Genomic DNA, 52,081 nt, shown 5'->3' on the forward strand with positions numbered 1-52,081 from the left:
CGACGGCCTGCAGTCGCTCTCGCCAGGGCGGCCCGGCCGAACCGCAGCGCCGCCCCGTCGCCCCGGCATCGCAGCTTGAACTCGGCGCCCCGGCATCGGACGTCGCCAACGGCTGCGGAGCCCGCCGGATGACCGCCACCGTCGCTGCGGCGTACGCCCGGCAGCCCGAACTTCGCTGTGCGCAGCGCGACTTCGGAACCGCCGCGACGGCCTGCAGTCGCTCTCGCCAGGGCGGCCCGGCCGAACCGCAGCGCCGCCCCGTCGCCCCGGCATCGCAGCTTGAACTCGGCGCCCCGGCACCGGACTTCGCCAACGGCTGCGGAGCCCGCCGGATGACCGCCACCGCCGCTGCGGCGTACGCCCGGCAGCTCAAACGCGGCCGCGCGCAGCGCGACTTCGGCACCCCGGCACCCGACCCCGCCGACCCCGCTGACGCCCTCGGAGCCCGCCGCGTGACCGTGACCGCCGTCGCCGCCACCCCGCCGCACGCCCCGTCGGCGGAACTCGGCTGCGCGCAGCGCGACTTCGGCGCTGCCGCCCTGACCTTGGAGCTCGCCGCATGACCCCGCCCGACACCGCCATCGCTGCCCCGGCCCGGGCCTACACCCGGCGGATCTCGCAGATCGAGCGCGGCTATCTGAACGCCAACGCCACCGGCACCCCGCAGCTGATCCAGATGGTGATCGAGGGCGAGGGCCGCATCGACCCGGGGCAACTCGCCGACGCGGTGCGGGAGTCCACCGCCGCCAACCCCGGCCTCGCGGTTCGCCGCAAGGGCCCGAACTGGCGGGCCGCGGACGCCCTCCCGCCGATCACCGAGTTGCCCGCCGATGCGGGGTTCGACCACCCGTTCTTCCATCGCGACCTGGACGTGGTGGCCGGGCCGGTGTGCGAACTGGGCCTCGCCAACGGGCCGGTGACCACCCGGCTGGTGGTGCGCGCCAGCCACATCGTCACCGACGGTCGCGGCCTGCGGTACTGGATCGAGGACCTGTTCCGCGCGCTGCGCGGCGAGCCCCTGGTCGGCGCGGACTCCACCGTCGACGACACGCACTTCCGCACCGCCGCCGCCCCCGTCCCGGCCGCCCCCGTCCCGGCCCGGGTGGAGGGAGGCCCCGCGATCCTCGGACAGGGGCCCGCCGACGGGACAGCCCTCTGGCTGCGCCGCTCGGTCGCGGCAACGCCGTCCGCCGCCACTGCCCGGATTGGCGCCGCGGTGTCGCGCCTGCTGGCCGCCGGCTCCGGCCGCCTGATCATCCCGGTGGACCTTCGCCGGCACGACCGCGAGGTGCGCTCCACCGCCAACCTGACCTCCCAGCTGGTGCTCGATCTGCACCGCGAGGACCGCTGGAACCGGCTGCACAGCCAGCTGCTCGCCGCCATGCTCCGCAAACGCGAAGTCGCCGCCCTGGAACGGGACTTCCTGCGCAACAACCCGTTCGCGAACTCGCTGCGGGAGGCCCAGGAGCTGGACGGTACGCGCTTCCCGTGCACCGCGATCCTCACCGACCACGGGCGGATCGACACCGAGCTGTACCGCACCGCGCAGTTCCGGCCCACCGAGTACTTCACGCTGCCGATGCTCGTCCCGTACGCCGAGATGTTCCTGAGCACCTGCCAGCTCGACGGCCGTACCGAACTCACGCTGTCCTGCCGCAACCGGCCCGACGCCCGCCCGGCCGCCGAGGCCGTCCTCGACGAGGTCGAACGCGCCCTGCTCGCCGCCGACTGACCCGTTCACCCCTCCTCCCCGCCGATGAAGGACCTGCGAAGATGCCCACCAAGCAGCCCCCCCGCACCACGGTGAACGCGGTCAAGGGCAAGGCCCGCCGCAAGCCGGGCCCGGAGCGCAAGCCCGCCGCCACCTCCGAGAAGCCCACCGCAACCGCCCAGCCCACAGAGCCCGCGCAGCCCACCGAGACCGCACCGCCGGCCGAGGAGACCGCCGCGGTCGCCGTGGCCGAGCCCGAGACGCCGGCCACCCCCGAGCAGGACAAGAAGGCCGATGCCCCGCCGGCCCAGGAGGGCCCGTCCAAGGCCGCGCTGATCACCATGGCGGCCGCCATCGCCGGCGGGTTCATCGCGCTGCTGGACACCACCATCGTCAACGTCTCCATGCAGGAGACCACCGCCCGCTTCGGTGGCATCAACCAGGTGCAGTGGGTGGTGACGGCCTACCTGCTGGCGCTGGCGGCGACCATGCCCGCCACCGGCTGGCTGGCCACCCGGTTCGGCACCAAGCGGGTGTTCGCCGCGGCCACGGCACTGTTCGCGCTGGGTTCGCTGGGCTGCGCCGCCGCCCAGTCGCTGGACCAGCTGATCGCGGCCCGCGGCCTGTCCGGCGCGGCGGCCGGCATCCTGACGCCGGCCTCGACGATCCTGCTGACCCGTGGCGTGCCGCGCGAGCACCTGGCCAAGGTCCAGGGCCTGAACGGTTCGGTGATGCTGATCAGTCCGCTGCTCGGCCCGACCATCGGCGGTCTGCTGGTCGCCTGGGGCGGCTGGTCGGCGGTGTACGTGGTGAACATTCCGTTCTGCGCGATCCTGCTGGCCGTCACGGTGCGCTGGGTCCGCAAGGACGCCCCGCCGGCCGGCAGCGCCAAGCCGCTGGACCTGGTGGGCCTGGTCTCCTCGGCGACCGCCACCGTCTGCCTGGTGCTGGCCATCCACGCGTACGCCGAGCGCGGCGCCGAGGCGAGCGCCGCGCTGCTGGTGCCGCTCGGCCTGGCGGTGGTCGGCGCGGTGGTGTTCGTGGTGCGCGAGCTGAAGGCGAAGTTCCCGCTGCTCGACCTGCGGCTGTTCCGCATCCCGGTGTACGCGACCGCGGTGGTGAACATCTTCTGCCTGGGCTTCGTCCTGTACTCGCCGATGATGCTGATCCCGCTGTACTTCGAGGACGCCCGCGGCGAGTCCGCGGTGACCACCGGCCTGCTGATGTCCGTCGGCGGTCTGGGCGTGGTGACCGCCGCCTGGCTGTCCCGGGTGCTGCTGCGGAAGATCGGCGGTGGTGCGACCGTGCTGATCGGCATCTGCCTGACGATGATCGCCACCGTCCCGATGACCGGCCTGACCGCCACCACCTCGTACCCGCTGATCTGCGGCAGCCTGGTGATCCGCGGCCTGGGCACCGGCCTGACCATCGTGCCGACCATGACCCGGGCGTTCCAGTCGATCCGTCAGGAGTCCATCCCGGATGCCTCCGCGCAGCTCAACCTGACCCAGCGGATCGGCGGCGCGCTGGCCATCGCGGTGGTCACCGTGGTGCTCACCGACTCCGCCCGCAGCCACCACGGCATGGTGCCCGCCGCGTTCGCGCACTCCTTCGGCTGGCTGCTCGGGGTGTACGGCGTGACGCTGCTGCCCGCGCTGGCGCTCCTCCTCGCGGACCGCTGGGAGAAGAAGCGCCAGCCGGCGGCCTGACCGAACGCCGACGAACGCCCGCGGTCAGCGCGTGGCGGGGAGCCAGCCGTCCTGAACGGCGTGCACCCCGGCCTCGAACCGGCTGCGGGCGTCCAGGCGTTCCATCAGGTTGGCGGCGAACCGGCGGGCGGTGCGGGGGGAGACGCCCATCCGCTTGGCGATCGCCTCGTCGGTGTGGCCCTGGGAGAGCATCTTCAGCACCGCCAGCTCGTGCGGCGGCATCTCGTTCTCGTCGCACTTGGGCGCGTCCCCGACCGGGATCGCACTCGCCCACACGCCCTCGAACAGCGCGCACAGCGCGGCCACCGTGCCCGCGCCGCGCAGCACCACGGCGCCGGCCCGGGCGTCCTCGGTGTCGATCGGCAGGACGGCCTGCTGCCGGTCGAAGATGATCATGCGGATGGGGAGTTCGGGCACCGTACGCACCTGGCCGCCCTGCAGGTTCAGCCAGGTGACGTGGTCCAGGGTGGGCCGGTGGTTGCGGACGCTGTCCAGGTAGACGGTGCGCATCTGCACCCCGCGCTCCAGCAGCGCCGCGTTCGGCTGCCGGCTGGCCCGCAGGTCCTCCTCGGTGTGGGCGCCGCCGGGGGCGAAGGTCGCCACCTCATGGCGTACCGACCCGGCCAGTTCGGCCAGCCGCTCGCGGATCATCTCCGGCCCGGCCAGCTGCTCGGACGCGGCGTCGGTGGCGGTCGGCCGGAACGCCGAGCACTCCGCGATCAGCTGGGCCGCCGCGGCCCGGGATGCCTCCACCCGCAACTGCTGGGCGGCCAACTCGGCCTGCTGGCGGGCCAGCAGCACCTCCATCGCGGTCTCCGGGCCGACCGCCCGGAACCCGATGCCCTCCCGTGCGGACGGCTGGATCAGGGCCAGTTCGCTGAGCCGGTCGAGTCCGGTGCGTACCCTGCCCTCGGTGAGGCACAGGGCGGCGGCCAGCGCGGCGACCCCGGCCTGTGGGTCGGCGAGCATTCGTCGATAGATGGACTCGGCCTCCGCATCGAGCCCCAATATGTCCAGCATGGATCGTCCCCGTTTCGATCAGCGCCAGTAAGGTTTACATCATTTCCTGAGCTTACTGACACGGGGCAACCACACCTTGACGCCAAGATTCCGGAAACATGACCGGACAACGGTGTCCCGGACACGGCCCGCGGAGTGTTCGGAACCCGCCTGGTCTCAGGCTGTCACCAGCAGTTGACGGTCCGTCGGCGCCGCCGGTGCGCCGACCCCGTCCGGCGGCTCGGGCAGCAGCCGCGAGCAGTCCCGCACCAGGCTGTGGAACGAGAACAGCGCCGCCGCCTCCTGCCGGATCAGGTTGTTCTCGTACAGCGCGTCCAGGCAGCACTCCACCTCGTCCGCGCTCAGCCCGGTCACCGCCGCCGCCCGGTCCACGTCGAACGACCCGGCGGGCTGACGGCTCATCAAGCAGCTGAACCGCTGCTGCGCCCGGTCCAGGTACTGGTAGGACGCGCGCAGCAGTGCCATCAGGTCGCGGTCCCCGGTGCGCAGGCAGCGCGCCCGCCGCTCCGGGTCGGCCAGCCGCTCCACCAGGTCGGCCACCGACCACGCCGGACGGTCCCGCAGCCGGGTCGCGGCGATCCGCACCGCCAGCGGCAGGTAGCCGCACAGCGCCGCCGCCTCCGCCGCCCGGACCGGCTCGCGCGCCACCCGCCACTCCCCGGCCACCCGGGCGAACAGCTCCACCGCGTCACCCGGCGGCAGCACGTCCAGCGGCAGCGCCACCGAGCCGTCCAGGGCGCTCAGCTTGCGCCGGCTGGTCACCAGCACCAGGGTCTCCCCGGCGCCGGGCAGCAGCGGGCGCACCTGCGCGCTCTCCGCGGCGTCGTCCAGCACCAGCAGGCAGCGCCGGCCGGCCAGCCGGGAGCGCCACAGCGCGGAGCGTTCCTCCAGCGAGGCCGGGATCCGCTCCGGCGGCACGCCGTCCGCGCGCAGCAGTGCGGCCAGCGCCTGGGCGGGCGGCACCGGCGGCCTGGACTCGTCGAAGCCGTCCAGCGCGGCGAAGAACTGGCCGTCGGGGAAGTCGGCGGTCACCCGGTGCGCCAGGCGTACCGCGAGGGTGGTCTTGCCGACGCCGCCCATGCCGTCGATCGACAGCATCAGCGGAGCCCCGGCCGCCCGCCGGGCCACCGCCTCCTGGAGCAGTGCCAACTCGCCGGTCCGGCCGGTGAAGTCCGACAGGTCGTGCGGCAGGCAGTTCGGCCGCTGCCCGGGAGCGGGCTCGCTGCCGGCGGAGGGCCGCGCCGTCACCGGTTCGGCGATCGGGCCGGGGGCGTCGTGCATGCCGGGCGCGTCGGCGAGGATCTCCGCCTGCAGCGCCCGCAGTTGGGGGCTCGGCTCCAGGCCGAGTTCGTCCGCCAGGAAGCGGCGGCCCTCGTCGTAGACCGCGAGCGCGTGCGCCTGCCGGCCGCTGCGGCACAGCGCCGTCATCAGGCTCCGGCGCAGCGAGTCGCGCAGCGGGTACTCGGCCAGCAGTGCCGTCAACTCGCCCACCAGCGAGGAGGTTTCACCGCTCTTCAGGCGCAGCGCCATCAGGTCCTCGACCGCGGTCAGCCGCTGTTCGTTCAGCTTCACGGCCGCGCTGGTCACGGCCGGGCAGTGGATGCCCGCGAACGCCTCGCCGCGCCACAGGTCCACCGCGGACTGGAGCAGCCGGATCGCCTCCGGGAACCGCCCGTCCCGTTCGGCGGCCCGGGCCTCGCGGACCTTGCGGGTGAAGCGGTGCGCGTCCACCGCGTCCTCGGGTGCGGCCAGCCGGTACCCGACGTCCACCGTCACCAACCGGTGCTCGCCGGCGGCCAGCACCCGTCTCAGGTCGCGGATGGCGTTGTGCACCTGCGGTCTGGCCGACGGCGGCGGGTCCTCCCACAGCTCGTCCACCAGGAAGTCCATCGGTACCACCCGGCCGGCGTTCAGGAGCAACAGCGCCAGGAGTCTCTGCTGCCGCATGCCCCGGACGTCCACCAGGACGCCGCCCTGACGCGTCTCCAGCGCGCCCAGGACCAGGTATTCCATCGTCTTCACCCCCGTGAATGCGATCGGTCGGATGTGGTGATCGGTGTCCTGCGCGGGCTCAGCGGCCCCAGGTGACGTCGCTCTCGGTGACACCCATGTCCGGGGTGGCCGTCGAGGTCGGCACGACATGGTCGGCACCGGCACCGTCGGCGACATTTCCGGCGTATTCCACCGACGCCGCCGAAATGGCCAGTGCGGCGAAAGCGGCGACCGAGAAAGCGACCAACTTGGAGACGCGGGTGACCAGCACGGAATTCTCCTCGAAAATGGTGGGGATTCCTCCGGGATCAGTTCCCGGGGCTCCTTGCCGGCGCCCTCGCTCCGGCCGGCACCACCACTGTGCTGCACCTGCGACGCCGTGGGAACAGGGGGCGGCTGGACGGAACATGCACTGTCCTAAGCCGTCCACGGCCACGGCTAGTCGAGTCCCCACCAGGGCCCGGGAATCAGTGCTGCGCCTACCGAGAGGACCGCGAAGCCGGCCAGCGCGGGCTCCGCCTGGACCGTCCGGCGCAGCAGCGCGGCCGCCCGGCCCTCCGCCTCCAGCAGGGTGCGGGACAGGCTGAACACCCCCACCGTGACTTCGTTCGACCTGCTCGGATGGACGCTCACGTGCTCCAGTGCGTCCAGGTCCTCCGCATGGGTGCGGAGTAAATTCGCCAGCTCGGGAGGAGCGCTTCGGCCGAGCGGCGTGCGGAGCCGTGCGTGAACCAGATGCATACTCCTATCTTCGGCCCGTCCACTAGGTGCCCGAACAATTTCGCGCTGGTCGATTTATGCCGTGGCCTGAACCGTCCAGGCCGGGCATTTGATCGTTTGATGTCGAATGATGCTGGGACTCCGGGACTGAAGGAACGCGGGACCCGGGAGCGGCCTGCACCCCCGGGGTCCTGCCCGGTTCACTGTCCACAGCCCTGTGGACAGCCCTGCGGGTGGAAGGTCAGCGGCCCTGGAGCGCCTTGACGTTGTCGCCGAAGCTCCAGCCCTTCGAGCCGTCCCAGTTGATCGACCAGTCCATCAGGCCCTTCAGCTGGCCGTTGAAGGCGCCCCAGGACTGGCCGACCAGGCTGGGCGCCAGGTACCCGCCGCCGGCGCCGGGCTGGGCCGGCAGGCCCGGGACCTGCTTGTCGTAGGGGACCTTGATGGTGGTGCCCTGGATGGTCAGACCGTTGTTCAGGCAGGTGGTTTGCGCGGTGAAGCCCTGGACGGTTCCGGCCGAATAGGAGTCGCCGGAGCAGCCGTACATCGAGCCGTTGTAGTACTGCATGTTCAGCCACCACAGCCGGCCGTTGTCCACGTACTTCTTGATGACCGGCAGATAGGCGCCCCAGATCGAGCCGTAGGTGACGCTGCCGCCGGTGACGTACGCGGTCTCGGGTGCCATGGTCAGGCCGAAGCCGGCCGGCATCTGGGCCAGCACACCGTCGATGATGCGGATCAGGTTGGACTGCGAGGCGGACAGCGTGCCGATGCTGCCGCTGCCGGACAGGCCGGTCTCGATGTCGATGTCGATGCCGTCGAAGTTGTACTTCTTCAGGATCGGGACGACGGTCGCCACGAACCGGTCCGCGACGGCGCTGGAGCTCAGGTCGATGCCCGCGGCGGCGCCGCCGATCGACAGCAGGACGGTCGCGCCGGCGGCCTTGGCCTGGCACATCTCCGCGGGCGTGGAGACCTTGACGCCGGTGTCCATGCCGTCCTGCCACAGCACGGTGCCGTCCGAGAGGATCACCGGGAACGCGGCGTTGATGACGTTGTAGCCGTGCGCGGCCATCCGGCCGTCGGTGATCGGGGTCCACCCCATCCCGGGGTGCACGCCGTTGGACGCGCCGTCCCAGTTCTCCCAGTAGCCCTGCAGCACCTTGCCGGCCGGCCTGGGCTTGGTCGGACAGGTCGCGTCCCCCGAACTCGGGCTGGACGAGGGGCCGCCGGACGCGCTGCTGCTCGCCGAGGGGCTGCCGGACGCGCTGCCGGACGGGCTGGACGACGGGCTCGACGAGGCGCTCCCGGACGGACTGCCGCTCGGCGAGGGGCTGCTGCCGCCGGGGCCGGCCAGCGAGATGTCGTCCGCGTAGTACGCGGGCTGGCCGTACCAGCCGTGCACGTAGACGGTCACCGAGGTGGTGTTCGCGCCGGTGCCGAAGGAGACGCTGAGCTGCCCGTACGAGGCGTTGCCGGCCGTCCAGGTGGACGGGGTGCCGGTCAGTCCGGTGCCGGTGGCGCCCAGGTAGACGTAGCTGCCCTGGACGTAGGCGCTCAGCGTGTACTGCGAGTTGGGCTGCACGCTGATGGTCTGGCTGCACTGCGCGGTGTCCTGGCCGCCGGGGGTGGCCCGGAGCGCGGAGCTGCCGGAGTGGACGGGGCTGCCGACGGTCGCGGCGCCGGAGCAGGTCCAGCCGGAAAGGCCGTCCTCGAAGCCGGAGTTGACCACCAGGTTGGTGGTGTCGGCGGCGGCCGTGACGGTACCGGCCACGGCGAGGCCGGTACCGACGGCGGCGGCCGCGCAGACCCCGGCGAGCGAGCGCTTCAGCACGCTCGGTCCGGCTCCGGGCCGCGTCACCTGCACTGCGCGTTCCACGCCCGCCCGTTGCGGGCGTGACGTGCGCGGGCTCCGACGGAACATGTGGTGCTCCCTTCCCGCCGAGCGCCCTGGTCGAGGCCGTGCGCGTGGGGGCGGCGTGACGCCCGGCTCTGGGTGAGGTGGGGGACATGTGGGGCTGTGCCGACCGGATCGTAGAAGTGCCGGCCGAGCCCGTCAATAGGTCTGGACCAAAGGCAAGGGTGGTCTGGACCGGGCGAGGGGCGGCCGTCCCCGGAAGCGCCGCGGCCCCGAATTCCCCTCCCGCATAAGCAGGGTGAACACTGGCCCGGTGCGCCCTTCCGGTGCTCCGGAGCGCCGCGTCCTGCCGGTCGCGGCCCCGGACGTCGAGTGGAACGAGCCCTGGACGTGGACTGTCGAAGCCCCGCCGCCCTGCTGGCCGAGGCCTGCGCCGCCGCCGGCCGCCCGAGCACCGGCGCCGAACTCATCCGGGCCGGCGAGAACACCCTGTGGCGGCTGCCCGGCCAGGTCGTGGTCCGGATCGGCCGGCCCGGACAAACCGCCGTAGCCGTCCGCGAGTTGACAGTCGCCCGCTGGCTGCGCGCGCACCGCGTCCCGGCCGTCCGCCCGCTCGCCGACCCGCCCGAACCGATCGTGGTCCACGGCCGCCCCGTCACCTTCTGGCACGAACTGCCCCCGCACCGCCACGCCACCGCCCCCGAACTCGCGGCCGCCCTCCGCCGACTCCACCAACTTCCGCCGCCCGAAGCCGAGTTGGGCACCATCGACCCGTTCGTCCGGCTCGCCGCCCGGATCGACGGCGCCGCCACCCTCGACGCCCCGCAGCGCGCCTGGCTGCACGGCCGACTCGCCGAACTGCGCACCGCCTGGACCGAACTCGACCACTCCGCCCAGCCGTTGACGGTCGTCCACGGCGACGCCTGGGGCGGCAACCTCGCGGTCACCGCCGCCGCCGCCTACCTGCTGGACTTCGAACGCACCGCCCTCGGCCCGCCCGCCTGGGACCTCACCTCCACCGCCGTCGCCCATGACTCCTTCGGCAGCCTCACCGCCCCCGGCTACGCCGCCTTCTGCGCCGCGTACGGCGCGGACGTCACCGAGTGGTCCGGCTACCCGGTCTTCCGCGCCATCCGCGAACTGCGGCTCGCCCTCTACGCCCTGCAGCAGGCCGCCACCACCCCCGACCGCCACCGCGCCCAGGCCCACTACCGGCTGGCCTGCCTGCGTGGCGAACACGGGCCCCGCCCCTGGCGATGGACGGCCCTCGACTGACGTCGCGTCAGTACACGCAGGGCACCCCGTCCAGCCCGACCGGCAGCTGCGGCGAGTCCTCGAACGCCTCCCCGGCGGGCGAGTCCGGCGAGACCGGGCCGACCGACCGCTCGCCGAGCAGGATCTGCCGGGCCGCCCCCTTCACCTCCCGCACACGGTTCCCCTCGAAGGTGACCGGCAGCGTCGCCGCGGTGCCCCGCCCGGCCGCCAGCGCCGGCACCTGGCGGACGAAGTCCACCGGGCTCCAGCCCTCATCGGTCACCAACTGGTCCTTGAGCGAGTCGTACAGCGCGGAAAGCCGGGCCGGATCCGTCAGCACCCCGTCCGTGCGCAGCTTCGCCAGCACCCCGGCCAGCAGCGCCTGGGCCCGGGTGGTGCGCTGCACGTCCGAGCCGTCACCGATTCCGTGCCGCTGCCGGACGAACGCCAGAGCCTGCGCCGGGTTCAACTCCTGGCGCCCGGCGGGCAACCGGACCCCGCTCCAGTCGTCGCGCACCGCCTGGTTCAGACAGACCGGCACCCCGTCGAGGGCCTGCGCCATCCGGTAGAACCCCGTCATCGAGATCTCGGCGTAGTGGTCCACCGGGATCCCCGCCAGCATCTCCATGGCCCTGAACAGCGCGCCCCGCCCGGCCCCCCGGCCGCGCCGGCGCAGCTCCTCCTCGGACAGGCCCTGCCCGCGCAGCCGGTCCATCTCGGCGGTCTCCGCCTTCGAAAACAGCGAGTTGAGGGGGGCCTGCCCGCCGTGCCCGTCCGACACCAGCAGGTCCCGGGGCACCGACAGCTGCCGGACCTCGCCGCCACCCTTGGGGATGTGCACCAGCATGATGGTGTCGGCGGTGTCCCGGTCGGGCAGCGCGGCGTGCAGGTCGCCGTGCACCAGCTCGGCGGGCGCCGGCCGGCCCTGCGCATCAGCGGTGCTGTCCAGGCCCACCAGCAGGATCGTCACGCCCGCGTCCAACGGCGCCGGCGGGGGCGGCGACACCGAGTGAGCGATGCTGAGGACGTCCGAGCGCTGCCCCGGCACACCGTGCGGCACCGTCAGCGCCCCCGCCCCGACCACCACGGCGGCGGCCAGCGCACCCCCCAGCAGCACCGCCCGCCGCCGCCGGGCCCGCTTGAGCCGCCGCCCCACCGCCAGCCCACCGTCCACCAGTCTCGCCGTCACCTCCGGACCAGGCCCACTGCCCACCTGACCGAACGCCTCCCCCAAACGCACCTCGAACTCCCCGTCCCCGCCCGTCACTTCACCACTCCCTCGACCGAAATCCCCGCTCACCGCGCCACCAACTCCGCCAAGTCCGAACCCAACAGCGTCCGCAGCTTCGCCAACGCCCTCGAACACCGGGTGCGCACAGCGGCCGAACTGTCCTTCACCATCGCGGCGGTCTCCTCCACACTGCGGTCCTCCCAGTACCGCAGCACCACCACCGCCCGGTCCCGTGGCGGCAGTTGACCGAGCGCGTCGACCAGCGCCAGCCGCAACGCCGAATCCGGCGCCTGCTCCACCACCTCCGGCAGCACCTGGCTCGGCCGCTCACTGCTGCTGCGCCGCCGCCGATGCGTCAGGTACGCCCGCACCAGCACGGTCTGCGCGTACCCGGCCGGATTGTCGATCCGCCCCGCCCAGCTCGGCCGGTGCAGACGGTGCCACTGGGTGTACATCTGCCCGAGCGTCTCCTGCACCAGATCCTCGGACAGATGCGCGTCCCCGCCGGTGAGGAAGTACGCCGAGCGGTAGAGCTGCCCGGAGCGGGCCGCCGCGAACGCGACGAACTCCTCCTCCAGGGCCGCCCGCCGTCGAGCTGTGGCCACGTTTCCTCTCCCTCCGCCGAATCCGCCCTATGACGACCCGGCGGCACCAGGATGTTTCATCCGTCGCCAAGAAAGGTCCCGCACGGCCCGCCAGGGCCGGGGGAGAACTGCGCGAAGGGGAACGCACCCCACCGCGAGATCGCGACGCACGACAATGACTTGTACGTGCTCGCGACCTCGCGGACGTGGTGTGCGTACCTCCCCCTCTGCCTCGCCGGCGCCTTGGTGGCTAGCCCCTGAACGCCCCGACCCCGTTCGGCGTCCCCAGCCCCGTAGGCCCGTCATACCCGGGCCCCGCCGTGCACAGGTAGGCCGGCCGACACGTCGCCGTGGCTCCGGTGACCACATCGTTGAGCGCCCCGGGCTGCGCGTACGGGAAGCTCGCCGGCCGGCTCCCGGCCGCCGGCGCGCCCGCGAGGGCGTAGGTCGCGGCGATGATGGGCGCCGCCGCGGAGGTCCCGCCGTAGGTGTACCAGCCGCTGCCGCCGTAGGTCTGGTAGACGGCCACACCGGTCTCGGGGTCGGCGACGGCCGCCACATCCGCGACGGTCCGGCGGCTGCACCCGGTGTCCTTCTGCCAACTGGGCTTGGAGAGCCGGGAGGAGCACCCGCTGCCGGTCCCTTCGGAGGAAGTCGTGGACCAGACTTCCTCCGCCCAGCCGCGCGGCGAACTGTCGGTGCGGAGCGAGGTCCCCCCGACCGCCGTGACGTGCGGCGAGGACGCCGGGAAGATCACGCCGTAGCCGCCGTCACCGGAGGCGACGGCGATGGCCACGCCGGGGTGGTCGAAGTACCGGCTGTCGTAGCCGGCGGCGTTGGAGTTCTCCTGCGCGCCCCAGCTGATCGAGACGTACTTGGCGCCCATCGCGACGGCGGTGTTGACGGCGGCTCCGAGGTCGGCGACGCCGGCGCTGTCGGCCTCGACGAGGAGCAGGTGGGCGCGGGGTGCGATCGCGGAGACCATGGCGAGGTCGAGCGCCGTCTCGCCGGCCCACGCGCTGTCCGCGCGCGGGATCCGGGTGCCGCCGCGCTGGTCGGTCTTGTGGAAGCAGCCGCTGTCGCTGGTGCAGGCGGGCAGCCCGTAGTGGTCGCGGTAGACGCCGAGGTCGGCCTCGGCGTTCGGGTTGTCGTAGGCGTCGACGATGGCGACGGTGGTGCCTTCGCCGCCGTCGGCGGGCAGCCCGTACGCGGAGAGCAGGTCGGCGGGGCCGTAACCCTCCTTGTCGGAGGCGGCGCTGACGACCCGCAGGGCGTGGCAGGCGGCGATGTCGGCGCGGGCGGGACGGGCGCAGGTGTGCACCCAGTGGGTGCCGTGGTGGATGGTGTCGGCATGCGTGGGGGTGGCGGCGGTGAGGGTGGTGAGCAGGGCGGCGGCGGTGAGGGCGAAGGTGCGCACGGACGGGCCTCCGGTCGGTACTGCGGACCGGTGGCGCGCGTGAAGTTCCCTGCACGACCGGTCACGGTTCGTACAGGGAGTGTTGACGCGGCGTCAGCTTTTTATGCGCGCGGTCACTCTGCCGGTAGATGGTCGACGCTGCCGACCTGGATGCCGGCCTGGCTGTGCCGTCGGGCCGGTTCGCGGCCGGGCGGCTGGGTGGGGCGCTCGGCGGGGGTGCCGATCTTCTTGGTGGGGCGGCTGACGGGCTTCCCGGTTTCGACGCGCAGCGTTTCGTCGTCGTGCAGGACGTGCAGCACGCTGCCGCGGCGGAGCGTGTAGGTGGTGGTGGCGTGGGTGATGTCGATCCGCAGCAGGTGTTCGCGCACGCTCATGGAGAAGCACAGCCGTTGCAGTCCGGCGGGCAGCCGGGGGCGGAACGACAGGTGTTCGCTGTGGTCGCGCAGGCCGCCGAAGCCGGCCACCAGGGCGATGCAGGCTCCGGCCAGCGAGGCCATGTGCAGGCCGTCGCGGGTGTTGCCGCCGAGGTCGTGCAGGTCCATCAGGGCGGCTTCGGCGGTGTAGTCGTAGGCGAGGTCGAGCTGGCCGACCTCGGCGGCGATGACGGCCTGGGTGCAGGCGGAGAGCGAGGAGTCGCGGACGGTCAGTTGTTCGTAGTAGGCGAAGTTCCGGGCCTTCTGCGCGGGGGTGAAGAGGTCGCCGCGGGTCTGCATGGCGAGCACCAGGTCGGCCTGTTTGACGACCTGCTTCCGGTACAGGTCGAAGTACGGGTAGTGCAGCAGCAGCGGGTACTTCTCGGGCGGGGTGGCCTCGAAGTCCCACATCTGGTGGTCGGTGAAGCCGTCCGCCTGCGGGTGGACGCCGATCTGCTCGTCGTACGGGATGAACATCTTGTCGGCCGCGTCGCGCCAGGCGGCGGCCTCCTCGGTGTCCACCCCGAACGCCGACGCCTCGTGCAGGTACTTCAGCGCGGTGTCGGCGGCGTTCCACAGGTTGGCCTGCGCCATCGCGTTGGTGAAGACGTTGTTGTCGGCGACCGCGCTGTACTCGTCGGGGCCGGTGACGCCCTCGATCCGGAAGTTGCCCTTGGCGTCGTGGTGGCCCAGCGAACGCCACATCCGGGCGGTCTCCACCAGCAGCTCCAGGCCCTGGGTGCGTTCGAACTCGGTGTCGCCGGTGGCCCGCACGTAGCGGACCACGGCGGCCGCGATGTCCGCGCCGATGTGGAACGCGGCGGTGCCGGCCGGCCAGTACCCCGAGCACTCCTCGCCGCGGATCGTCCGCCACGGGAACACCCCGCCCGCCAGGCCGAGTTGGGCCGCCCGCTCGCGGGCCATCGGCAGCGTGGTGTGCCGCCAGCGCAGCGCCTGCTTGACGGCCTCCGGCAGGCAGTAGGTGAGCACCGGCAGTACGAAGGTCTCGGTGTCCCAGAACGAATGCCCGTCGTACCCCGGGCCGGTCAACCCCTTGGCGGGGATGGCCCGTTCCTCGCTCCGGGCACCCGCCTGCAACACGTGGAACAGCGCGAACCGGACGGCCTGCTGGAGTTCCACGTCGCCCTCGATCTCGACGTCGTTGTCACCCCAGAACTTGCCCAGGAACTCCTTCTGTTCGGCCACCAGACCGTCCCAGCCGGTGTACCGGGCGGCGGTCAGCGCGGCCTCCACCTGGTCGCGGACGGCGGGCAGCGAACGGGTCGCCGACCAGCCGTACGACACGAACTTCACCAGGCGCAGCTTCTGACCGGCGTTCAGCACCGTGGTGACGGTGATCCGGGCCTGGTCGTCCGAGGACTCGGCGGCGGTGTCGATCCGCTCCGGCCCGTCGATCACGTGGTCGATCCCGGCGGCGACCCGCAGCCCGGAGAACCGGGTGCGGTGCACCAGCACGCCCTTCGTCCCGTCGGCGTGCCGCAGTTCGGCCGCCAGCGGGGCCTCCAGCACGGCCGACGCCCGCGGGTCGCCGTCCCCGCCGCCCGGCAACTGCTCGTTGGCGACCAGCTCGGACTGCAGCACGATCCGCACCGGGCCGTCCACGGCCTCCACCGCGTAGTCGATCGCGCACACCGCCCGCTGGGTCAGCGACACCAGGCGGCGGGAGCTGACCCGCACCGTCCGCCCGGCCGGCGAGGTCCACTCGGCCTCCCGGCGCAGGATGCCGTCCCGGAAGTCCAGGCTGCGCCGGTGGCTGCGCAGTTCGCCGTACCGCAGGTCGAACGGCTCGTCGTCGACCAGCAGCCGGATCAGCTTGCCGTTGGTGACGTTGATGACGCTCTGCCCGGACTCCGGGAAGCCGTAGCCGCTCTCCGCGTACGGCAGCGGACGCAGCTCGAACACGCCGTTCAGGTAGGTGCCGGGCAGGCCGTGCGGCTCGCCCTCGTCCAGGTTGCCGCGCAGCCCGATGTGGCCGTTGGACAGCGCGAACACCGACTCCGCGCGGGCCTGCCCCGGCAGGTCCAGACCGTGCTCGCTGATCCCCCACGGATCGACCGTGAACGCCTCGGACGGGCTCATCCGCGCTCCCCGAGCAGCTCCGACAGGTCGTCCACCACCACGTCCGCGCCGTGCTCGCGCAGCGCCTCGGCCTGCCCGGTGCGGTTCACCCCCACCACCGTGCCGAAACCGCCCGCCCGGCCCGCCGCGACCCCCGCCAGCGCGTCCTCGAACACCGCCGCGTGCTCCGGGGCGGTGCCCAACCGCTTCGCGGCGGCCAGGAAGGTGTCCGGCGCGGGCTTGCCCGCCAGGTGGTCGCGGGCCGCGGTGATCCCGTCCACCACCACATCGAACAGGCCGTCGATCCCGGCGGCCTTCAGTACATCCCGGCAGTTCGCGCTGGACGAGACCACCGCGCGCGGCAGCCCGAGCTCCCGCAGCCGGTGCAGGTACGCCACCGACCCCTGGTACGGCTGCACACCCTGCTCGCGGATCAGCCGCAGCACGGTGTCGTTCTTCGCCGCGGACAGCCCGTTGACCGTCCGCGCCCCCGGCGGATCCTGCGAGGTGCCCTCCGGCAGCTCGATCCCGCGCGAGGCCAGGAACTGCCGGGTGCCGTCCAACCGGGGACGGCCGTCCACGTACCGGTCGTAGTCGCCGACCGGATCGAACGGGACGAACGGGGCGCCGCCGCGCTCCGCCTCCGACCGCAGGAACGCGTCGAACATGTCCTTCCACGCGGCCGCGTGCACCTTCGCGGTCTGGGTCAGCACCCCGTCGAGGTCGAACAGGAAAGCGTTGATGCGGTCCGGAAGTCCCAACATGCTGCCAGTCTCACCCGCCGTCGCTGCTCCATGCCGGTCATCGCCCGAAACGGCGCGTCGTGGTCAGTCGGCCGCCGCGTGCACCCCCGGATGCGAGTGGCCCTCCGGCACGAACAGCGGCTGCGGACGCCCGCTCTGCGCATAGTCCTTCAACCGGACGATCGCCTCCGCCCACCCGCCCGCGGCCGCCGGGACGGACGCCACCGCGTCCGGACCCCACCCGAGATGGCGCAGCAGCAACAGCGTGTGCCGCGGCCCGTCCGGATGATCGAACAGGTCCCACGTCACGGTCGTGCCCTGCCACGTCGGCGGATACAACCCGACACTGCGCCACCCCACCCGGTCCAGGTCCGCACGCTCACGCCGGAGCCGAAGCGGCTCCGGCGCGTCCGGCACCGTGACCAGCAGATCCTCCCCGTCCCGTTCGATCCCGGTACTCCACCACGACGTCAACCCCACCCGGGTGTCCAACGCCGCCAGCAACCGCTCCCGGGACGCCGCGACATCGACCTGCAAGGCGATCTCGGCCATCGCACTCACCTCACCACCCACCATCGCGCGAAACGCACGCGCGTGCGAAACGCAGGAGGGTGCGCAGACAGGGGCGCGGGGAACTGCGCGACAAGCGCACACCACGTCCGCAAGGTCGCGATCAAGTGCAAGTCATTGCCCCGCGTCGCGATCTTGCGGTGGGGTGCCTTCCGCTTCGCGCAGTTCCCCGCGCCCCTGTTTGCGTACCCCCATGCCTCACACTCGCACCGCCGGCGACATCCGCGTCGAGACGCCCACGCGGTTGAGGGCGTTGATGGTGGTGATCACGCCGATCAGGTGGGCGAGTTCGGTTTCGGAGAAGTGCTTCGCGGCCTCGTCGTAGACCTCGTCCGGGACGTGCGTCGTGGCGATCAGGGTGATGGCCTCGGTGAGGGCCAGCGCAGCGCGCTCGCGGGGGGTGAAGAACGGCGTCTCGCGCCACGCGGCCAGCGTGTGGAGGCGGTGTTCGGCTTCGCCGTTCTTGCGGGCGTCGCGGGAGTGGACGTCGAGGCAGTACGCGCAGCTGTTGATCTGGGAGGCGCGCAGGTTGACCAGGTCGGCGATGGCGGGGTCGCCGAGGCCGGCCCGGGCGAGGCGGTCGAGGGCGATCAGGTTGCGGTGGAACTCGGGGGCGACGCGGGCGAGGGCGAGGCGCTGGGCGGGGGCGGGAACGGCGGCGGCTTGGTCGGTCATGGGCACCACGCTAGGCGGGGGTTGGCCCGGTGGTGTGGTTCATTTGGGGGATGAGTTCCTGGGCCACTTTCGGCGGCGATCTGCACCTCGACCTGACGGCCGGCCGCACGCGCGGCCTCGGTCTGCGGGCCGCGCTGGAGGATGCGCTGCGCACGGCCGTGCGGGACGGACGGCTCGCGCCGGGCACCCGCCTGCCGTCCTCCCGGGCGCTCGCGGCCGATCTCGGGATCGCCCGCAACACCATCGCCGAGGCGTACACCCAACTCGTCGCCGAGGGCTGGCTGATGTCCCGGCAGGGCTCGGGCACGGTGGTCGCGGAGCGCGGCCCGCAGCCCGGGCCCGCCGTACCGCCACCGGGCCTGCGGCAGCCCGTCGCGCTGCGGTACGACCTGAAGCCGGGCTCGCCCGATCTGGCCCGGTTCCCGCGCGGCGCGTGGCTCGCGGCGGCCCGTCGTGCGCTGGCGAGCGCCCCGCACGACGCGTTCGGGTACGGCGACCCGCGCGGCCGGATCGAGCTGCGCCGGGCGCTGGCCGGCTACCTGGCCCGGGCCCGCGGGGTGCGCACCGATCCGGAGCGGCTGCTGATCTGTTCGGGCGTGCAGCAGGGTCTCGGCCTGGTCTGCGCGGCGCTGCGCGAGCGGGGCCTCGGGTCGGTCGCGGTGGAGGCGTACGGGCTGCCGCCGCAGCACGCGGTGATCACCGCGCAGGGGCTTTCGATGCGTCCGCTGCGGCTGGACGAGGGCGGCGCGGTGACGTCCGAACTGGCCGGCACCGAGGCCGGGTTGGCACTGCTGACGCCCGCTCACCAGTTCCCGACCGGGATGCCGTTGCGGGCGGCCCGGCGGGCGGAGGCGGTGGACTGGGCGCGGCAGGTCGGCGGCTACCTGCTGGAGGACGACTACGACGGCGAGTTCCGCTACGACCGGCACGCCATCGGGGCGATGCAGGCGCTGGACCCGGAGCGGGTGGTGTACGCGGGCACCGCGTCCAAGTCGCTGGCGCCGGGCGTGCGACTGGCCTGGCTGGCGCTGCCGGCGGCCCTGGTGGAACCGGTGGTGCGGCACAAGCAGTTGGCGGACGGCCAGAGCGGCGCCCTGGAGCAGCTGACGCTGGCCGAACTGATCGACTCCGGCGGCTACGACCGGCACATCCGGCGCAGCCGCCAACTGCTGCGGCGCCGCCGCGACCGGCTGGTCGAGGTGCTCGCCGAGCGTGCCCCGCGGGTGCGGGTGACGGGGATCAGCGCGGGCCTGCACGCCGTCCTGGAACTGCCCGAGGGCTCCCCGGGCGAGGACGAGCTCCGGGCCCGCGCGCTGCGGGCGGGACTACGGGTGCACACCCTGGGGTGGAGCCGGGCCGAGGGCACGGGCCGGCCGCCGAAGTGGCCCCCGGCGCTGGTGGTCGGCTACGGCACGCCGCCCGACCACGTCTTCGAGGCCGCCCTGGCCACGCTGTGCACCGTGCTGGGCCCCTGACGGCCGGTCACTTGCCGTGGCGGCCGACGTAGAACAGCAGGAAGAGGAAGCCCACGAAGCCGTGGCCCGAGACGATGTAGATCCAGACCCGGATCCACACCCGGTTGGAGGCGCGGTAGCCCGCGTCGACGGTCTCCTTGTACTGCGGGACGGCGGGCTTGGTGTCGGCCATGGCGGTCTCCTGACGGTGGTGGCGGACGGGTTCGGGGGCTACAGGCGGGGGGCGTCGCCGAGGCACAGGTCGCCGGCGGGGCTCTGCAGCAGGGTGTGGACGAAGATCAGGTCGAGTCCGGTGTCGGAGTCGGCGGCGATGCAGTGCGGGGTCATCGAGTCGAAGTGGGCGGAGTCGCCCTCCTCGAGCAGGTGCACCCGGTCGCCCAGGGTGAGCTTCATCCGGCCCTTGGTGACGTACAGCCACTCCTCGCCGGGGTGCACCCGCACCACGGCGTCCTGCGAGCTCGGCGGGACGTGCACCCGCAGTGCCTGCATGGCCCGGCCCGGCGCCCCGGCGCGGCGGTATCCCCAGCCGCCGGCCCGGCCGGGTTCGGCCACGCCGCCGCGGATCACCGGATCCGGCTCGGCCACCTGCTCGCCGAGCAACCCGGACACGCTCGTCCCGTACGCCCGGGCGAGGCCGAGCAGTACCGGCAGCGAAGGCTGCCGCCTCCCGGTCTCCAGGCGCGACAAGTAGGCTGGCGACAGGCCGACCCGGGCCGCCGCGGCCTCCAGCGTGAGGCGGCTGGTGACCCGCTGCTCCCGGAGCCGCGCGCCGAGGCCCGCGACTTCCTGGTCGTCGCCGAGTGGACTGTCTGTCATGACTTCAGTCCACACCCTTTGTGCCTCAGTGGCAACAAACTTGCCCCACAGGCAAACCGGTCCGTCCCCCCTCGGTTCCCAGTCTCCTCGCCCTTATCCGGTACCGGCACCCGCAGGCCAGGGGCGGGGCAGGTGGCGCAGGTTGGACCGGGCCAGGTCGATCATCCGGCCGACGCCGCCGGTCAGCACCGTCCGTCCGGCAGCCAGCGCGAAGCCCTTGAGCTGGGCGGCGGTGATGTGCGGCGGGATGGACAGCGCGTTCGGGTCGGTGACCACGTCCACCAGGGCCGGGCCGGGCCGCTCCAGGGCGTCCGCCAGCACCTCGCGGACCTTGGCCGGGTCGGTCACCCGCTTCGCCGGGATGCCGCAGGCCCGGGCGATCGCGGCGTAGTCCACGTCGCCGTTGTCGATCTCCCACTCCGGATAGCCGGAGACCAGCATCTCCAGCTTGATCATGCCGAGCGCCCCGTTGTTGAACACCACGGTCTTCACCGGCAGCCGGTGCTTGGCCACCGTCAGCAGCTCACCGAGCAGCATGCCGAGACCGCCGTCGCCCGACATCGACACCACCTGCCGCCCGGGGAACGCCAGTTGGGCCCCGATCGCGTGCGGCAGCGCGTTCGCCATCGAACCGTGCAGGAACGAACCGATCACCCGGCGCCGCCCGTTCGGCGTCAGGTAGCGGGCCGCCCAGACGTTGCACATGCCGGTGTCCACGGTGAACACCGCGTCCCCGTCGGCCACCTCGTCCAGCACCGACGCCACGTACTCCGGATGGATCGGCCGGTGCTTCTCGATGCCCCTGGTGTACGCCCCGACCACCGTCTCCAGCGCCCGGTAGTGCCGGGTCAGCAGCCCGTCCAGGAACGACCGGTCGGTCTTCTGCTCCAGCAGGGGCAGCACCGCCCGCAAGGTCGCCGCCACATCCCCGTGCACCGCCAGTTCCAGCGCGGTACGCCGGCCCAGCCGGGTGGCGTCGTGATCCACCTGCACGGTGCGGGCCTGTGGCAGGAACGAGTCGTACGGGAAGTCGGTACCCAGCAGCAGCACCAACTCGGCCTCGTGCAAGGCCTCGTGGCACGCCCCGTAACCGAGCAGCCCGCTCATCCCGACGTCGTACGGGTTGTCGTACTGCACCCATTCCTTGCCCCGCAGGGAATGCCCGACCGGCGCCTGCAGCATCCCCGCGAGCTTCATCAACTCCTCGTGCGCACCCCGCACCCCCGCGCCCGCGAACACCGCCACCGTCCGCGCCGCGTTCAACGCCTCGGCGAGCGCCTGCACCTGCGACCACGGCGGCGCCGCCACCGCCTGCTCGGTCAGGAAGGTGCTCCGGCCGGTCGGCGCCGGCGCGGGCAGCGCGGCGACGTCACCCGGAAACGCCAGCACCGCGACGCCACGGGCGCCCAGCGCGTGCTGAATCCCCACCCGCAGCAGCCGCGGCAACTGCGCCGGGTTCGACAACAGCTCGCACCACCCGCTGCAATCGGTGAACACCCGCTCCGGGTGCGTCTCCTGGAAGAACCCCGTCCCGATCTGCGCGGACGGGATGTGCGAGGCCAGCGCCAACACCGGAACGCCACTGCGCTGCGCGTCGTACAGCCCCTGGATCAGATGCGTGTTGCCCGGGCCGCAACTCCCCGCACACACCGCCAGCCGCCCCGTCAGCTCCGCCTCCGCCGCCGCCGCGAACGCCCCCGCCTCCTCGTTCCTGACGTGCACCCAGGAGATCCCCTCGGCCCGCCGAATCGCGTCCACCACCGGATTGAGACTGTCTCCCACCACCCCGTAGACCCGCTCGACCCCCGCCTGCAGGAGCACTTCCACCATCTGCTCAGCCACGCTGCCCACGGATCACCTCGCGCTATGGCAAATACGGACATTCCGCACCATATAGGTGATATGGGCGGATGGGTGCGAGGACTGCGCGGGTGCGAAACCGGGGCGCTGGGGGTACCCCCACGCGCCCCTGTCCGTGCAACCCCTGCCCGCTACTCGGTTCCGTCGAGCGTCGTGCCCACCGCCTCGCACACCCCCGTCGCACGGTCCACGAGCTCGCCGACCACGGGGTAGTTGGCGAGGTCGCGGTGGCAGAGTTCGGTGCTGGAGGGCATCTCGCCGTGGTAGCCGGTGTCCACGCCGTGGACCTGGCTGAGGCTGCCGGTCTGGACGAGGGGGGTGGGGGTGGTGGCGTGGGCCGGTGCGGTGCCGAGGGCGAGCCCGGAGAGCGAGAGAGCGGCGAGCGCGGTGAGCTTCTTCATGGCTGGTGCAACGAGGGCCGCCCCCGCCCGGTCACGTTGACCCGGCGGGGGCGGCCCCGGAGTGAAGGTCAGGAGGTGCGCACCAGCAGGCTGCTGACGCTGTTGCTGACGAAGGAGGCGATCGGCCGCGGGTCCGCGCCGTCGGCCATCCGCAGGGCGGGGTAGCGGGTGAAGAGTTCGCGCAGCGCCGTCTCGGCCTCCAGCCGGGCCAGCGCGGAGCCGATGCAGAAGTGCGGCCCGTGCCCGAGCGCCAGGTGCCGGTTGTTGGCGCGGGTGAGGTCGAAGCGGTCGGCGTCCTCGTAGTGGTTGCCGTCGCGTCCGGCGGCGGCGTACGAGGCGAGCATGGCCTCGCCGCGGCGGATCAGCACGTTGCCGACGGGGATGTCCTCCAGCGCGTAGCGCATCGGGAACTGGCCGACGGGGCCGTTGTGGCGCAGGGTCTCCTCGACGACGGCGGACCAGTCCACCTCGCCACCCAGCACGAGGGCGAGCTGCTCGGGGTGGGCGAGCAGGGCGCGCACCGCGTTGCAGATCAGGTTGAGGGTGGTTTCGTGGCCGGCCACCACCAGCTGCATCAGGATGCCGATGAGCTCTTCCTCGCTGAGCCGGTCCTGCTCCTCGCGGGCGGCGATCAGCGCGGTGGTCAGGTCGGCCGCGGGCTCCGCCCGCTTTCCGGCGGCGACCTGGGCCATCAGCCCGGCCAGGTTGCCGGCGGCGGCCGCGCCGGCGCCGGGGGCGGCGGAGGAGCTGACCAGGGTCTCGGAGAGCTCGTGCAGCCGGTCCTGCTGGTCCTCGGCGAGGCCGAGCAGTTCGCCGATCACCTGCATGGGCAGCGGGTAGGCGAAGCGGGTGCGGAGGTCGAAGTCGCCGTCCAGGTCGGCGATGCCGTCCAGCAGGCGGTGGACGCGCTGTTCGATGGCGGGGGCCAGTTCGGCGATCCGGCGCGGGGTGAGCGCCTGCGAGACCAGGCCGCGCAGGCGGCGGTGGTCGGCGCCGTCCGAGGTGGTCATGCCGGGCACGGTGATGAAGGCCATCAGCGGCCAGCCCTCGGGGAGCCGGCCTTCCTGGAAGAGCTTCCAGTGCTTGGCGTTCTTGCCGACGCGCGGGTCCGCGAGCAGTTCCTGCAGGGTGTCGTGGTGGGTTATCGCCCAGACCACCACTCCACCAGGGAGCTCCACCAGTGTCGCCGGCCCGCCTGCGCGGAGCCGCTCGTTCTCGGCGTGCTGGTCGGTCCCGACGGGGTCGAGCTTGACGGGCTGGAGCTGGTCTGCGGTGTCCATGCGGTCCTCTCGGGCGAATCGGGGCGGGGCGGGACGAAGGCGCTGTACAGCACCGGCAGGCTGACCAGGGCGCGCGACCACGGCGAGGGCCGCCACGTCAGCTCGTGTGCGGGGATGGCGAGTTGGAGGTCGGGAAGGCAGTGCAGGAGGGTCTCGATCGCGGTCTCGACGATCAGCCGGGCCGGGTCCTGCGCGGGGCAGACGTGCCGCCCCGCACCCCAGGCGAGGTGCGCCCGGTTGCCGGAGATGCCGTCGGGGCCGTGCGCGGCCGGGTCGTCGTTGGCGCCGGCCAGGCCGAGTATCAGCATGTCGCCGGCACTGATGTACTGGCCGCCCAGCACGGTGTCCGAAACCGCCCACCGGCCGGGGAAGTTCTGGATCGGCGGGTCGCGCCACAGCACCTCGTCGAGGGCGTCCGAGACGGTCGCCCGGCCGCCCGTCAGGGTGGTGCGGAAGCGGCGGTCGGTGAGCAGCAGCCGCACCGCGTTGCCGATCCAGTTGATGACCGACTCGTTGCCGGCCACCAGCACCACCATCAGGTTGTGCACCATCTCCTCGTCGCTGAGCGCGGCCGGGTGGGCCGCCAGCCAGGACACCAGGTCGGCGCCGGGCCGCGCGCGACGGCTGATCACCAGATCCATCAGCAGGCCGAAGAACTCGGCGGCGGCGGGCTGCGAGTCCTTGCTGCTGTCGACCAGGTCGGTGATCAGCCCGACCAGGCGCGGGCCGTCCTCCGGGGGCAGGTCGACCAGCCGGGTGAACACCAACAGCGGCAGCCGCCGGGTGAACTGGGTGACCAGGTCGGCGGTGCCGTCCGGACCCCAGCTCTCGATCAGCGCGAGCGCGGCCTCCTCGGTGGTCTCCCGCAGCTGCTTGTGGTCGATCCTCGCCAGCGTGTCGGCGACCGCGGCGGACAGCCGGTGGTGCGCGGAGCCGTCCATGCTCTGCAGGGTGGGCCGCCACGTGGTCATCGGGATCAGGTGCGAGTCGGCCCGCAGCCGGCCCTCCTGCGGCACCCGCCAGCGCCGCGCGTCCTTGGAGAACAGCTGCTCGTTGCGGGTCAGTTCGAGCAGTTCCTGATAGCCGAGGACCAGCCAGGCCTCGACGCCGGGCTCCAGCTCGACGGGCGCGACCGGGCCGTGCTGGGCGCGCAGCCGGGCGTACAGGCTGTGCGGGTTCTCGGCGACCGCCGACCCGTGCAGCGGGGAGCCCTGGGCGCGGGTGTACGGGCAGCCGGTGTCCGTCCGGTGGTCGGGGAGGGTCACGGCAGCTCCTCGGCGGCGGCCCGCAGGTGGTCCACGAAGTCGATCAGCAGCCCGTGGGCGGCGTCCGGGTCGCGGACGTCGCAGGCCAGGATCGGGACGTCGGGCAGCAGGTCGAGGGCGGCGCGCAGTTCCTCGTCCGGGTAGACGGGGGTGTCGGGGAAGACGTTGACCGCCACCGCGAACGGGATGCGGTGCTCCTCCAACAGGCCGAGGACGTCGAAGGACTCCTCGATCCGGCGGGAGTCCACCAGCGCGATCGCGCCCAGCGCGCCGCGCGACAGGTCCTCCCACAGCGGCCAGAACCGCTGCTGGCCGGGCGTGCCGAACAGGTACAGCGCCAGGTGCTTGTTCAGGGTGATCCGGCCGAAGTCCAGCGCCACCGTGGTGGTGGTCTTCTGCGGACGGCCGGTCAGGTCGTCCACCCCGGCGCCGGCCGCGGTCATGGTCTCCTCGGTGCGCAGCGGAGCGATCTCGCTCAGCGCACCGACCAGAGTGGTCTTGCCGACCCCGAACGGGCCGGTGACCAGGATCTTGACCGCCCCCTGGACGGTGGACGGCAGATAGGTCGGCTCAACGGAGCTGACGGAGGCCAACCAGCACCTCCTCGAGCAGTGAAAGCGGGACCTGCTCGGCCTGCCGCACCGGCGGCAGGACCTGCACGGCCCCGAGGTCCAAGAGATCGCCGAGCAGCACCTTCAGCACGCTGATCGGCAGGCCCAGGTGGGCGGCCACCTCGGCTATCGACAGCAGTTCCCGGCAGAGCCCGAGGATCGCCTGCTGTTCGCGGTTCATGGCCGAACGGTCGACCGCGGCCCCCGGTACGGTCCGCACCAGGCTCTCGAACTCCAGCACATTGCGACTGGCCCGGCTGCGGCCCCCGGTGATCACGTAAGGCCGGACCGGCCCCCGCCTCACCGCACGTCCCCGGCGCCGGCGTGCGCCTGCCGCGGTGCGGCGGTCAGGTGGCTGCCGATCCGCTCGACCAGCGTCTGCATCTGGTAGGCCACCAGGCCGGCGTCCACCGCCTCGGAGGCCAGCACCGCCAGGTGGGTCCCGGCGCCGGCGGCGACCACGAACAGGTACCCGCCGCCGAACTCGATGATGATCTGCCGGGTCGGCCCGTCGCCGAAGCCCTGCGCCACGCCACGGGACAGCGACTGCAGCCCGGAGCAGGCGGCGGCCAGCCGCTCGGCGTCGTCCCGGCCGATCTTCGGGCTGCGGCCCATCTCCAGGCCGTCGTTGGACACCACGACGGCGTGCTGGACCTCTGGGACGGCGACGATGTCGGTCAGCAGCCAGCCGAGATCAGGGGTTGTGGTCATGGGAGTCTCCCGAGCGCTGGGGAAGTTGGGGGGAAGCGGAGAATGCGTCGTGACGGCCCTGCTCGGGCCGCCGGTCCTGCTGCGCGGCCGAACGGCCGCTGGCGGTCCCGGCCTGGAACAGCGACATGAACGTCTGCGCCTCGCGCGCACAGCGCGGCGGCGGCGCGGGCTGCTCCTCGGCCCGGGACCCGGTCTGCTGCGGGGCGCTGCCACGGCGGTTGACCCGCCGCGGCAGGGTGCCGCCCTGCGTGGGAACGGCCGGCCGGTCGGCGTCCGCGGCGACGGCCGGGCGGCGGGTGGGCGGCGCGGCCGCCACCGGTTCGGTGCGCGGGACGCTGCTCGCCGCGGGCACCGACAGCGGATCGGTGAGCAGCGCGGACGGCAGCAGCACCACCACCCGCACACCGCCGTACGGCGAGGGCGCGGAGTTGATGGTGACCCGGAAGCCGTACTGCTCGGCGAGCCGGCCGACCGCGGCCAGGCCCAGCTGCGGGACCTCGCCGATCCGGGACACCTCCAGCGAGCCGCCGCCGGACAGGGCCGCGCCCGCCTTGGCGACCGTCACCTCGGTCATGCCGACGCCGCAGTCGTCGATCTCGATCACCGCGCCGTTGTGGACCGGCATCAGCGTGACGTAGACCTGGGAGCTGGGCGGCGAGTAGCGGGTCGCGTTGTCCAGCAGTTCGGCCACCGCGTGGATCAGCGCCTCCGCGGCGGCGCCGAGCACGGCGGTGTCCACCCGGCTGTGCACGACCACCCGCTGGAACGGCAGGATGCGCGACTGGGCGCCGCGCACCACGTCCTCCAGCGAGACCGGCTCCGGCCAGTGCCGGCCCGCGCGGGAGCCGCACAGCACCGCCAGGGTCTGGGCGAGCCGGGCCTGTTGGGCGGCCGCGTGGTCGGCGCGCAGCAGGCCTTCGAGCAGCACCGGGTCGTCGTGGGTGCGTTCCATCTCGTCCAGGCCGGCCTGCTGGTCGTGTGCCATCACCAGGATGCGGCGGGCCACGCTGAGGAAGGCGCGGCGGGTGGCCGCGTTCATCTCCTGCTCGCGCAGCGCCGTCTCGGCGCCCGCCTGACGGTCGGCCAGTTCGGCGGCCAGCCGGTCGCGGGTGGCGGCGAGTTCGTCCTCGGTGGCGGCCAGCCGGCCGCGCAGGGTTCGGGTGACGGCGCGGGACCGGACGGAGGCCGCGAGAGCGAGAAGAGCGAGCAATGCGGCTGCTGCCAAGCACCATTGAGTGGTCGTCACGCGCCGAATTCTAGGGCTGACTTCCTACTGGCGTATGAACTGATCGAAGCATTGCTGTTCAGAGCGCGTCAATATCGGACAGAACCGGCAGGGCCGGGGGTCCGCCGGGCGGCGGGTCGATGGATCGATGGCAACGCCCGTCCGCCCGGCCGGAATTCACGCTCCGTCACATTTGGCGGGCCGGCGTCACTGGCCGTCGACCTCGCCGTACGGCTGCGGCTCCTTCGCCGCCACCGGCCGCAGCGAGCGTATCGACCGGACCACCGCGAAGCCGCGCGCGAACGCCGCCCGCCGGCGCTCCGGCTGTGGCGCGTCGGGCCGGGCGTCGGCCGCCGCACCGTCGGGGCTGGTGCGCGGGGCGGGGATCAGCCCCGTGCCGGGCTCGATGTGCTGAGTCGCCTGCGGCATTGCGCTGTCCTCCGTGCTTGGCGGTCACCCGTGGAAGGTCTTCACGCGGTATGACTTCCCGACCGAAGCACAGCGTTACGCACCGTTGGTGTCGGATCCGTGGAGAACCGGTTGCGAAACAGTGCGGAGGGGCGCGTGCGGGGGCGTTCGCGCAGGTGGGAGGTGCCGTCAGGCCGGCGAGCCGTCCTCCTGGACCTCCTCGGCGAGCGGCCGGTCCGGGGCGGAGAGGGTGTCGGTGTGCGGGGTGCTGCCACCCGCGTGCTCGGATCCGGCGTGCGCGCTGGGCGCGGTGAGCGAGGCGACCACGCCGACGGCGAGCGAGGCAAAGGCGAGCAGGCTGCGCTTCTTCATACCGGGTAGAACGCGTCAGGCCCCCGTCAGGTCACGCGCCGCTTCCGCCGGGCCAGTTGCCGAGGCCGTCGATCAGCACGCCGGTCAGCCGTTCCAGCGTCACGTCCGGCCCCTCGGCGAGCTGGAACGCCCCCGCCGTGGTCAACGAGGCGTACCCGTGGGCCACGGCGCGCAGGGTGCGTGCGGCGTGCACCGCCTCGGACCCCTCCAGGCCGTACCCGCGCAGGACGGCGAACAGCACGTTCACCAGCCGCTCGCCGGCCGCCATGAGCTCCGGGTCGGCCACGGGCGCCTGCGGCAGCGCGGCGTAGCGCCGGGGGAAGCGGGTGGCGAACCCGGCGTACGCGGCGAGCAGGGCGGCGACCGCCTCGTCGCGGGAGTGGCCGAGGACGGCGGCGGCCAGGTGGTCGGTCAGGTCGTCGAGGATGCGGACGGCGACCAGGCGGCGCAGCTCGGCCAGGCCTCCGGGGACGTGCTTGTACAGCGAGGGGGTGGCGACCTTGGCGCTGGCGGCGACGGCGGCCAGGGTGAGCGCCTCGGCGCCCCGGGCGTCGATCAGGTCGAGGGCGTGGTCCACCACCGCGGTGGTGGAGAGTCCGGCGCGGGCCATCAGCGGGCGACCTCGTTCAGGAAGGGGAGCAGGGCGTCGGCGACCGCCTGGGGGTAGCCCGCCATCGGGTAGTGACCGCCGTTCTGGATCATCACCTTACGGCCGCGCAGCGCGGCGGTCTGCCGGTCGGCGATCAGTTCGGGGTTCGGGAAGTCGGGGTCCTTGCTGCCCATCAGCACCAGCGCGGGGACGTCGACGGCCTCGCACCAGCCGACCGGCGCGGAGTCGCCCTTCAGGTAGCCGCGCAGCGCGGCCTTGCGGGCGGGCTGGCGCAGCATCTCGGCCAGGCCGGCCCGGTAGGCGTCGAAGTCGGCGGGCCGCGCGGTCGGGTAGTAGAACTTCTGCAGCGGGCTCCACAGGCCGGGGAACGCGGTGATCAGCGGGGTGGCCAGGCCGAACAGGGCCTTCTGGAAGGCGTTCAGCGGGAGGTTCTCGATGAAGGCGTCGATCAGCACCACCCCGGCGGTCCGCCCGGGGGCGAGCGCGGCCGCCCGGACCACGGTGGCGCCGGTGTAGGAACTGCCGGCCAGGACGGCGCCGCGCAGGTCGAGGTGGTCGAGCAGGGCGACCAGGTCGTCGGCGATCGCGGCGGGGGAGTAGTCGGTGAAGCCGGTGGAGGACTCGCCGAGGCCGCGCAGGTCCATGGTGATCACCCGGTGCCCGGCGGCGGTCAGCAGCGGCGCGAGGTGCCGGTAGGTGGTGCGCTTTTCGAGCATGCCGGGCAGCAGGACGACCGGGAGGCCGGTGCCTGGGGTGTCGTCGTAGGCGATCCGGCCGCCGGGGACGTCGAGGTACCGGGTGGTGCCGAGGGTGCTGTTCATCGCGGGCCTCCTGGGCGGGCGTTGCGGCGCGCCGGGCGCTGGAGGCCCGGCCGACTGCCGATAGCCACAAAGCTAAGGCTAATAGCCTTAGCCGTCAAGGCCGGGCGGCCGAACCGGTCAGATGCCCTCCACCTTGAACGGGTCGTGCTCGGCGAGCAGCTTGTCCAGCCGGGCCTTGTCCACCCGGCTGGTGATCGCGCCCTCCTCCTGGCGGTCCCGGATCACCTTGGCCAGCGTGAACGCGGAGGTGATCTCGTACAGCAGCCCGACGGCGAGGAAGGCGCGCATCCAGGCGCTCACCGGCAGGTAGGCGATCCCGAGAGCGAGTGCGGCGGTGGCCAGCCCGAAGGAGAGGGCGGCCTGGGCGAAGTAGGCGGCGGTGGTCCGGTGCGGCACGGTTGCGGTCATGGCACCAGGGTCGCGTCGGCCCGGGAGCGCGGCGTGAGTACGGATACTCAACCACTCGGTCACAATCCGTCAGCTTGGCCCTGGTGAACCGTCACAAATCACCCATAGGGCGTCAGGAAATCTTCGCCGTCTCGTGGTAGCGGCTTGGAATCATGGGGTCCATAGGATTAACGTTTGATAACGCAGCGCGGTCGGCAACGCCGTAACCATGCGGCACCGTGCGCCACGCCTAATCCACTTGGGCACACCCCTCGGGGCGTCCCAGGAGCCGGGGAACCACGTTCCACCGGGGTGAATCGGGACGGCCCTGGGCCCGACCGTAGGAGACCTTCCACCTCCGAACCCGTCAGCTAACCCGGTCGGCGGCAGGGAAGGAAGGAGCACGCCCCCGTGGCGTCGACCTACAGCGAGAGCACCGGCACCCAGCTGCTCGACCACCCGGTCGAGCCGGAAGCCGCCCGGCACCGGCTGCCCCGGCAGTCCCGCACCGGCGCGCCCCTGCTGGGCGTCACCGCGATGACCGCCGCGCTCGGCGCCACCGCACTCGCCGCCACCCCCGCGCAGGCCGCCGCCCCGGTGCCTGTCACCGCCGCCGACGAAGCCTCCGACGGGCTGCTCGCCGGCGACCCCGGGCTCGCTCTCGCCGCCCGCATCCAGCAGCAGGCCGACGGCCAGCGCACCGCCGCCGACGAATCCGCCCGGCTGGCCGCCGCGCAGGAGGCCGAGGCCAAGCGCGCCGCCCAGCAGGCCGAGGCCGAACAGGCCGCGCACACCCTGCCGGTGGCCGGCTACCAGCTGAGCGCGCAGTTCGCCCAGTCCGGCGCGCACTGGGCGCACCTGCACACCGGCCTGGACTTCGCCGCCCGCACCGGCACTCCCGTCGCCGCCGTCGCCGGAGGCACCGTCACCTCGGCGGGCTGGTCCGGCCCCTACGGCTACCGGGTCATCCAGACCCTGCCCGACGGCACCGAACTCTGGTACTGCCACCTCTCCCGGATCGCCACCGCCTCCGGCCCGGTCACCTCCGGCACGGTGCTCGGCGCGGTCGGCGCCACCGGCAACGTCACCGGCCCGCACCTGCACCTGGAGGTCCGCCCCGGCGGCGGCGGCGCGGTCGACCCGCTGCCCTGGCTCCAGCAGCGCGGCCTGCAGCCGTAGGGCCGGTCCGCGCTCACCGACGGCCGCCGCCTCCTTCGAGGATCCGGCGGCCGAACACCGCGCAGCCGAACAGCACCCCGCCGGCCAGGAAGAACGGCTCGTACAGCACCGTCGCGAAGCGGGCCATCGCGTCCAGCTCCGCCACCGAGCGGTGACCCGCCGCCAACGCCAGCCAGTCCGGCACGGACGGTGCGGCGTGCACGATCAGCAGCACCGCCGTGCCCCGGGCCGCCCACAGCAGCCGGCGGGCTGGCAGCCGCCCGCCCCACGGCCGCACCAGCGCCAGGGCCAGCGCCGCCGCCACCGCGCACAGCGGTATCGCGAGGATGTCGATCACCAGCAGCGGCGTGTTGTCCAGCACCGAGAGGCCGTCGGGCAGGCTGGCCCGGCCGCCCAGCAGCCAGTACAGGTGCACCAGGGCGAAGACGGCCGACCAGAGCGCGGCGGCGTGGGCGGCGGCCCGGCGCAGCGAGGGGCGCGGACCGGCCGCGGCGGTGGCGGCGGGAGTCACGATGTCCATGGCTCCACCCTGGCCCGGCGGCCCCGCCCCGCGGATCGTCCGGACGGCCAGGACTGATGGCCCGTCAGGGCGATCCCCGGGTCCTCCGAGCGGTGGACCCGGCGGGCCGCGAACCCTCAGTACACCTCGGGGGCCAGCTCCGGGAACTCCTCCAGCAGCAGCCGGGCCAGCCCCGGCACCGTCCACTCGCCGCACAGGTCGATCGCGGCCTGCGCCACCGCCTCCTCGAACTCCTCGAACGCCCCCGCGAGTTCGTCCGGCATCGGCAGGCCCCGGGCGTTCAGCTCGGCCAGGTTGCGGTAGCTGCGCCGCATCAGGCCGTGCTCCAGCAGCCGGCGCGCCCCGTCCGTGGACACCCCGACCAGCAGCGCCCGCTCCGGCCCCCAGCCGCCGTCCGGATCCACCCCGGGCACCCGCTCGTAGGCGGCGAACCGCTCCTCGACGTCCAGCGCCCGGAACTCCTCCAGCCAGCCCCGCACCTGGTCGAGGTCGTGCACCGGCACGCCGTCCGCGCGCAGCAGCAGCGTGTACAGGCGCGGCCAGGTCAGCAGGTCGGAGCGGCGCAGCAGCGAGTCCACCAGCACCTGGCCCTGCCAGTCGGCCTCCTCGCGCAGCTTCTCCAGCCGCTTGGCGTTCAGCCGCCGCGCCGCCCGCTGGCGTTCGATCAGCAGCCGCACCGCCGCCGGGTACGCCCAGGCATCGCCGTCCGGCTGGACGTACAGGTGCAGTTGCTCGTACAGCAGGTGCTCCAGCACCGGCGAGGACAGCTCCGGGAAACCGTCGTGCAAGCGGGCGCCGCCCAGCTCCAGCAGGGTCAGCACGGTCCGCACCGCCGGCTCGGGTACCGCCTCCAAACCCTCCTCGGCCGCCCAGCCCAGCAGGTCGGCGGCACGGGTACGGGGGAGCAGGTGCAGGTCTTCGTCGTCCACCCCGGTACGTTAACCGGTCCGGGTGAGGCCGACCGGTAGGGTCGAGCCCCATGGAGACCGTCCGGTTGACCGGCCCCCGGCTCACCCTGCGGGAGTACCACCACACCCCCGAGGAAGTCGCCGCGCTGCACGCCGTCCACGGCGACCCCCGGGTGGTCCGGCATCTCCCGTTCGGCGCCGCCGACTTCGAGGAGTGCGCCGACCAGCTGGAGCTCTACCTCGACGAGGCCGAGGCCGAGCCCCGGCAGCACTACCGGCTGGCCGTGGACGACCCGGAGGGCGAGCCGATCGGCCAGGGCGCCCTCACCCGCGACGGCGAACACGCCGCCCAGCTCGGCTGCGTGCTGCGCCACGACACCTGGGGCCGCGGCTACGCGGGAGAGGTCACCGCGCTGCTCTGCGCGCTCGGCTTCGACACCCTCGGCCTGCACCGGCTGTTCGCCCGCACCGACCCCGACAACCCGGCCGCCGCCCGGGTGCTGACCAGGGCCGGTTTCCGGTACGAGGGCCGGATCCGCGACGAATCCCACTGGGGCGGCAGCTGGCACGACGCCCTCCAGTACTCGCTGCTCGCCCCCGAGTGGCGGGCCGTCCGACTCGCCGCCCCGGCCCCGCGACCCGGGGGTTAACCCCACCACCGATCGGGCAGCAGACCTCATTCCGTGGACCCGGCCCGGTACGGCACCTTGGAAGCGTGCCCGACGCCGCCGACCGGCGGCGTCACCCCGACCACCCGAAGGACCGCGGATGTCCACCGCTGCGTACCGTGCCTCCACCGGCGACCACCCCACCTGGCCCGGGTTCTGGCGCGCCCCGTTCTCCCGGGCCGCCTACCGGGAGCTCGGCTTCGCGCTCAGCGGCTTGCCCATCTCCGTGCTCGGCTTCTCCCTCGTCGTCGCGCTGTTCAGCGCCGGCCTCGGCCTCTCCCTCAGCGCGCTCGGCCTGCCCGTGCTCGCCCTGCTGACCATCACCGGCCGCGGCTTCGGCGCCGCCGAGCGCCACCGGATGCGCGCCCTGCTCGGCCTCGACCTGCCCGCCCCGGCCGCGGTGACGGTCCGCCGGGAGGGCGTCTGGGGCCGGATCACCGCCCGGCTCGGCGACGCGGCGGGCTGGAAGGGTGCGCTGTACCAGTTCGTCATGTTCCCCTGGGCGATCCTCAGCTTCGTGCTCTCGCTGGTCTTCTTCACCCTCGGCTGGGCCCTGCTGCTGTTCCCCGCCTACCAGTGGGTGTGGCCCCGCTACACCGACTGGAACGGCTACCGGGTCGCGGACTGGACGGACTCGAACGGCGTGCAGCACGTCTACGAGCTCGTCTCGCCGCTCCAGATCGGCGCCGTCAGCGTGCTCGGCCTGCTGTTCGTCCTGCTCACCCCGCAGCTGATCCGCGCCCTCAACGGCGCCAACCGGCTCGCCGCCCGCGCCCTGCTGGCCGGCCGCTGAACATGCGCCACCCCTGGGCCCGTGGTCGGATGACCCCGGGCCCGGCCGCATCCCGGGCCCGTCGAACGTCCGGAGGACCGCCGATGTGCCCGGTCAGCAGCGCCCGCCCGGTGAACCGCCGGGTGCGGGCCGCCCCGCCCGTGCTGATCACCTCCCGGCCGCTCGACGAGTACTGCGCCCACCTCGGCCTCACCCGCGCCGACCTGAGCCGCCTGCCCGGTCCGCTGCTGGACTGCCCCGGCGGCGCCGCCGCGTTCGCCGCCGAGGCCCGGGCGCTCGGCTGCGAGGTGGTCGCCGCCGACCCCGGCTACGCGCTCGGCCCCCGCCGGCTCGCCGAACTCGCCGCCGCCGGCCACGCCACCATGGCCGGCGCCATCCACCGCGACCCGGCCCGCCACCTTCCCCGCGCCGTGCACGGCCGGCGCCGCCCCGACAAGTACCTGCGCAGCTGGGACCGGGCCCGCCGCCTGTTCGCCGCCGACGCCGCCGCCCACCCCGGGCACTACCTGGCCGCGGCGCTGCCCCGACTCCCGTTCGCCGACGGCAGCTTCGCCCTCACCCTCAGCTCCTACCTGCTGTTCGCCTACCCCGCGCTGTTCACCCCCGCCGACCAGTTCCGCGCCCTGCGCGAACTCGCCCGGGTCACCGCCCCCGACGGCGAAGTCCGGATCTTCCCGCTCTACGACCACACCGGCAGCCTCTGCCCGCACCTCACCGAGCTCCGCGCCGCCCTCCGCCACCACCGGATCGCCAGCCGCGTCCTGACCACCACCCCGCCGCACCGGATCCTGGCCCTGACCCCCGCCGGTTGACCGCCCGTCAGCAGGCGTCGGCCGGGACGGGCTCCTCCCGCAGCGAGCACGGATCTGCCGGACGCGCTCCACCAGGGCCTCGTCGTACTCCCGGTAGCCGTTCGCCGCGCGCTCCGGCTTCAGCAGGTCCTGCTCCTCGTAGTAGCGCAGCAGCCGGGGCGAGGCGCCCGCCCGGTCCGCCAGTTCACCGATCCGCATCCGCGTCTCCCGTCCGCCGGAGAGGACTCCGGACTCTCCGCGATCCCGCCGGCCCGGGCCACCGCCCGCTGGTCCCGCAAGCGCCTGGTGCTCGCCGCCGTCGCCGTCCTGCTGGTCGCCAACACCGTCACCGCACTGTCCTCGTCCTACCCGCTCACCATGACCGCCCGGATCGCGGGTGCGCGCGGGCATCGAAGGCCGGACAGGGATGGTGGAGCAGCTGAGCCGTCGACGGCCGGGCGAAGGCCTCGGAGAACGCAGACGGCCCGTGGGCTGCTCCTCGGGCCGGGCCCCGCTGGGCGGGGGCGGCGGTCGAGGCACCGGGGATGTACCGGTGAGCCCACGGGCCGGGTGACTGCTGGGAATTCGCCTGAGCCGGAGGCCGCACGGCCTCACCGCTGCACAGGCAGGGGCGGCTCTAGCGAGCAGCCACCTCACGCATCCTGAAAGAACTCAACTCAGGATCACCTCCTTTCAGTGTGCCGCCAGCGTAGGCACCGCCGCCGGGGCGGGCAACGGATTTATTCGGCGGCGCTCGGGGCACGCACGACGAAGGGCCCGGAGGCGATGCCTCCGGGCCCTTCGTTGCTACTGAGTAGCGGGGACAGGATTTGAACCTGCGACCTCTGGGTTATGAGCCCAGCGAGCTACCGAGCTGCTCCACCCCGCGTCGGTGAACACGACTCTACGTGACTCCCGCGAGAAAGGGAAATCCGTTCCCCGCAGGCACCCGCGCAGGCCACCACGCAGGTCAGCCGGGACGGGCCGACTGGCGGGTGCGGCGGGTCTGCGCCCACACCGCGAAGCAGACCAGTGCCGCGAAGCAGGGCACCATCACCAGGCCGTACACCAGCAGGAAGCCGTCGGTGCCCAGCCCGGCCGCCGCGTTCCACACCCCGTGCAGGCCCATCGCCAGCAGCAGGCCCCCCGGGGCGCCCAGCCGGGCCGCCCAGCGGCGGCCGGTGGTCAGCGTCACCGCGAGGCCGATGCCGGCCAGCGCGGTGAACAGCGGATGCGCGAACGGCGACAGCAGGGCCCGCAGCACGAAGGTGTGCACCGTCCCGTCGAAGTCCCGCAGGCTGGGCGGCCGGCCCAGCCCGATCGCGTCCAGCCGGGCCTGCCGGTCCGCGGTGAACGCCCGCCCCAGGTAGAGCGCGTTCTCGGTGAACGCGAAGCCGGACGCCGTCACCCCGCCCAGCACCGCCCCCGCCGCCAGCGTGCGCGGATGCGAGCGGGCCCGCAGCCGCCCGGCGGGCGCGGGCCGGAACAGCGCGACTGCCCGCTCGGGGTCGTCATGCCGGTGCCACAGCAGGCGGCGCAGGCGGCGGCACGGGCGGCCGGGCTCGCAGTGCCGCCGCCGCCGCCGCAGCGGCAGCAGCAGCATCAGCAGCGCCGAACCCTTCGCCACCTCCTCGATCAGCGGCGTCGCGAACTCCGCGCCCCACGTCTCCCCGCGCGCGCCCCGATGGGCGATCAGGAAGTCGCTCGCCCAGCCGTTCGCCAGGATCGCCACCGTGGTCGCGGCGCACGCCCCCCAGGCCAGACAGAACAGGGTGTGCCGGATCGGCACCCGCGCGGTCTGGTTCAGCCACGCCAACGAGCCCAGCACGAACGGCAACGGCAGCAACGCCAACCCGAGACCCACCAGCAACCCGGCCGTCCCGGTCTGACGCTGGACCAGATGCAGAATCAGCACCCCCGACCCGGCCAGCGCCAACGCCACCACCGCCGAGGACGCCGCCGACCGCCGCAACGGCCACAACCGGCGCACCACGGAGGGCGCGACCCGCACCACCCGGCCACCACGCTGCCCCGGGATCCGCCCCACCGCCGACAGATACACCCGCACCCGGCGCGCCCCCGACTCCGGGAACGCCCGAGCGCCCTCCTGGGACGGCGGCAAATCGGCGGCCATGGCGGCGACCCCTACAGGCAGGCTGGGGGAGGCCTTGCCGCCGGGCGGACTGCTCACCTGCAGAAGCGTAGGCGAATCCTCCACTCCGAGGGGAGTGGGGAACACAATCCGTACGGCTGTGGTGACAGGCCGTCAGCAAGGCGAAACGGCGGACACCGCTTCGGTGTTGTTCCTACCCGGAACGCCACTGCACAGAACGCGCCCGCCGGGCCGGCCTTGCGGCAGGACGCGCAGCGGATCAGCGGCGGCGGAACAGCAGGTCGTGCACCACGTGACCCTTGGCCAGGCCGGCCCGCTCGAACTTCGTCACCGGGCGCCAGTCAGGGCGCGGCGCGTAGCCCGGGACGGAGCCCGCCGGGTGCTCGTCCGGCTCCAGCCACGGGGAACCGTCGCCCTCCGGGTGCAGGTTCTCCAGCTCCGGCGACGCCTCCAGGACGGCCAGCATCTGCTCGGCGTACGGCTCCCAGTCGGTCGCGCAGTGCACCAGCGCGCCCGGGGCCAGCCGGGGCAGCACCAGCTCCAGGAACGACTCCTGGATCAGCCGGCGCTTGTGGTGCTTCGGCTTCGGCCACGGGTCCGGGAAGTACACCCGCAGACCCGCCAGCGAGGCGTCCGGCAGCATGTCGCGCAGCAGGATCACCGCGTCGCCCGCCGCGAGGCGGACGTTCTCCGAACCGTCCCGCTCCAGGAACTGCAGCAGATTGCCGTGGCCCGGGGTGTGGACGTCCGCCGCGAGGATCCCCGACGCCGGGTCGGCCGCCGCCATCGCGGCCGTGGTGTCGCCCATGCCGAAGCCGATCTCCAGCGTCACCGGGCGGCCGTCGAACATCGCCGGCAGGTCCATCGGGGTGCCGTCGATGGCGTGGCCGAAACGCTCCCAGCCGCGATCCAGCGCACCCGCCTGCGCCTTGGTCATCCGACCACGACGCGGCTGGAAACTGCGGATCCGCTGCTCACGGTGCTGGGCCTCGGTGGCCTTGTGCGGATACATCGGCGCGGGGTACGCCGCCGGGGCGGCGGACAGCCGGGCCGACGCGGGCAACTGGGGGCTGGGGGCGGAGGAAGTCACAATCACCCGAGTCTACGGGAGGCGAAAATCCGGGACGGGGGTGAGCGGTGCACCGACGCAGGGCGCCCCTGGTTGGTTGCCTACCCGATCGCGGCCAGCGCCCGCCGGGCGATTTCGCGGCCGATCCCCAGCGAAGCCGTCGCCGCGGGCGAAGGTGCGTTGAGGACGTGGACGGTGCGGCCGGTGCCGGCGAAGGCGAAATCGTCGAGGAGGGTGCCGTCGTGGGCGACGGCCTGGGCGCGGACGCCGGCGGGGGCGGGGCGGAGGTCGGCCTCGGTGACGGCGGGGAGGAGGCGGCGGACGGCGGTGGTGAAGGCGCGTTTGGACAGGGAGCGGTGGAGCTCGCCGAGTTCGTAGCGCCAGTGCCGCCGGGCGATCGTCCAGGTGCCGGGGAAGCGGACCGTCCCGGCCAGGTCGCGGAGGTTGAGGGTGTGCCAGTCGTAGCCTTCGCGGGCCAGCGCCGGAACGGCGTTCGGGCCGACGTGGACGTCACCGTGGATGCCGCGGGTGAGGTGGACGCCGAGGAACGGGAACGCCGGGTCGGGCACGGGATAGACCAGGCCGCGCACCAAGGACCGGCGGGCGGGCGTGAGGTCGTAGTACTCGCCGCGGAACGGGACGATCCGGACGCCGGGGTCGTCGCCGGCCAGCCGGGCGATCCGGTCGCTGTGCAGGCCGGCGCAGTTGACCAGCACCGCGCAGCGGATCTCGCCGGTGGGGGTGGTGACCGTGACCCCGTCGGCGCGCCGGGCGATGTCCAACACGGGGGTGGCGAGCCGCAGTTCGGCGCCGCGTTCGCCGGCGAGGACGGCGTACCGGCGGGCCACGGCGGTGTAGTCGCAGATGCCGGTGGTGGCGAGGTGCAGGCCGGCGATGCCGGTGACCTCGGGTTCGTGCTCGCGGATGCCGGCCGGGTCGAGTTCGCGCAGCGGGATGCCGTTGGCCCGGCCGCGTTCGGCGAGGGCGGCGAGGCGGGGGAGTTCGGCGCCTTCGGTGGCGACGACGAGTTTGCCGGTGACTTCGTGGGCGATGCCCTGGTCACGGCAGAACTCGACCATCTCGCGGGCGCCTTCGGTGGCGTACCGGGCCTTCAGGGAGCCGGGCCGGTAGTAGACGCCGCTGTGGATGACGCCGCTGTTGCGCCCGGTCTGGTGGGTGGCGAGGGCGCTCTCCTTCTCCAGCACCATGACGGAGATGCCCGGTTGGGCCCGGGTGAGCGCGTACGCGGTGGACAGGCCGACGATGCCGCCGCCGACCACCAGGACCTGGACGTCGTGCTTCACATCCGCACCCTTCAGCCGGTGGTGAGGACCAGGCGGGCGCGTTCGGTGAGCTCCTTGACCCGCTGCTCGTTCTGGTAGGGCTCCAGGCGGCGCAGCAGCTCGACCACGTACTCGCGGCTGCGGTGCGAGGAGATCCGTCCGGCGACCTCGACGGCGCGTTCGCCGGCGGCGACGGCGGCGTCCAGGTCGCCGGCCTCGGCCTCGGCCATCGCGGAGACGATCAGCCGCAGGCCGTGCGAGCGGACGAAGCCCTCGGTCGGGCGGGCCAGTGCCTCGCGGGTGAACTGCCGGACCTTGGACGGGACTCCGAGGTCGCGGAAGCATTCGGCGGCATCGGCGGCGAGGCGGTCGTAGGTGTAGAAGTCGATCCAGGTCGGGTCGTGGTCGCCGGGGCGGGCCCGGTCGAGGGCGGCCTCGGCGGCGGAGAGCGCGGTGCCGCAGGCGGGGGCGTTGCCGGCCTTGGCGTGGGCGCGGGCCTCGACCAGGTGGAAGAAGCTCATGGTGCGCGCGGTGGCCAGGCCCCGGTTGCGTTCCAGGGCGGCCTGGGCGAGGTCCACGGCCTCGTCGGGGAAGGAGCGGTAGGAGGCCTGCAGGCTCATCGAGGCCAGCACGTACCCGCCGAGCGGTACGTCGCCGGCGGCCCGGGCCAGCCGCAGCGCCTGGATGTAGTAGCGCTGGGCGGCCTCGTGCTGGCCGGTGTCGAAGGCCATCCACCCGGCCAGCCTGGTCAGTTCTGCGGTGGCGCCGAACAGTGCCCGGCCGACGGCGTCGCTGTACGAGGCGAGCAGCAGTGGGGCGGCCTCCACCCGCAGGCACTCCGGGACCATCGAGGAACGCCAGTCGCCGCCACCGTACTTGGAGTCCCAGCGGCGGGCCTCCTGGGCGGCCTCGCGGAGCTTGGCGGCGTCCGCGTGCCCGACGCGGTAGCCGGACAGGTCGGGGGCGGACTCCCGGGCCACCGAGCCGTCGGCGGGGGTGATCAGCCAGCGGGAGACGGGCGTGGCGTACGCGGAGACCGAGAAGGTGCCGGCCAGGCTGTCGCTCCACCGGCCGCCGCCCGGGCCGCGCCGCAGGTCCAGATCGACCCGCCAGAGTTCGGTGGCGGAGCGGACCGCCTCCGGGACCTCGCGCGGGAATTCCAGGCCGAGTTCGGGCGTGGGGTGCGAGTCGGCGAGGCCGATCTCCTCCAGCGGCACCGGGCGGCCGAGCTTGTTGCCGAGCGCGGTGGCGATCAGGTGCGGCACCGGGCGCTGCGGCACCATCCCCTTGGTCACCCAGCGGGCCACCGAGGTCTTGTCGTAGCGGAGGGTCAGGCCGCGCTGCGCGCCCAGGTCGTTGACCCGGCGGGCGAGCCCGGCGTTGCTGATCTGGGCGAGTGCGAGGAGGGCGCCGAGCCGGTCGTTCGGCCCTCGTGAGCTGACGGTCATGGTGGCGGTGGCACCCCCTGGCGACGTCGTGCGCGGATGGCGGCGGGCGCGACGGCAGGCAGCGCGCCACCGGACTGCTTGCACCTAGCGTAGTCGCCCGCGTTCCCACGGTTAAGAGGCCGCATTCCGGTTGGCGGGAACGCGCTGATGCCACCCTCGCCGACCGGATGCCTCCGGAGCGAGGGGCCGGCACCTGCCGTACACCCGTGCTCCCGTCCCGTGCCCGTGTGCGCCATCCGTGCTCCCTGGCCGCAGCGGCAGGTGGGCGATTCGCTGGTGCCTGTGGATCGGCCCGCCGCCGAGGACCCGGCGGGCCGGGGGAAACGCTGCCTCAATCCCCGCGGGCAGCGGCGCGTCCGGGAGGGCATGCGGATGCCCTCCCGGGTCGTGCGACGTCTTTCGGCCAAACTCGGCCGCTTTCGCGGCGTCCACGGACCACTTCCGCGCCGTGCTGTCCGGCCACCGGCCGTTCCCCGGACGGGAGTTCGAGGACCCGCACGGCCCGGGCCCCGGAGGGGGTGGCCCGGTCCGTGCGCCCCCCGGTGAAAGCTTGGCGCGTTCTGGCCCCACCGGTGGCACGATGTCTCCTGACGGTGCGCCAATTCTCCACACATCATCGGATGTTCGCCGCGTGCCCGAAGCACCACGGAGGCGCGATGCGGTGGCTCACCGGCTGGAGCGGCCCGACCGCCGACCCGGCGCTCGCCGCGGTCCGGCCGATCGCCGGCACCCTGCTCTGGGGCGGCCCCGACCCGCTCTGGGCGGTCGGCGACTGGCGCCCCGACGAACTGCGCCTCGCCGTGCTCCGCCCCGGCGCCCCCGCCACCGTCCGCGGCGGACTCGACCCGCGCGGCCCCGCCGACCGCACCGACCAGGACACCCCCGCCACCCTGCGCCTCGCCGTCGCCGGCCGCTGCGGCGCCACCGACCGCGAACTCGCCGACGGCCTGGCCGCCGCCCGCGGCGGCGCGCTGCGCCACCTCACCCACTGGCCCGGCAGCTACACCGTCGTCCTGCGGGCCGGCCCCCGCTCCACCGTGCTGCTCACCGACCTGGCCGGCGTCCAGCCGGTCTTCCACACCCCGTTCGCCGGTGGCACCGCCTACGCCACCGCCGCGCTGCCGCTGGCCGACCTGGTCGGCGCACCCCTGGACGCCGGGCACCTGGCCGCCCGCCTGGCCACCCCCGAGACACCCGAGGCGCTCGGCGACCGCACCCCCTTCCGGGGCGTCCGCCGGGTGCCGCCCGGCCACGCCCTCGGCATCCGCGGCGGCCGCGCCCACCACACCGCCCACCCCGAGGAGCCCGCCGAGGCCCGGGCCGAGGCGCCCGCCGTCCGCGAACTCACCCGCGCCCTGCTGGAAGCCGTCCGCTGCCGGGTCCGCGCCACCGCCCCCGGCGACCGGCCCCGGCTCGGCGTCGACCTGTCCTACGGCACCGCGTCCGCCACCGTCGCCCTGCTCGCCGCCGCCGTCCCGCTGTCCGGCTGCCCGCATCCCGGCGCCGCGCTCGAACGGCCCGCCGCCCGCACCGGCGCCGTCCGGGGCTCCTGGGCGCGCGGCGCCGACGGCCGGCCCGAACCCGAGACGCTGCCCGCCGTCACCCTCGGCGACGCCGACGGGCTCGCGCTCGCCGTGCACGCACCCCGGCTGCGGCACCTCGTCCTCCCACCCGTCCTCCCGTACACCGGCCTCGGCGAGCCCGGCGGGCCGCTCACCGACGAACCCGGCCCCGCCCTGCTCCTCGCCGCCCGGCACACCGCCGCGCACCGGGCCGGCGGCGCCGACCACCTCACCGGCCACGGCGCCCGACAGGTCCTCGACGGTCACCCCGCCCGGCTCGCCGACCTGATCCGGGCCGGCCGCCCGCTCCACCTGCTCCCCCCGATCGCCGCCCTGGCCGGCGCCGACCGCGCCACCGCCGGCACCCTCACCGGCACCCTGCACACCCCCGTCACCGTGCTGCGCGCCGCCCGCCGCCTCGCCCGCACCCGCTACGCCGACGCCCTCGACGACCTCGCCCTGCGCCTGAGACTCCGGCACGCGCCGGGCGAGGCCGGCACCATGGGCCGCGCGATGGCCGCCGAACTGACCTGGCACCGGGCCGGACCCGCCGCCCACCTGCTGGCCGACGAACCCCTCGCCGCACTCGCCCAGCACCTGCGCACCGCCGCCCGCGACGGCGCCCCCACCGAACCGCCCGGCGCCCGCCGCGCCCGACTCGCCCTGCACCGGCAGGCCGCCCACTACCGCACCCTGGTGCACGCCACCGAACAGCACGGCCAGCGCCTGCACGCACCGTTCCTCGACAACCAGGTGGTCCGCGCCGCCCGCCTGCTCCCCGACGAGCTCCGCCTGCAACCCGGCGCCCGGCCCGCCCTGCTGGCCGCCGTGCTGGCCGGCGCCGGCCGCACCGACCTGCCCGCCGACTGGGGCCGCACCACCGGACCCGACCCGCACACCCCGGCCCGGAACGGCATCCGGGCCGCCGCACCCGCGCTCGCCGACCTGCTCGACCGCCCCCTGCTCGGCGAGGCCGGACTGATCGACACCCCCGCCGTCCGCAAGGCCCTCGCCACCGCCACCGACCCCGCGCAGGACGCCCCGCCGACCACCCTCGCCGCGCTCGGCGAGCTGATCGCCGTCGAACTCTGGCTGCGCCGCCTGGCCGCCCGCCGCCCCGGCTCCGCCTGGACCGGCCTGCCCGCCCCGCGCCGCACCGCGCTGGAGACCTGAGCGTGCCTGCCCGGCGCGCGCCGGTCCGCCGGATAGCTTCGCGCCATGACCCTCCCCGTCAGCACCGAGATCCCGCCGCCCGGCGCCTCGATCCTCAACGCCTGCGACGGTTCCGACGCCTCGCTCTGGGCGCTCGACCGGGCGATGACCGAGGCCGAGGCGCACCGCCTGCCGCTGCACGTGGTCGCCGTGGTCAACCCCTCGCCCACCGGCTACCCGCCGGGCATGGCCGACCTGGTGCAGGAGAGCGTCCAGCGCCTCATCGCGAGCATGTCGGACGGACTGCGCCGCGCCGTCGACACCGTCCAGGCCGCCCGTCCCCGCCCGTACGCCGGGCAGCTCACCCTGCACGTGCTGCTCGGCAACGTGGTGGACGTGCTGCTCCGGGCCGCGAACGGGCGGCACACCCTGGTGCTCGGCACCCGCGGCAACGGCGCCTTCTCCCGGCTGCTGCTCGGCTCGGTCAGCTCCGCCGCCGTGCACCACGCCGGCTGCCCGGTGCTGGTGGTCCCGGCGCCCGCAGAAGACACCTGAGCAGGAATGACCGCAGGTGGTTGAGCGTTCATCTTCCCTGTTGGAGGCCGACCGGCCGCCGTGAACCACCCCGACAGGAGCCCGCCCCGCCATGAAGGTCGAAATCTACTCGGACATCGCATGCCCCTGGTGCTACGTCGGTAAGCGGCGCTTCGAGCAGGCCCTGGACGGCTTCGAGGGCAAGGACGGCGTCGAGGTGGTCTACCGCCCCTACCAGCTCGTCCCCGACGCGCCCGAACAGGCCCGCCCGCACCGCGAGTGGCTCACCGAGCGCTACGGGCCGCAGTCCGTCGCCATGGACGCCCGGATCACCGAGGTCGGCAAGACCCTCGGCATCGACTACGACTTCGACGCCGCGCTGGAGGTCAACACCCTCCGCGCCCACCGTCTGCTGCACCTTGCCGAGACCGAGTACGGCCCCACCGTGCAGGCCGCGCTCAAGGAGCGCCTGCTGAAGGCCCACTTCTCCGAGGGCGTGAACGTCGGCGACGTCGAGGCGCTGGCCGGCCTCGCCGCCGAGACCGGCATCGACCGCGAGCGCGCCGCCGCCTACCTGGCCGGCGACGAGGGCGAGGCCGAGACGCTCGCCCAGCTCGCCGAGGCCCGCGCCATCGGCGTCACCGCCGTCCCCACCTTCGTCTTCGAGGGCCAGTGGGCCGTCCAGGGCGGCCAGGAGGCCGAGACCTTCCTCCAGGTGCTGCGTCAGGTCGAGGCCGAGACCGCCCGCCGGATCACCCCGATCGCCCCGGCGGGGGAGACCTGCGCGGACGGCAGCTGCCAGATCTGACGCCCGGGCGCGGTTGGTTGCCTGCGGCTGTCAGCAGCTGAGGCCGGCCTGCGCCCAGTCCGCCAGGCCGATCACGGGGGCGGAGCCGCGGGCCGCCGTCACCACCAGCCGGATCGAGGACTGGCCGGCCAGCGGCGCGTGCACCGCGACCGGCGCGTCGTCCGTCGACAACTCGCCCGAACTCCACAGCACTTCACCGTTGTCGCCCTGTACCGAGAAGACCACCCGCCCGTACGTCACCCCGAAGTCGTCCAGTCCGGCGACGGCGTCGAACGAGCGGCAGCTGCGGTTCAGGTCGATGGTCACCCGGGACGGCACCTGGACCGCCAGCACATGCCGGTAGAAGTCGCCCTGCATCCACGCCCCGGGCCGCTGCAGGGCGAACCCGGCGCCGCGGATGGTCGGCGTGCCCGCGGGCTGGTTCCCGCGGTTCAACGGCAGCTCGTCCAGCCAGAACTTGCTGGCCGTGCTGGTGCTCGGGCTCGGCGAGGGGCTCGGGCTCGACGGCGCCTGGGAAGGCAGCGGCTCCTGGCTGGGCGCCTGGGACGGCGCGGCGGACGGCTCCGGGCTCGGCGACTGCGACTGCGACGGCGTCGAGCTGGGCTTCGGCGTCGGACTCGGGGTCTGCGACTGGGACTGCGACGGCGACGGCGAGGGTGACGGCGCCGGTGCGGACGTCGGCTTCGACGCGGCCGCCGGCGGCACCGGCGCAGCGGAGTCCGGCACCGTGCTGACCGGCGGAGGTGCGGCCACCGGCGGCTGCGGCTGCGGCTCCGGCGAACCGGTGAGCGCGAACGCGGCGACGGCCACCGCCACCACCGCGATGCCCGCGGCGATCCCGGCCTTCGCGGCCGTGCCGAGCCCCTGCCCGGCCGCCGTGGCCGCCCCGCCACCACCGGAGGACGACCCGGCCGCCGCCGTACCGCCACCCGCCGCGGCCGCACCACCGGCGACCGCGCCCGTGACGGCGACCCCGGCACCGGCCGCGGCCGCCGCGGCCGTGAACCAGCCGACGCCGACCCAGAGCAGCGCGCCCCCGGGCAGCACCGCCCGCAGACTGTGGTTGATGTCGGCCAGCTCCAGGTACGCGGCCGTGCACCGGGTGCAGTCCTGGACGTGCTTGCCGACCTCCGCCGACGCCCGCTTGCGCAGCGAGCCACGGGCGTACGCGCCCAGCCGGTTCGCGTACCCGGCGCAGCCCGACTCCTGGCTGCCCGACACGTGCGCCTGCAGGAACGCCGCGGCCAGCCGGTCCCGGGCCCGGTGGGCCTGCACGGCCGTCGCGTTGGCGGTCTTGCCCAGCATCACCGCCACCGTCTTCGGCGACTCCCGCTCGACCTCGGTGTGCCAGAGCACCACCCGGTCGTCCTCCGGGAGTTCGGCGTACGCCCGCATCACCATGCGCTGATCGGCCAGCGCCAGCGCCCAGGCATCCGCGCCCGGGTCGGCCAGGTCGAACTCGATGGTGGCGGCGGACGCCTCGGCGAACGTCGAGAAGTCGTCCACCAGTTGCTCGCGCCGGTCGGAGCGCGCCCAGGCCGCCGCGACGTTGCGCACCGCCGTCAGCAGGTAGGCGCGGACCGCGAACTCCGGCCCCTTGCCCGCCTTCAGCGCTTGGAGGGTACGGGCGAACACCTCGCCGGCGAGGTCCTCGGCGGTGAAGCTGTCGCGGCAGCAGGTCCTGGCGTAGCGGCGCACCGCGTCCGCGTGCCGCCGGTAGATCTCCTCGTACGCGGCGTCGTCGCCGGCCCGCACCAGAGCGGTCAACTCGGCGTCGGAGGGCGGGCGTTCACCGTCCACCGGATCGGCCGGCGGGGGCACTGTGGCACGCACCGCGAACTCCTCGGTGATGAAAGCCTCCGGGATGACCCCGCCCTGCCCGGCGGGTGCCTGGCCCGGCACCCGGCCGGTCAGCGACTCCCGGGCGGGACTGCCCGCCTGGTCCGGGACCTGCCCGGGGGCGCCCAGTCCGGAGCCGAACTCCCCGCCCTCACCCTGCTCCTCGGGATTCACCTGGCACCGCCCGCTCGCACGGCGCACGACCCGGGCCGCCCCTCGAACTCGACGGCGGGCACGGTACGCAACGGGACAATGGCTCCAACCACGGGCAAAGCATGGCATGGCACAGCGACCACCGGTAGCCGCCCGGACCCGGACCCACTCTTCCGTGCCGCCGCTCGCTGAGGTGTTCGGTGATCGACGGCGCAAGCACCGCGCGTACCCGGACAGTTCCGCGCGCCGCTCGCGCCGGGCGGTACCCGGTCACTCGAACGGCACGTCACCGGCACCGGCCGGGCGGCCAATTCCACGGCCCGGCCGACCGGTTCAGGCCGCCCGAAGCCCCTGCAGCAGCAGCTGCAACAGCCGGCCACCGGCACCGCCCTCGCCACCGTCCGCGAACGCCGCCGACGCGTGCACCGGCACGGCCGCCGTCAGCACCAGCACCACATCGGACACTGTCACCCCCGGCCGCAACTCGCCTGCCGCGCCCGCCCGGGCCACCAGCGCCGCCAACAGCTGCAGCAGCAGCCGCGGATCCGCACTCGGCTCGCCCTCGGCCACCGGCACCCCGCCGAACGCCCGCAACTCGGCGCCGCGCTGCTCCGGCACCCGGCCGATCTCCTCGGCGTAGCGGAACGCCTCCGGCGGCAGCAGTCGGCCCGCACCCGAGGCGGCGGCCCGCTGCAGGAACCCGGCCAACGCGTCCCACGGACCGTTCAACCCGCCGTACAGCGACTCGCGGGCCTGCGTCGTCAGCCACGACACCTCCTCTGCGGCGATCCGCTGGACCAGCACCTCCTTGCTGGGGAAGCGCCGGTACACCGTGCCGACCCCGACCCCGGCCCGGCGGGCGACCTCCTCCATGGGCGCCCCGTACCCGAGCTCGCCGAACACCTCACGGGCGGCCCGCAGCACGCTCTCCAGGTTCCGCCGGGCATCCACCCGCAGCCGCGAACCCGCGCCCCGGCCCGCCTCGCCCCGGCCCGCCTCGCCAGGGCGCGCGTCACTGTGCGCGTCACTCTGCGGGAAGGCGTACCGCTCCCGCTCGCCCGGACCGCGCTGCTCCGGCACCACATCCGTCGCGGCCCTCCCGAACGCGCCACCCGGCGACCGCTCGGCCAACTGTTCCTGCTCCGACATGCCAACCTCCCCCGAGGCACCCCGTTCCGGGTACCCGAACGGTCACTGCGCCTCCTGGCGTGCGCTGCCGACACCGGTCGGTCCGACGTCCGCGCACTACCTTCCCCGGATGACTCCCGGGCAGTCGCACCGATGCCACCGGGCTCGCAGGTACATGGACCGGCACCATCGGCGGTCCGAACCACAATCCGACCATAGTTCAAGGAAGTTCGTCGCAGAAGTGGACCACCCGCCACCCCGAACGAGCCGATCCCGCCCCGACTCCGGACAAATCCGCCCAGGACCACCACCGGCCCGCGTGAGCCGGATCACGCCCGAGGATTCGGCTCGGCTCGCCCTTCTTTGCCGGATCTTGACGAGCCGTCAGCGCTCTTCGGCCGCCCCACCCAGCCGCCGAGCCGATCGAACGTACACGTTTCCGTCCGTCGAGCAGTCGTTCCTCGCGAGTGTGATCAACGCACTGGCACAACAACCACACATATGTGCTGAGCGCATGGGGGGTCATAACGCGGGAGGCGGAACCCGGGGGAAGCGGGAACCGGATTCACCCTTTCTCCCGACAAGTTGGAACAGTCCGGCCGGACAGCTCAACAGACTGATGGACAGCCGCCTCCTTCAGGACGACCGCCGCGACGACCGGCAACGAGACGCCGGCCGGCCGGCGGGACTGCCCGTACCGGTCGCACCGGGCGTCGCCCAACCACCGTGCCAAACCCGCCAGTTGTTCGATCGGGGTGGCGCGAGGGCGTCCCGGAGGCCGCTTTCCGGACCGGATTCGGACCGATCCGGCCCGGACTGTGGACAAGAACCCTCCGACGGGTGCGTCATAGGGGGAACGTGAAACGGGTCACAGCCCGAGGGCCGGCCGGAGGTGCCCCATTCGGATCCTGATCATCGGCGGCGGCTGCGCCGGACTGAGCACCGCGCTGCGCCTCCAGCAGTTGCTGCGACGGCAGTTGAGGGACCGCCGGATCGACATCACGATCGTCGAACCGCAGTCGTACCTCACGTTCCAGCCGCTGCTGGCCGAGGTCGCCGCCGGCTCCATCGACCCCCGCCACGTGGTCGTCCCACTGCGCACCGCGCTGCGCGACTGCCGGGTGCTCACCGCCCGCGTCACCAGGATCGACCACGCCGCCCGCACCGCCTGGGTGGATGCCGCGCCGCGCGGCGAACTCCGGCTGCCCACCGAAGTCCCGTACGACGTCCTGGTGATGGCCCCCGGTGCGATCTCCCGCACCGCACCCGTTCCTGGCCTCGCCGACCACGGCATGGGCTTCGCCACCGTCGGCGAGGCCGTCGCGCTGCGCAACCACGTCCTGGAGCAGCTCGACCTCGCCTCCTCCACCCGCGATCCGGCCCTCCGCCAGGCCGCCCTCACCTTTGTCTTCGTCGGTGCCGGTTACGCGGGCGTCGGCGCGCTCGCCGAACTGGAGGACATGGCCCGCACCGCCACCAAGGGCTTCCACAACCTCACCCCGGAGGACCTGCGCTGGGTACTGGTCGAGGCCAGGGACCGCATCCTCAGCGAGGAGATCCCCGAGCTCGCCACCCACACCCTCGCCGAACTCCGCGAGCGCAACATCGACATCCGGCTCTCCACCACCCTGGAGTCCGCCGTCGACCAGGTCATGGTGCTCTCCGACGGGGGCCGCTTCGCCGCCCGCACCCTGGTCTGGACGGCCGGCATCCGGCCCGCGCCCGTGCTCGCCCTCACCGACCTCCCGCTCGACCGCACCGGTCGGATCACCTGCCTGCCCACCCTCCGGATCGCCAACCCCGACGGCACCCCCCTGACCGGCGCCTGGGCTGCCGGCGACTGCGCAGCCGTCCCCGACCAGGCCGGGCAACCCTGCGCGCCCAACGCCCAGCACGCCCTCGCCCAGGCCAAACTCCTCGCCGAGAACCTCGCCGCCGAGTTCGCCGGCCAACCCCTCACCGACTACCGGCCGGACGACCCCGCCTGCTCCACCTCGCTCGGCCTGCGCCGCGCCGTCGCCCACACCCGGCGCGGCGCCCGCCTCACCGGCCGGCGCGCCTGGTGGCTGCACCGCGCCCGCCAGCTACGCCGCCTGCCCAGCCGGGAACGCCGGGTCCGGGTCCTGATGGACTGGCTGTTCGGCGGACTGTTCCCGCGTGAGGTGGTGGCGCTCGGCACCATCGAGCACCCCCGTGCCGAGTTCGAGTCCGGCTTCACCACCGGCCCCGGCACGTCCGGCCCCGGCAGCTGACCGCCCCCGGCAGCTGACCGCCCCCGTCGCCCGCACCGCAGTCGCACGGAAACACAGTCCCGGCGCACGCCCACCGGAACGCGCCGTGCCGGGTGCTCGACTTCCGGAATCACCCCGGAGCCTGACAGGATCGACCCCGCCAACCCGTCACGCCTCGTGCTGCTTCACGCACACAAGGTGATGATCACACCGCAATCGACCCACAGAGCAGGCACACCCCACCTCAGTTCCCCTAGTCCCCCCCGAGGAAGCGGCCGACGTTGAACCTCATGCGCTGGAGCGCCCGGCTCACCGGAGCCGCGTGGCGGACGACCCCCACCACCGCGGACGAATCCGTCAGCGTCCCCGGCCAGCGCGACCCCGCCGCCTCCGGCCCCGACCCCCGCGACCCCGAACAGGTCTACGACTTCCGCGACGTCCTGCGCCGCCTGCCCGCCCCCGTCGCCCTCACCCACGGCCCCCACCACCTGCTCGGCTACGCCAACCGCGCCTACCACGACTTGTTCGGCCCCCGCACCCCCGGCCGCCCCGCCGCCGAAGCCCTCCCCGAACTCACCGCGCTCGGCGTCCTCCCCCTGCTCGACCAGGTCCTGCGCAGCGCCCGCCCTCGTAGCGTCAAGGCCCGCTGCATCCTCGGCCTCGGCGGCAACCGCTACTACAACATCGCCTGCGTCCCGCTCGGCCCCGACGAGCACAGCACCCCCTCCGGCGTCCTGATCTTCGCCACCGAAGTCACCGACCAGGTCCAGGCTGCCGGTCGCCTCCGCGACGCCGAACGCCGCCAACGCGAAGCCGCCGTCACCCTCCAGCACAGCCTGCTTCCGCAGAAACTCGAACAGCCGGCCGACCTCCACGTCGCCGCCACCTACCAACCCGGCGGAGCCGACGCCGCCGTCGGAGGCGACTGGTACGACGTCATCGGCCTCGGCGGCGGACGCACCGCCCTCGTCATCGGCGACGTCATGGGCCGCGGCCTGCGCGCCGCCGCCGTCATGGGGCAGCTCCGCACCGCCGTCCGCGCCTACGCCCGCCTCGACCTCCCGCCGCACGAAGTGATGACCCTGCTCGACGGCCTCGCCATGGAGATCGACGCAAACCAGATCGCCACCTGCACCTACGCCGTCTGGGACCCCGCCACCACCACCCTCGTCTACGCCTCCGCCGGCCACCTCCCCCTCCTCCTGCGCGCCCCCGACGGCACCGTCCTGCGCGGCGAGGAACAGAACGGCCCACCCCTCGGCACCGGCGGCGCCGGCCACCTCTCCCACACCCTCCGCCTGCTCCCCGGCACCACCGGCGTCCTCTACACCGACGGCCTGGTCGAACGCCGCGACCAGGACATCGACCAGGGCATCGACCACCTCGCCCACACCCTCACCGGCCCCGTCGCCACCCCCGACATCGTCTGCTCCCGCCTCCTGCGCGCCCTCGGCGTTTCGGCGGAACACGACGACGACGTCGCCGTTCTGGTCTTCCAGGTGGCACTTCCCGGCAGCACTTGATCCAGCCCCCGCAGGTGTGTAGAGTTCTTCGAGTTGCCTGACAGGGAGCACCGAGCACGCGTCTGCGTGGACGGTCCCGGGGCGGCCAATCCCTGAGAACCACCCAGTTGATCCGTGACGGGTCGCGTCCTTTCGCGTCTCCGTTCGTATTTGCTGTGCGC

General features: G+C 73.7%; 48 protein-coding genes, 1 tRNA gene, 2 pseudogenes and 1 riboswitch. Of the genes and pseudogenes, 14 read left to right on the forward strand and 37 right to left on the reverse strand.

The features are described from left to right. Positions 1-128 precede the first annotated feature (128 nt). The 3 genes from ACFV18_RS28850 to ACFV18_RS28860 are packed head-to-tail and all read left to right on the forward strand — an operon-like array spanning position 129 to position 3,420. The gene (locus tag ACFV18_RS28850; RefSeq protein WP_380488172.1) at positions 129-563 is read left to right on the forward strand and encodes a hypothetical protein; all 435 of its coding nucleotides are present in this window, start codon (positions 129-131) and stop codon (positions 561-563) included. Beyond that, complete coding sequence (locus ACFV18_RS28855; protein ID WP_380488173.1) at positions 560-1,732, forward strand: hypothetical protein; 1,173 nt, start codon at positions 560-562, stop codon at positions 1,730-1,732. The genes ACFV18_RS28850 and ACFV18_RS28855 overlap by 4 nt, the downstream gene beginning before the upstream one ends. Before the next feature lie 41 nt (positions 1,733-1,773). Then, complete coding sequence (locus tag ACFV18_RS28860) at positions 1,774-3,420, forward strand: DHA2 family efflux MFS transporter permease subunit (RefSeq protein ID WP_380488174.1); 1,647 nt, start codon at positions 1,774-1,776, stop codon at positions 3,418-3,420. A 24-nt stretch (positions 3,421-3,444) separates the two neighbouring features. On the opposite strand, the gene ACFV18_RS28865 is transcribed toward ACFV18_RS28860, so the two are convergent. The 5 genes from ACFV18_RS28865 to ACFV18_RS28885 form a co-directional block, all read right to left on the reverse strand. Further along, complete coding sequence (locus ACFV18_RS28865) at positions 3,445-4,440, reverse strand: LuxR C-terminal-related transcriptional regulator (protein ID WP_380488175.1); 996 nt, start codon at positions 4,438-4,440, stop codon at positions 3,445-3,447. A gap of 156 nt (positions 4,441-4,596) precedes the next feature. Next, the gene (locus ACFV18_RS28870; RefSeq protein ID WP_380488220.1) at positions 4,597-6,453 is read right to left on the reverse strand and encodes a BTAD domain-containing putative transcriptional regulator; all 1,857 of its coding nucleotides are present in this window, start codon (positions 6,451-6,453) and stop codon (positions 4,597-4,599) included. 58 nt (positions 6,454-6,511) lie between these two features. Beyond that, complete coding sequence (locus ACFV18_RS28875) at positions 6,512-6,703, reverse strand: hypothetical protein (protein ID WP_380488176.1); 192 nt, start codon at positions 6,701-6,703, stop codon at positions 6,512-6,514. A gap of 167 nt (positions 6,704-6,870) precedes the next feature. Then, complete coding sequence (locus tag ACFV18_RS28880; protein ID WP_380488177.1) at positions 6,871-7,173, reverse strand: hypothetical protein; 303 nt, start codon at positions 7,171-7,173, stop codon at positions 6,871-6,873. A 220-nt stretch (positions 7,174-7,393) separates the two neighbouring features. Continuing rightward, the gene (locus ACFV18_RS28885; RefSeq protein ID WP_380488179.1) at positions 7,394-9,076 is read right to left on the reverse strand and encodes a carbohydrate binding domain-containing protein; all 1,683 of its coding nucleotides are present in this window, start codon (positions 9,074-9,076) and stop codon (positions 7,394-7,396) included. Positions 9,077-9,400: 324 nt separating this feature from the next. On the opposite strand from ACFV18_RS28885, the gene ACFV18_RS28890 reads away from it, so the two are divergent. Beyond that, positions 9,401-10,285: a phosphotransferase gene (locus ACFV18_RS28890; RefSeq protein WP_380488181.1), complete on the forward strand. Its 885-nt coding sequence runs from the start codon at positions 9,401-9,403 to the stop codon at positions 10,283-10,285. Between the two features lie 7 nt (positions 10,286-10,292). Here the strand turns inward: ACFV18_RS28890 and ACFV18_RS28895 are convergent, their stop codons facing one another. From ACFV18_RS28895 to ACFV18_RS28925, 7 genes are all read right to left on the reverse strand, one after another. After that, positions 10,293-11,531 carry an LCP family protein gene (locus tag ACFV18_RS28895; protein ID WP_380488182.1) on the reverse strand — a complete coding sequence of 413 codons (1,239 nt, stop codon included), beginning with the start codon at positions 11,529-11,531 and terminating at the stop codon, positions 10,293-10,295. A gap of 29 nt (positions 11,532-11,560) precedes the next feature. Beyond that, positions 11,561-12,100 (reverse strand): SigE family RNA polymerase sigma factor, encoded by a 540-nt coding sequence (locus ACFV18_RS28900; RefSeq protein WP_380488184.1) that lies wholly within the window; start codon positions 12,098-12,100, stop codon positions 11,561-11,563. A gap of 229 nt (positions 12,101-12,329) precedes the next feature. Next, the gene (locus ACFV18_RS28905) at positions 12,330-13,496 is read right to left on the reverse strand and encodes a S8 family serine peptidase (protein WP_380488185.1); all 1,167 of its coding nucleotides are present in this window, start codon (positions 13,494-13,496) and stop codon (positions 12,330-12,332) included. 113 nt (positions 13,497-13,609) lie between these two features. Continuing rightward, on the reverse strand, positions 13,610-16,009 hold the full coding sequence (locus ACFV18_RS28910) for a glycoside hydrolase family 65 protein (protein WP_380488186.1): 2,400 nt from the start codon (positions 16,007-16,009) through the stop codon (positions 13,610-13,612). Then, positions 16,006-16,752, reverse strand: a complete 747-nt coding sequence (locus ACFV18_RS28915) for an HAD family hydrolase (RefSeq protein WP_380488187.1) — start codon at positions 16,750-16,752, stop codon at positions 16,006-16,008. Before ACFV18_RS28915 ends, ACFV18_RS28910 begins: the two co-directional genes overlap by 4 nt. A 63-nt stretch (positions 16,753-16,815) precedes the next feature. Beyond that, positions 16,816-17,283 (reverse strand): SRPBCC domain-containing protein, encoded by a 468-nt coding sequence (locus ACFV18_RS28920; RefSeq protein ID WP_380488188.1) that lies wholly within the window; start codon positions 17,281-17,283, stop codon positions 16,816-16,818. Positions 17,284-17,499: 216 nt separating this feature from the next. Continuing rightward, positions 17,500-17,976 carry a carboxymuconolactone decarboxylase family protein gene (locus ACFV18_RS28925; protein ID WP_380488189.1) on the reverse strand — a complete coding sequence of 159 codons (477 nt, stop codon included), beginning with the start codon at positions 17,974-17,976 and terminating at the stop codon, positions 17,500-17,502. Between the two features lie 50 nt (positions 17,977-18,026). Here ACFV18_RS28925 and ACFV18_RS28930 point away from each other — a divergent pair, with 50 nt between their 5' ends. After that, entirely contained in the window at positions 18,027-19,451 is a 1,425-nt protein-coding gene (locus ACFV18_RS28930) for a PLP-dependent aminotransferase family protein (RefSeq protein ID WP_380488190.1), read from the forward strand. A 7-nt stretch (positions 19,452-19,458) separates the two neighbouring features. Here ACFV18_RS28930 and ACFV18_RS28935 read toward each other — a convergent pair whose 3' ends face one another. The 15 genes from ACFV18_RS28935 to ACFV18_RS29005 form a co-directional block, all read right to left on the reverse strand. Beyond that, positions 19,459-19,623 (reverse strand): DUF6126 family protein, encoded by a 165-nt coding sequence (locus tag ACFV18_RS28935; protein WP_157815763.1) that lies wholly within the window; start codon positions 19,621-19,623, stop codon positions 19,459-19,461. A 38-nt stretch (positions 19,624-19,661) separates the two neighbouring features. Further along, positions 19,662-20,267: a helix-turn-helix domain-containing protein gene (locus ACFV18_RS28940; protein ID WP_380488191.1), complete on the reverse strand. Its 606-nt coding sequence runs from the start codon at positions 20,265-20,267 to the stop codon at positions 19,662-19,664. Positions 20,268-20,360: 93 nt separating this feature from the next. Further along, positions 20,361-22,097 carry a pyruvate dehydrogenase gene (locus ACFV18_RS28945; RefSeq protein WP_380488221.1) on the reverse strand — a complete coding sequence of 579 codons (1,737 nt, stop codon included), beginning with the start codon at positions 22,095-22,097 and terminating at the stop codon, positions 20,361-20,363. Positions 22,098-22,258: 161 nt separating this feature from the next. Beyond that, positions 22,259-22,528, reverse strand: coding sequence for a hypothetical protein (locus tag ACFV18_RS28950; protein WP_380488192.1), 270 nt, complete (start codon positions 22,526-22,528; stop codon positions 22,259-22,261). Positions 22,529-22,596: 68 nt separating this feature from the next. After that, on the reverse strand, positions 22,597-23,685 hold the full coding sequence (locus ACFV18_RS28955) for a cytochrome P450 (RefSeq protein ID WP_380488193.1): 1,089 nt from the start codon (positions 23,683-23,685) through the stop codon (positions 22,597-22,599). Continuing rightward, positions 23,670-25,073, reverse strand: a complete 1,404-nt coding sequence (locus tag ACFV18_RS28960; protein WP_380488194.1) for a cytochrome P450 — start codon at positions 25,071-25,073, stop codon at positions 23,670-23,672. The genes ACFV18_RS28955 and ACFV18_RS28960 overlap by 16 nt, the downstream gene beginning before the upstream one ends. Then, the gene (locus ACFV18_RS28965; protein WP_380488195.1) at positions 25,070-25,666 is read right to left on the reverse strand and encodes an ATP/GTP-binding protein; all 597 of its coding nucleotides are present in this window, start codon (positions 25,664-25,666) and stop codon (positions 25,070-25,072) included. Before ACFV18_RS28965 ends, ACFV18_RS28960 begins: the two co-directional genes overlap by 4 nt. Continuing rightward, positions 25,644-25,925 (reverse strand): DUF742 domain-containing protein, encoded by a 282-nt coding sequence (locus tag ACFV18_RS28970; protein WP_380488196.1) that lies wholly within the window; start codon positions 25,923-25,925, stop codon positions 25,644-25,646. Before ACFV18_RS28970 ends, ACFV18_RS28965 begins: the two co-directional genes overlap by 23 nt. A 59-nt stretch (positions 25,926-25,984) precedes the next feature. Continuing rightward, complete coding sequence (locus tag ACFV18_RS28975; RefSeq protein ID WP_380488197.1) at positions 25,985-26,395, reverse strand: roadblock/LC7 domain-containing protein; 411 nt, start codon at positions 26,393-26,395, stop codon at positions 25,985-25,987. Beyond that, positions 26,379-27,641 carry an ATP-binding protein gene (locus tag ACFV18_RS28980; protein ID WP_380488198.1) on the reverse strand — a complete coding sequence of 421 codons (1,263 nt, stop codon included), beginning with the start codon at positions 27,639-27,641 and terminating at the stop codon, positions 26,379-26,381. Before ACFV18_RS28980 ends, ACFV18_RS28975 begins: the two co-directional genes overlap by 17 nt. A gap of 186 nt (positions 27,642-27,827) precedes the next feature. Beyond that, positions 27,828-28,049, reverse strand: coding sequence for a hypothetical protein (locus tag ACFV18_RS28985; RefSeq protein ID WP_380488199.1), 222 nt, complete (start codon positions 28,047-28,049; stop codon positions 27,828-27,830). 168 nt (positions 28,050-28,217) lie between these two features. Next, on the reverse strand, positions 28,218-28,400 hold the full coding sequence (locus tag ACFV18_RS28990; protein ID WP_380488200.1) for a hypothetical protein: 183 nt from the start codon (positions 28,398-28,400) through the stop codon (positions 28,218-28,220). Between the two features lie 31 nt (positions 28,401-28,431). Beyond that, positions 28,432-29,010 carry a TetR-like C-terminal domain-containing protein gene (locus ACFV18_RS28995; protein ID WP_380488201.1) on the reverse strand — a complete coding sequence of 193 codons (579 nt, stop codon included), beginning with the start codon at positions 29,008-29,010 and terminating at the stop codon, positions 28,432-28,434. Next, entirely contained in the window at positions 29,010-29,831 is an 822-nt protein-coding gene (locus tag ACFV18_RS29000) for an alpha/beta fold hydrolase (RefSeq protein WP_380488202.1), read from the reverse strand. The genes ACFV18_RS28995 and ACFV18_RS29000 overlap by 1 nt, the downstream gene beginning before the upstream one ends. Before the next feature lie 117 nt (positions 29,832-29,948). Further along, the gene (locus ACFV18_RS29005; RefSeq protein WP_380488203.1) at positions 29,949-30,239 is read right to left on the reverse strand and encodes a YiaA/YiaB family inner membrane protein; all 291 of its coding nucleotides are present in this window, start codon (positions 30,237-30,239) and stop codon (positions 29,949-29,951) included. A 216-nt stretch (positions 30,240-30,455) separates the two neighbouring features. Continuing rightward, positions 30,456-30,619, forward strand: a riboswitch (cyclic di-AMP (ydaO/yuaA leader). A 10-nt stretch (positions 30,620-30,629) separates the two neighbouring features. Between ACFV18_RS29005 and ACFV18_RS29010 the strand changes: the two genes are divergently transcribed. Next, the gene (locus ACFV18_RS29010; RefSeq protein ID WP_380488204.1) at positions 30,630-31,397 is read left to right on the forward strand and encodes a M23 family metallopeptidase; all 768 of its coding nucleotides are present in this window, start codon (positions 30,630-30,632) and stop codon (positions 31,395-31,397) included. A gap of 13 nt (positions 31,398-31,410) precedes the next feature. Here ACFV18_RS29010 and ACFV18_RS29015 read toward each other — a convergent pair whose 3' ends face one another. Together ACFV18_RS29015 and ACFV18_RS29020 are read right to left on the reverse strand one after the other, a co-directional pair. Beyond that, on the reverse strand, positions 31,411-31,917 hold the full coding sequence (locus tag ACFV18_RS29015; protein WP_380488205.1) for a DUF3995 domain-containing protein: 507 nt from the start codon (positions 31,915-31,917) through the stop codon (positions 31,411-31,413). Positions 31,918-32,033: 116 nt separating this feature from the next. Then, positions 32,034-32,846: a hypothetical protein gene (locus tag ACFV18_RS29020; protein ID WP_380488206.1), complete on the reverse strand. Its 813-nt coding sequence runs from the start codon at positions 32,844-32,846 to the stop codon at positions 32,034-32,036. Positions 32,847-32,896: 50 nt separating this feature from the next. Between ACFV18_RS29020 and ACFV18_RS29025 the strand changes: the two genes are divergently transcribed. The 3 genes from ACFV18_RS29025 (at position 32,897) to ACFV18_RS29035 (ending at position 35,098) form a co-directional block, all read left to right on the forward strand. Further along, positions 32,897-33,475, forward strand: coding sequence for a GNAT family N-acetyltransferase (locus tag ACFV18_RS29025; protein ID WP_380488207.1), 579 nt, complete (start codon positions 32,897-32,899; stop codon positions 33,473-33,475). A 118-nt stretch (positions 33,476-33,593) separates the two neighbouring features. Beyond that, positions 33,594-34,286 (forward strand): sensor domain-containing protein, encoded by a 693-nt coding sequence (locus ACFV18_RS29030; RefSeq protein ID WP_380488208.1) that lies wholly within the window; start codon positions 33,594-33,596, stop codon positions 34,284-34,286. Between the two features lie 83 nt (positions 34,287-34,369). Further along, positions 34,370-35,098: a class I SAM-dependent methyltransferase gene (locus ACFV18_RS29035; protein ID WP_380488209.1), complete on the forward strand. Its 729-nt coding sequence runs from the start codon at positions 34,370-34,372 to the stop codon at positions 35,096-35,098. Positions 35,099-35,155: 57 nt separating this feature from the next. Here the strand turns inward: ACFV18_RS29035 and ACFV18_RS29040 are convergent. From ACFV18_RS29040 to ACFV18_RS29065, 6 genes and pseudogenes are all read right to left on the reverse strand, one after another. Further along, positions 35,156-35,488: pseudogene (locus tag ACFV18_RS29040) on the reverse strand (MerR family DNA-binding transcriptional regulator); the annotation flags it as partial. 404 nt (positions 35,489-35,892) lie between these two features. After that, positions 35,893-35,966 (reverse strand) — tRNA-Met (locus tag ACFV18_RS29045). An 81-nt stretch (positions 35,967-36,047) separates the two neighbouring features. Further along, positions 36,048-37,268 (reverse strand): PrsW family intramembrane metalloprotease, encoded by a 1,221-nt coding sequence (locus ACFV18_RS29050; protein WP_380488210.1) that lies wholly within the window; start codon positions 37,266-37,268, stop codon positions 36,048-36,050. Between the two features lie 181 nt (positions 37,269-37,449). Beyond that, positions 37,450-38,280: a tRNA (guanosine(46)-N7)-methyltransferase TrmB gene (gene trmB / locus ACFV18_RS29055; protein WP_380488211.1), complete on the reverse strand. Its 831-nt coding sequence runs from the start codon at positions 38,278-38,280 to the stop codon at positions 37,450-37,452. Between the two features lie 80 nt (positions 38,281-38,360). Then, positions 38,361-39,563, reverse strand: coding sequence for an L-2-hydroxyglutarate oxidase (gene lhgO / locus ACFV18_RS29060; RefSeq protein ID WP_380488212.1), 1,203 nt, complete (start codon positions 39,561-39,563; stop codon positions 38,361-38,363). Positions 39,564-39,574: 11 nt separating this feature from the next. Further along, complete coding sequence (locus ACFV18_RS29065) at positions 39,575-40,990, reverse strand: MFS transporter (RefSeq protein ID WP_380488213.1); 1,416 nt, start codon at positions 40,988-40,990, stop codon at positions 39,575-39,577. Between the two features lie 656 nt (positions 40,991-41,646). On the opposite strand from ACFV18_RS29065, the gene ACFV18_RS29070 reads away from it, so the two are divergent. The 3 genes from ACFV18_RS29070 to ACFV18_RS29080 all read left to right on the forward strand — a co-directional run bounded on the left by ACFV18_RS29070 (position 41,647) and on the right by ACFV18_RS29080 (position 45,046). Continuing rightward, the gene (locus ACFV18_RS29070; protein WP_380488214.1) at positions 41,647-43,725 is read left to right on the forward strand and encodes an asparagine synthase-related protein; all 2,079 of its coding nucleotides are present in this window, start codon (positions 41,647-41,649) and stop codon (positions 43,723-43,725) included. A 45-nt stretch (positions 43,726-43,770) separates the two neighbouring features. After that, a complete protein-coding gene (locus ACFV18_RS29075; protein ID WP_380488215.1) occupies positions 43,771-44,259 on the forward strand; it encodes a universal stress protein in 489 nt (162 codons plus the stop codon). Positions 44,260-44,350: 91 nt separating this feature from the next. Beyond that, a complete protein-coding gene (locus ACFV18_RS29080; RefSeq protein ID WP_380488216.1) occupies positions 44,351-45,046 on the forward strand; it encodes a DsbA family oxidoreductase in 696 nt (231 codons plus the stop codon). Positions 45,047-45,076: 30 nt separating this feature from the next. On the opposite strand, the gene ACFV18_RS29085 is transcribed toward ACFV18_RS29080, so the two are convergent. Then, positions 45,077-47,059, reverse strand: coding sequence for a sigma-70 family RNA polymerase sigma factor (locus ACFV18_RS29085; protein WP_380488217.1), 1,983 nt, complete (start codon positions 47,057-47,059; stop codon positions 45,077-45,079). Positions 47,060-47,371: 312 nt separating this feature from the next. Then, the gene (locus ACFV18_RS29090; RefSeq protein ID WP_380488218.1) at positions 47,372-48,187 is read right to left on the reverse strand and encodes a TetR/AcrR family transcriptional regulator; all 816 of its coding nucleotides are present in this window, start codon (positions 48,185-48,187) and stop codon (positions 47,372-47,374) included. Positions 48,188-49,128: 941 nt separating this feature from the next. Between ACFV18_RS29090 and ACFV18_RS29095 the strand changes: the two genes are divergently transcribed. Together ACFV18_RS29095 and ACFV18_RS29100 are read left to right on the forward strand one after the other, a co-directional pair. After that, entirely contained in the window at positions 49,129-50,418 is a 1,290-nt protein-coding gene (locus ACFV18_RS29095) for an NAD(P)/FAD-dependent oxidoreductase (protein ID WP_380488219.1), read from the forward strand. Between the two features lie 260 nt (positions 50,419-50,678). Further along, positions 50,679-51,896 (forward strand): annotated as a pseudogene (locus ACFV18_RS29100) (PP2C family protein-serine/threonine phosphatase); the annotation flags it as partial. Positions 51,897-52,081 lie beyond the last annotated feature (185 nt).

This window comes from Kitasatospora sp. NPDC059673 (genome assembly GCF_042734215.1).
In the GTDB taxonomy this organism is placed as follows: Bacteria; Actinomycetota; Actinomycetes; order Streptomycetales; family Streptomycetaceae; genus Kitasatospora.

Bases quoted from the DNA above. Each gene is read 5' to 3' on its own strand.
- ACFV18_RS28850 (WP_380488172.1), top strand. From the start codon at position 129: ATGACCGCCACCGTCGCTGCGGCGTACGCCCGGCAGCCCGAACTTCGC.
- ACFV18_RS28855 (WP_380488173.1), top strand. From the start codon at position 560: ATGACCCCGCCCGACACCGCCATCGCTGCCCCGGCCCGGGCCTACACC.
- ACFV18_RS28860 (WP_380488174.1), top strand. From the start codon at position 1,774: ATGCCCACCAAGCAGCCCCCCCGCACCACGGTGAACGCGGTCAAGGGC.
- ACFV18_RS28865 (WP_380488175.1), bottom strand. From the start codon at position 4,440: ATGCTGGACATATTGGGGCTCGATGCGGAGGCCGAGTCCATCTATCGA.
- ACFV18_RS28870 (WP_380488220.1), bottom strand. From the start codon at position 6,453: ATGGAATACCTGGTCCTGGGCGCGCTGGAGACGCGTCAGGGCGGCGTC.
- ACFV18_RS28880 (WP_380488177.1), bottom strand. From the start codon at position 7,173: ATGCATCTGGTTCACGCACGGCTCCGCACGCCGCTCGGCCGAAGCGCT.
- ACFV18_RS28885 (WP_380488179.1), bottom strand. From the start codon at position 9,076: ATGTTCCGTCGGAGCCCGCGCACGTCACGCCCGCAACGGGCGGGCGTG.
- ACFV18_RS28910 (WP_380488186.1), bottom strand. From the start codon at position 16,009: ATGAGCCCGTCCGAGGCGTTCACGGTCGATCCGTGGGGGATCAGCGAG.
- ACFV18_RS28915 (WP_380488187.1), bottom strand. From the start codon at position 16,752: ATGTTGGGACTTCCGGACCGCATCAACGCTTTCCTGTTCGACCTCGAC.
- ACFV18_RS28920 (WP_380488188.1), bottom strand. From the start codon at position 17,283: ATGGCCGAGATCGCCTTGCAGGTCGATGTCGCGGCGTCCCGGGAGCGG.
- ACFV18_RS28925 (WP_380488189.1), bottom strand. From the start codon at position 17,976: ATGACCGACCAAGCCGCCGCCGTTCCCGCCCCCGCCCAGCGCCTCGCC.
- ACFV18_RS28930 (WP_380488190.1), top strand. From the start codon at position 18,027: ATGAGTTCCTGGGCCACTTTCGGCGGCGATCTGCACCTCGACCTGACG.
- ACFV18_RS28935 (WP_157815763.1), bottom strand. From the start codon at position 19,623: ATGGCCGACACCAAGCCCGCCGTCCCGCAGTACAAGGAGACCGTCGAC.
- ACFV18_RS28940 (WP_380488191.1), bottom strand. From the start codon at position 20,267: ATGACAGACAGTCCACTCGGCGACGACCAGGAAGTCGCGGGCCTCGGC.
- ACFV18_RS28945 (WP_380488221.1), bottom strand. From the start codon at position 22,097: ATGGTGGAAGTGCTCCTGCAGGCGGGGGTCGAGCGGGTCTACGGGGTG.
- ACFV18_RS28950 (WP_380488192.1), bottom strand. From the start codon at position 22,528: ATGAAGAAGCTCACCGCGCTCGCCGCTCTCTCGCTCTCCGGGCTCGCC.
- ACFV18_RS28975 (WP_380488197.1), bottom strand. From the start codon at position 26,395: ATGACCACAACCCCTGATCTCGGCTGGCTGCTGACCGACATCGTCGCC.
- ACFV18_RS28985 (WP_380488199.1), bottom strand. From the start codon at position 28,049: ATGCCGCAGGCGACTCAGCACATCGAGCCCGGCACGGGGCTGATCCCC.
- ACFV18_RS28990 (WP_380488200.1), bottom strand. From the start codon at position 28,400: ATGAAGAAGCGCAGCCTGCTCGCCTTTGCCTCGCTCGCCGTCGGCGTG.
- ACFV18_RS28995 (WP_380488201.1), bottom strand. From the start codon at position 29,010: ATGGCCCGCGCCGGACTCTCCACCACCGCGGTGGTGGACCACGCCCTC.
- ACFV18_RS29000 (WP_380488202.1), bottom strand. From the start codon at position 29,831: ATGAACAGCACCCTCGGCACCACCCGGTACCTCGACGTCCCCGGCGGC.
- ACFV18_RS29005 (WP_380488203.1), bottom strand. From the start codon at position 30,239: ATGACCGCAACCGTGCCGCACCGGACCACCGCCGCCTACTTCGCCCAG.
- ACFV18_RS29015 (WP_380488205.1), bottom strand. From the start codon at position 31,917: ATGGACATCGTGACTCCCGCCGCCACCGCCGCGGCCGGTCCGCGCCCC.
- ACFV18_RS29025 (WP_380488207.1), top strand. From the start codon at position 32,897: ATGGAGACCGTCCGGTTGACCGGCCCCCGGCTCACCCTGCGGGAGTAC.
- ACFV18_RS29030 (WP_380488208.1), top strand. From the start codon at position 33,594: ATGTCCACCGCTGCGTACCGTGCCTCCACCGGCGACCACCCCACCTGG.
- ACFV18_RS29035 (WP_380488209.1), top strand. From the start codon at position 34,370: ATGTGCCCGGTCAGCAGCGCCCGCCCGGTGAACCGCCGGGTGCGGGCC.
- ACFV18_RS29065 (WP_380488213.1), bottom strand. From the start codon at position 40,990: ATGACCGTCAGCTCACGAGGGCCGAACGACCGGCTCGGCGCCCTCCTC.
- ACFV18_RS29070 (WP_380488214.1), top strand. From the start codon at position 41,647: ATGCGGTGGCTCACCGGCTGGAGCGGCCCGACCGCCGACCCGGCGCTC.
- ACFV18_RS29075 (WP_380488215.1), top strand. From the start codon at position 43,771: ATGACCCTCCCCGTCAGCACCGAGATCCCGCCGCCCGGCGCCTCGATC.
- ACFV18_RS29080 (WP_380488216.1), top strand. From the start codon at position 44,351: ATGAAGGTCGAAATCTACTCGGACATCGCATGCCCCTGGTGCTACGTC.
- ACFV18_RS29090 (WP_380488218.1), bottom strand. From the start codon at position 48,187: ATGTCGGAGCAGGAACAGTTGGCCGAGCGGTCGCCGGGTGGCGCGTTC.